General features: G+C 46.6%; 62 protein-coding genes, 1 tRNA gene and 1 riboswitch (2 of these 64 cut by a window edge). Of the genes, 24 read left to right on the forward strand and 39 right to left on the reverse strand.

Features of this window, described 5'->3' with window-relative positions; genetic code table 11:
* A protein-coding gene (locus BUR42_RS21500; RefSeq protein WP_074241664.1) for an MFS transporter crosses the window boundary here: on the reverse strand, positions 1–264 show its start. The gene continues 948 nt to the left of window position 1, outside the view; 264 of the gene's 1,212 nt are visible here — the first part of the coding sequence; its start codon is at positions 262–264; its stop codon lies beyond the left edge, outside the window.
* A 169-nt stretch (positions 265–433) separates the two neighbouring features.
* Between BUR42_RS21500 and BUR42_RS21505 the strand changes: the two genes are divergently transcribed.
* The gene (locus BUR42_RS21505; RefSeq protein WP_074241665.1) at positions 434–1,807 is read left to right on the forward strand and encodes a TlpA family protein disulfide reductase; all 1,374 of its coding nucleotides are present in this window, start codon (positions 434–436) and stop codon (positions 1,805–1,807) included.
* A 19-nt stretch (positions 1,808–1,826) separates the two neighbouring features.
* Here BUR42_RS21505 and thiH read toward each other — a convergent pair whose 3' ends face one another.
* The 7 genes from thiH to thiS form a co-directional block, all read right to left on the reverse strand.
* Positions 1,827–2,945 (reverse strand): 2-iminoacetate synthase ThiH, encoded by a 1,119-nt coding sequence (gene thiH / locus BUR42_RS21510; protein ID WP_074241666.1) that lies wholly within the window; start codon positions 2,943–2,945, stop codon positions 1,827–1,829.
* Positions 2,946–2,983: 38 nt separating this feature from the next.
* The gene (locus BUR42_RS21515) at positions 2,984–3,760 is read right to left on the reverse strand and encodes a thiazole synthase (RefSeq protein WP_074241667.1); all 777 of its coding nucleotides are present in this window, start codon (positions 3,758–3,760) and stop codon (positions 2,984–2,986) included.
* On the reverse strand, positions 3,748–4,347 hold the full coding sequence (gene thiE / locus BUR42_RS21520; RefSeq protein ID WP_074243131.1) for a thiamine phosphate synthase: 600 nt from the start codon (positions 4,345–4,347) through the stop codon (positions 3,748–3,750). Before thiE ends, BUR42_RS21515 begins: the two co-directional genes overlap by 13 nt.
* A 129-nt stretch (positions 4,348–4,476) precedes the next feature.
* On the reverse strand, positions 4,477–5,217 hold the full coding sequence (locus tag BUR42_RS21525) for a hydroxymethylpyrimidine/phosphomethylpyrimidine kinase (RefSeq protein WP_074241668.1): 741 nt from the start codon (positions 5,215–5,217) through the stop codon (positions 4,477–4,479).
* The gene (locus tag BUR42_RS21530; protein WP_074241669.1) at positions 5,202–5,837 is read right to left on the reverse strand and encodes a thiamine phosphate synthase; all 636 of its coding nucleotides are present in this window, start codon (positions 5,835–5,837) and stop codon (positions 5,202–5,204) included. Before BUR42_RS21530 ends, BUR42_RS21525 begins: the two co-directional genes overlap by 16 nt.
* Positions 5,834–7,678 (reverse strand): phosphomethylpyrimidine synthase ThiC, encoded by a 1,845-nt coding sequence (gene thiC / locus BUR42_RS21535; protein WP_074241670.1) that lies wholly within the window; start codon positions 7,676–7,678, stop codon positions 5,834–5,836. Before thiC ends, BUR42_RS21530 begins: the two co-directional genes overlap by 4 nt.
* Before the next feature lie 114 nt (positions 7,679–7,792).
* Entirely contained in the window at positions 7,793–7,996 is a 204-nt protein-coding gene (gene thiS, locus BUR42_RS21540; protein ID WP_074241671.1) for a sulfur carrier protein ThiS, read from the reverse strand.
* Between the two features lie 51 nt (positions 7,997–8,047).
* Positions 8,048–8,148: riboswitch (TPP riboswitch) on the reverse strand.
* Positions 8,149–8,186: 38 nt separating this feature from the next.
* On the opposite strand from thiS, the gene BUR42_RS21545 reads away from it, so the two are divergent.
* Positions 8,187–8,645, forward strand: coding sequence for an SRPBCC domain-containing protein (locus BUR42_RS21545; protein WP_074243132.1), 459 nt, complete (start codon positions 8,187–8,189; stop codon positions 8,643–8,645).
* 34 nt (positions 8,646–8,679) lie between these two features.
* Positions 8,680–9,162: a lipocalin-like domain-containing protein gene (locus BUR42_RS21550; protein ID WP_074241672.1), complete on the forward strand. Its 483-nt coding sequence runs from the start codon at positions 8,680–8,682 to the stop codon at positions 9,160–9,162.
* A gap of 115 nt (positions 9,163–9,277) precedes the next feature.
* On the opposite strand, the gene BUR42_RS21555 is transcribed toward BUR42_RS21550, so the two are convergent.
* From BUR42_RS21555 to dnaN, 3 genes are all read right to left on the reverse strand, one after another.
* A complete protein-coding gene (locus BUR42_RS21555) occupies positions 9,278–9,538 on the reverse strand; it encodes a hypothetical protein (RefSeq protein ID WP_074241673.1) in 261 nt (86 codons plus the stop codon).
* A gap of 36 nt (positions 9,539–9,574) precedes the next feature.
* Complete coding sequence (locus tag BUR42_RS21560) at positions 9,575–10,405, reverse strand: sterol desaturase family protein (protein WP_074241674.1); 831 nt, start codon at positions 10,403–10,405, stop codon at positions 9,575–9,577.
* 293 nt (positions 10,406–10,698) lie between these two features.
* Positions 10,699–11,817, reverse strand: a complete 1,119-nt coding sequence (dnaN, locus tag BUR42_RS21565) for a DNA polymerase III subunit beta (RefSeq protein WP_074241675.1) — start codon at positions 11,815–11,817, stop codon at positions 10,699–10,701.
* Positions 11,818–12,094: 277 nt separating this feature from the next.
* Between dnaN and BUR42_RS21570 the strand changes: the two genes are divergently transcribed.
* The 6 genes from BUR42_RS21570 (at position 12,095) to BUR42_RS21595 (ending at position 20,730) form a co-directional block, all read left to right on the forward strand.
* Complete coding sequence (locus BUR42_RS21570) at positions 12,095–13,354, forward strand: pyridoxal phosphate-dependent aminotransferase (RefSeq protein WP_074241676.1); 1,260 nt, start codon at positions 12,095–12,097, stop codon at positions 13,352–13,354.
* Between the two features lie 484 nt (positions 13,355–13,838).
* Complete coding sequence (locus BUR42_RS21575) at positions 13,839–14,444, forward strand: TetR/AcrR family transcriptional regulator (RefSeq protein ID WP_074241677.1); 606 nt, start codon at positions 13,839–13,841, stop codon at positions 14,442–14,444.
* Position 14,445: 1 nt separating this feature from the next.
* Positions 14,446–15,060 carry a TetR/AcrR family transcriptional regulator gene (locus BUR42_RS21580; RefSeq protein ID WP_074241678.1) on the forward strand — a complete coding sequence of 205 codons (615 nt, stop codon included), beginning with the start codon at positions 14,446–14,448 and terminating at the stop codon, positions 15,058–15,060.
* 10 nt (positions 15,061–15,070) lie between these two features.
* Positions 15,071–16,438, forward strand: coding sequence for a TolC family protein (locus tag BUR42_RS21585; RefSeq protein ID WP_074241679.1), 1,368 nt, complete (start codon positions 15,071–15,073; stop codon positions 16,436–16,438).
* An 8-nt stretch (positions 16,439–16,446) separates the two neighbouring features.
* Positions 16,447–17,511 carry an efflux RND transporter periplasmic adaptor subunit gene (locus BUR42_RS21590; protein ID WP_074243133.1) on the forward strand — a complete coding sequence of 355 codons (1,065 nt, stop codon included), beginning with the start codon at positions 16,447–16,449 and terminating at the stop codon, positions 17,509–17,511.
* A 24-nt stretch (positions 17,512–17,535) separates the two neighbouring features.
* Complete coding sequence (locus BUR42_RS21595; RefSeq protein WP_074241680.1) at positions 17,536–20,730, forward strand: efflux RND transporter permease subunit; 3,195 nt, start codon at positions 17,536–17,538, stop codon at positions 20,728–20,730.
* Positions 20,731–20,817: 87 nt separating this feature from the next.
* Here the strand turns inward: BUR42_RS21595 and proC are convergent, their stop codons facing one another.
* From proC to dusB, 3 genes are all read right to left on the reverse strand, one after another.
* On the reverse strand, positions 20,818–21,618 hold the full coding sequence (proC, locus tag BUR42_RS21600) for a pyrroline-5-carboxylate reductase (protein ID WP_074241681.1): 801 nt from the start codon (positions 21,616–21,618) through the stop codon (positions 20,818–20,820).
* 169 nt (positions 21,619–21,787) lie between these two features.
* A complete protein-coding gene (locus BUR42_RS21605; protein ID WP_074241682.1) occupies positions 21,788–22,357 on the reverse strand; it encodes an HNH endonuclease signature motif containing protein in 570 nt (189 codons plus the stop codon).
* 36 nt (positions 22,358–22,393) lie between these two features.
* On the reverse strand, positions 22,394–23,464 hold the full coding sequence (dusB, locus tag BUR42_RS21610) for a tRNA dihydrouridine synthase DusB (protein WP_084185897.1): 1,071 nt from the start codon (positions 23,462–23,464) through the stop codon (positions 22,394–22,396).
* A 122-nt stretch (positions 23,465–23,586) separates the two neighbouring features.
* Between dusB and BUR42_RS21615 the strand changes: the two genes are divergently transcribed.
* The 5 genes from BUR42_RS21615 to BUR42_RS21635 all read left to right on the forward strand — a co-directional run bounded on the left by BUR42_RS21615 (position 23,587) and on the right by BUR42_RS21635 (position 26,654).
* Complete coding sequence (locus BUR42_RS21615; protein WP_234979775.1) at positions 23,587–24,510, forward strand: CPBP family intramembrane glutamic endopeptidase; 924 nt, start codon at positions 23,587–23,589, stop codon at positions 24,508–24,510.
* Positions 24,511–24,513: 3 nt separating this feature from the next.
* The gene (locus BUR42_RS21620) at positions 24,514–24,747 is read left to right on the forward strand and encodes a putative signal transducing protein (protein WP_074241684.1); all 234 of its coding nucleotides are present in this window, start codon (positions 24,514–24,516) and stop codon (positions 24,745–24,747) included.
* A 30-nt stretch (positions 24,748–24,777) separates the two neighbouring features.
* Positions 24,778–25,662 carry a phosphatidate cytidylyltransferase gene (locus tag BUR42_RS21625; protein WP_074241685.1) on the forward strand — a complete coding sequence of 295 codons (885 nt, stop codon included), beginning with the start codon at positions 24,778–24,780 and terminating at the stop codon, positions 25,660–25,662.
* 67 nt (positions 25,663–25,729) lie between these two features.
* A complete protein-coding gene (locus BUR42_RS21630; protein ID WP_074241686.1) occupies positions 25,730–26,386 on the forward strand; it encodes a phosphatidylserine decarboxylase family protein in 657 nt (218 codons plus the stop codon).
* Between the two features lie 37 nt (positions 26,387–26,423).
* On the forward strand, positions 26,424–26,654 hold the full coding sequence (locus BUR42_RS21635) for a hypothetical protein (protein WP_074241687.1): 231 nt from the start codon (positions 26,424–26,426) through the stop codon (positions 26,652–26,654).
* Positions 26,655–26,769: 115 nt separating this feature from the next.
* On the opposite strand, the gene BUR42_RS21640 is transcribed toward BUR42_RS21635, so the two are convergent.
* Positions 26,770–27,465, reverse strand: a complete 696-nt coding sequence (locus BUR42_RS21640; RefSeq protein ID WP_074241688.1) for a YjjG family noncanonical pyrimidine nucleotidase — start codon at positions 27,463–27,465, stop codon at positions 26,770–26,772.
* A gap of 96 nt (positions 27,466–27,561) precedes the next feature.
* Between BUR42_RS21640 and BUR42_RS21645 the strand changes: the two genes are divergently transcribed.
* The 3 genes from BUR42_RS21645 (at position 27,562) to BUR42_RS21655 (ending at position 31,062) form a co-directional block, all read left to right on the forward strand.
* Positions 27,562–28,269 (forward strand): SDR family oxidoreductase, encoded by a 708-nt coding sequence (locus BUR42_RS21645; RefSeq protein ID WP_074241689.1) that lies wholly within the window; start codon positions 27,562–27,564, stop codon positions 28,267–28,269.
* Positions 28,270–28,365: 96 nt separating this feature from the next.
* Complete coding sequence (locus BUR42_RS21650) at positions 28,366–30,300, forward strand: BatD family protein (protein WP_074241690.1); 1,935 nt, start codon at positions 28,366–28,368, stop codon at positions 30,298–30,300.
* Between the two features lie 6 nt (positions 30,301–30,306).
* A complete protein-coding gene (locus tag BUR42_RS21655; RefSeq protein ID WP_074241691.1) occupies positions 30,307–31,062 on the forward strand; it encodes an SH3 domain-containing protein in 756 nt (251 codons plus the stop codon).
* On the opposite strand, the gene BUR42_RS21660 is transcribed toward BUR42_RS21655, so the two are convergent.
* The 7 genes from BUR42_RS21660 to BUR42_RS21690 form a co-directional block, all read right to left on the reverse strand.
* The gene (locus BUR42_RS21660) at positions 31,057–31,800 is read right to left on the reverse strand and encodes a LytR/AlgR family response regulator transcription factor (protein ID WP_074241692.1); all 744 of its coding nucleotides are present in this window, start codon (positions 31,798–31,800) and stop codon (positions 31,057–31,059) included. The genes BUR42_RS21655 and BUR42_RS21660 overlap by 6 nt on opposite strands.
* 51 nt (positions 31,801–31,851) lie before the next feature.
* The gene (locus tag BUR42_RS21665) at positions 31,852–32,547 is read right to left on the reverse strand and encodes a sensor histidine kinase (RefSeq protein ID WP_159442324.1); all 696 of its coding nucleotides are present in this window, start codon (positions 32,545–32,547) and stop codon (positions 31,852–31,854) included.
* A gap of 269 nt (positions 32,548–32,816) precedes the next feature.
* On the reverse strand, positions 32,817–33,527 hold the full coding sequence (locus BUR42_RS21670; protein ID WP_074241694.1) for a response regulator transcription factor: 711 nt from the start codon (positions 33,525–33,527) through the stop codon (positions 32,817–32,819).
* 62 nt (positions 33,528–33,589) lie between these two features.
* A complete protein-coding gene (locus BUR42_RS21675; RefSeq protein WP_074241695.1) occupies positions 33,590–34,606 on the reverse strand; it encodes a sensor histidine kinase in 1,017 nt (338 codons plus the stop codon).
* A gap of 6 nt (positions 34,607–34,612) precedes the next feature.
* Positions 34,613–35,098 carry a gliding motility lipoprotein GldH gene (locus BUR42_RS21680; protein WP_074241696.1) on the reverse strand — a complete coding sequence of 162 codons (486 nt, stop codon included), beginning with the start codon at positions 35,096–35,098 and terminating at the stop codon, positions 34,613–34,615.
* A gap of 24 nt (positions 35,099–35,122) precedes the next feature.
* Positions 35,123–35,998: a YicC/YloC family endoribonuclease gene (locus BUR42_RS21685; protein WP_084185748.1), complete on the reverse strand. Its 876-nt coding sequence runs from the start codon at positions 35,996–35,998 to the stop codon at positions 35,123–35,125.
* 69 nt (positions 35,999–36,067) lie between these two features.
* Positions 36,068–36,655, reverse strand: a complete 588-nt coding sequence (locus BUR42_RS21690) for a pseudouridine synthase (protein WP_074241697.1) — start codon at positions 36,653–36,655, stop codon at positions 36,068–36,070.
* Positions 36,656–36,804: 149 nt separating this feature from the next.
* On the opposite strand from BUR42_RS21690, the gene BUR42_RS21695 reads away from it, so the two are divergent.
* From BUR42_RS21695 to BUR42_RS21705, 3 genes are all read left to right on the forward strand, one after another.
* Positions 36,805–37,431: a Crp/Fnr family transcriptional regulator gene (locus BUR42_RS21695; protein ID WP_234979776.1), complete on the forward strand. Its 627-nt coding sequence runs from the start codon at positions 36,805–36,807 to the stop codon at positions 37,429–37,431.
* A gap of 433 nt (positions 37,432–37,864) precedes the next feature.
* Positions 37,865–38,806: a UDP-3-O-(3-hydroxymyristoyl)glucosamine N-acyltransferase gene (locus BUR42_RS21700; RefSeq protein ID WP_074241699.1), complete on the forward strand. Its 942-nt coding sequence runs from the start codon at positions 37,865–37,867 to the stop codon at positions 38,804–38,806.
* Between the two features lie 13 nt (positions 38,807–38,819).
* Entirely contained in the window at positions 38,820–39,506 is a 687-nt protein-coding gene (locus BUR42_RS21705) for a hypothetical protein (protein WP_143197545.1), read from the forward strand.
* On the opposite strand, the gene BUR42_RS21710 is transcribed toward BUR42_RS21705, so the two are convergent.
* From BUR42_RS21710 to pheS, 3 genes are read right to left on the reverse strand one after another with little or no spacing between them, the layout of a single operon-like run.
* A complete protein-coding gene (locus tag BUR42_RS21710) occupies positions 39,499–40,482 on the reverse strand; it encodes an NAD-dependent epimerase/dehydratase family protein (protein WP_074241701.1) in 984 nt (327 codons plus the stop codon). The genes BUR42_RS21705 and BUR42_RS21710 overlap by 8 nt on opposite strands.
* Positions 40,483–40,517: 35 nt before the next feature.
* Positions 40,518–41,360, reverse strand: coding sequence for a 3-hydroxyacyl-CoA dehydrogenase NAD-binding domain-containing protein (locus tag BUR42_RS21715; RefSeq protein ID WP_074241702.1), 843 nt, complete (start codon positions 41,358–41,360; stop codon positions 40,518–40,520).
* 57 nt (positions 41,361–41,417) lie between these two features.
* A complete protein-coding gene (pheS, locus tag BUR42_RS21720; RefSeq protein WP_074241703.1) occupies positions 41,418–42,446 on the reverse strand; it encodes a phenylalanine--tRNA ligase subunit alpha in 1,029 nt (342 codons plus the stop codon).
* A gap of 59 nt (positions 42,447–42,505) precedes the next feature.
* On the opposite strand from pheS, the gene BUR42_RS21725 reads away from it, so the two are divergent.
* Together BUR42_RS21725 and BUR42_RS29890 are read left to right on the forward strand one after the other, a co-directional pair.
* Positions 42,506–43,807 (forward strand): histidine kinase, encoded by a 1,302-nt coding sequence (locus BUR42_RS21725; protein WP_084185749.1) that lies wholly within the window; start codon positions 42,506–42,508, stop codon positions 43,805–43,807.
* Between the two features lie 54 nt (positions 43,808–43,861).
* Positions 43,862–44,215, forward strand: a complete 354-nt coding sequence (locus BUR42_RS29890; RefSeq protein WP_200798349.1) for a hypothetical protein — start codon at positions 43,862–43,864, stop codon at positions 44,213–44,215.
* A gap of 29 nt (positions 44,216–44,244) precedes the next feature.
* Here the strand turns inward: BUR42_RS29890 and purU are convergent, their stop codons facing one another.
* The 9 genes from purU to BUR42_RS21775 form a co-directional block, all read right to left on the reverse strand.
* A complete protein-coding gene (gene purU, locus BUR42_RS21735; protein WP_074241706.1) occupies positions 44,245–45,063 on the reverse strand; it encodes a formyltetrahydrofolate deformylase in 819 nt (272 codons plus the stop codon).
* 18 nt (positions 45,064–45,081) lie between these two features.
* Positions 45,082–45,516 (reverse strand): SRPBCC family protein, encoded by a 435-nt coding sequence (locus tag BUR42_RS21740; protein WP_074241707.1) that lies wholly within the window; start codon positions 45,514–45,516, stop codon positions 45,082–45,084.
* A gap of 84 nt (positions 45,517–45,600) precedes the next feature.
* Positions 45,601–46,500 (reverse strand): transporter, encoded by a 900-nt coding sequence (locus BUR42_RS21745; RefSeq protein WP_074241708.1) that lies wholly within the window; start codon positions 46,498–46,500, stop codon positions 45,601–45,603.
* Positions 46,497–47,492, reverse strand: coding sequence for a cytochrome-c peroxidase (locus BUR42_RS21750; protein ID WP_074241709.1), 996 nt, complete (start codon positions 47,490–47,492; stop codon positions 46,497–46,499). Before BUR42_RS21750 ends, BUR42_RS21745 begins: the two co-directional genes overlap by 4 nt.
* A gap of 6 nt (positions 47,493–47,498) precedes the next feature.
* Complete coding sequence (locus BUR42_RS21755; protein ID WP_074241710.1) at positions 47,499–48,290, reverse strand: MbnP family protein; 792 nt, start codon at positions 48,288–48,290, stop codon at positions 47,499–47,501.
* Positions 48,291–48,397: 107 nt separating this feature from the next.
* A complete protein-coding gene (locus tag BUR42_RS21760) occupies positions 48,398–48,772 on the reverse strand; it encodes a hypothetical protein (RefSeq protein ID WP_074241711.1) in 375 nt (124 codons plus the stop codon).
* Positions 48,773–48,896: 124 nt separating this feature from the next.
* On the reverse strand, positions 48,897–49,379 hold the full coding sequence (locus BUR42_RS21765) for a molybdopterin-dependent oxidoreductase (protein WP_074241712.1): 483 nt from the start codon (positions 49,377–49,379) through the stop codon (positions 48,897–48,899).
* 10 nt (positions 49,380–49,389) lie between these two features.
* Positions 49,390–51,339: a TonB-dependent receptor plug domain-containing protein gene (locus BUR42_RS21770; protein WP_074241713.1), complete on the reverse strand. Its 1,950-nt coding sequence runs from the start codon at positions 51,337–51,339 to the stop codon at positions 49,390–49,392.
* A 121-nt stretch (positions 51,340–51,460) separates the two neighbouring features.
* Complete coding sequence (locus BUR42_RS21775; RefSeq protein WP_074241714.1) at positions 51,461–51,808, reverse strand: winged helix-turn-helix domain-containing protein; 348 nt, start codon at positions 51,806–51,808, stop codon at positions 51,461–51,463.
* A gap of 371 nt (positions 51,809–52,179) precedes the next feature.
* Between BUR42_RS21775 and BUR42_RS21780 the strand changes: the two genes are divergently transcribed.
* Complete coding sequence (locus BUR42_RS21780) at positions 52,180–52,740, forward strand: hypothetical protein (RefSeq protein WP_074241715.1); 561 nt, start codon at positions 52,180–52,182, stop codon at positions 52,738–52,740.
* A 63-nt stretch (positions 52,741–52,803) separates the two neighbouring features.
* Here BUR42_RS21780 and BUR42_RS21785 read toward each other — a convergent pair whose 3' ends face one another.
* Positions 52,804–53,283 carry a hypothetical protein gene (locus BUR42_RS21785; protein ID WP_074241716.1) on the reverse strand — a complete coding sequence of 160 codons (480 nt, stop codon included), beginning with the start codon at positions 53,281–53,283 and terminating at the stop codon, positions 52,804–52,806.
* A gap of 61 nt (positions 53,284–53,344) precedes the next feature.
* Positions 53,345–53,418: transfer RNA gene (locus tag BUR42_RS21790), tRNA-Ile, on the reverse strand.
* Between the two features lie 129 nt (positions 53,419–53,547).
* Here BUR42_RS21790 and BUR42_RS21795 point away from each other — a divergent pair.
* Positions 53,548–54,165 (forward strand): HAD family hydrolase, encoded by a 618-nt coding sequence (locus tag BUR42_RS21795; RefSeq protein WP_074241717.1) that lies wholly within the window; start codon positions 53,548–53,550, stop codon positions 54,163–54,165.
* Here BUR42_RS21795 and BUR42_RS21800 read toward each other — a convergent pair whose 3' ends face one another.
* The 3 genes in view from BUR42_RS21800 to BUR42_RS21810 are tightly spaced (at most 53 nt apart) and all read right to left on the reverse strand, a layout consistent with a single transcriptional unit that may run on beyond the window.
* Entirely contained in the window at positions 54,166–54,402 is a 237-nt protein-coding gene (locus BUR42_RS21800; protein WP_074241718.1) for a hypothetical protein, read from the reverse strand. It abuts the gene before it with no gap.
* A 53-nt stretch (positions 54,403–54,455) separates the two neighbouring features.
* Positions 54,456–54,809: a TM2 domain-containing protein gene (locus BUR42_RS21805; RefSeq protein ID WP_074241719.1), complete on the reverse strand. Its 354-nt coding sequence runs from the start codon at positions 54,807–54,809 to the stop codon at positions 54,456–54,458.
* A gap of 7 nt (positions 54,810–54,816) precedes the next feature.
* Positions 54,817–54,910 carry the final stretch of a DUF2752 domain-containing protein gene (locus BUR42_RS21810; protein WP_074241720.1) on the reverse strand. 203 nt of this gene lie beyond the right edge of the window, so 94 of the gene's 297 nt are visible here — the last part of the coding sequence; its start codon lies beyond the right edge, outside the window; it ends in the stop codon at positions 54,817–54,819.

A 54,910-nucleotide genomic window follows, 5' to 3' on the forward strand; every position in this document is an offset into this window, starting at 1 on the left:
ACAGATCACACACACCACGGAACCAAATACCATTACAGGGATACGGCCGATGGTATCCGTGAGCTTTCCGGAAAAGGGACGGCTCAAACCTGCCATGAGGGTAAAAAGACCAATAATATATCCTTTGTAATCTGCGCCACCGAGGCTGGTGAGGTAAGCGGGTAATTCGGGGATCATCATGTTAAAGCTGGCCGAGAATAACAGGTTGCTCATGCAAAGCAACCAGAACTGCACGGTATAAATCTTCCCGGACGACTGATCCATGCAGCAAAGGTAGGATGCTGCCACAAAATAAACCCATGTAAAACGGATTATTTTATGACCGGTTTCCCGGTTATTTTGCCGGCGGCCATAATTCCCCGCATTCTTATCTTACCATGATGTATTTTTAGCATATTATAATATAACCAACCACCATTAAAATTTAGTTTGTATGAAGCGCACCACTCGCTGCCTCCTGTTGGCAGCCGTTATGATCCCCTTATTGTCATGGAAGCCCTTTACCGCACCACTTACCATTGTTCAGGGTAAAGTGGACAATGCAAAAGCTACCACCATTTTGTTGTATGATGTGGCCGAAGGCCGCAAAAAAGAGTATGCCAGTACCCGCCTTAATGGAGAACATGCATTTGCCCTGGCCGTACCGGAATTGAAAGAGGGATTCTATTATGTAACGGATAACTTTAAACGAAGTTATCACCGCATTTACCTGAAACCCGGCGATCAGCTGCAACTCAAAGTCACTGACACCACTTTGCAGCAACAGGGCGGTTCCCCGGAAAGCAGGCTGGTGAGGGAATGGGAAACCCTCTCCCGTGAGATCAAAGCACCCGCCTTTGAATTCATGCGCAGGCCTGATGAAACCTACGAAACGTTTTTCCCAACATTCAATGCGTTCCTGCCCAAAGCAGCTGCTTACAAGAAAAAGCTGGTTACGCCCAACAAGGCGTTCAATTCATTGATGCAGCTGATTGTGGATACGGACGTAGAGTACACTGCCCTCCAGTTTATTTTTACACCCCGCTCCAAACATCCTGACGCCGCTGAGTATCCTGCCTATTACAGCAGCATCATGCAGAACAACAAATACTGCGATGGCCGTTTATTACAATGGGGAGAAACAGAACACCTGCTCAGCATGTATTCCACCTTTTGCCTGACCCGCCGGAAACCCTCCGTAAAAGGCCCGGAGCTCTTACAATGGAGCGTATCCCAATTCTGTAACGATACCCTGAAAGGAGTGTATATCACTAACAACCTGGGCCGCTACAAATCTTTCAGTAATCTCCGTGATGCCATTGCCCCGGTAGAAAAGTACCTCGTTACCGCAGAGCAGCAACGCAGCTACATGGAAACAGAAAAAGCATTACGCACTTTTGCAGAAGGAGAAGCAGGATTCAATTTCAGTTATCCCGATGTTGCCGGTAAACAGGTGGCGTTTAATGACCTGAAAGGAAAAGTAGTAGTGGTGGATGTTTGGGCCACCTGGTGCGGACCCTGTAAAGCAGAGATCCCACACATGAAGAAGCTGGAAGAAGAAATGCATGGAAAGGATGTGCTGTTCCTGGGAGTGTCTGTAGATGAAGCGAAAGACAAAGAGAAGTGGCAGGAGTTTGTGAAGAAGGAATCTCTCGGCGGCACACAGATCTTTGCCAGCGGCTGGAGCGATATCGCAAAGTTCTACAGCATCAACGGAATACCCCGTTTTATGGTGTTCGATAAACAGGGGAAGATCGTAAATGTAGATGCACCAAGGCCATCACAGCCTGAATTGAAAGCTTTGATAGAGAAAACACTGGCGAAATAATTATTTTTCGGGGGCTGGCTTAAACGGTTAGCCCCTGAAAAATATCCCAATCCTTCCAAACCGGTTCATAGCCTTGCCTGCGGATCATTGTAGCAATCTCTTCCGGAGATCTTTCATCGCTGATCTCAAACTGTTCCAAAGACTCCGTATCCACCGCATAACCTCCGGGATTTGTTTTAGACCCTGCACTCATGGTAGTAATACCCAACTGCACAAGATGATCACGGAACTTTTCTGATTCCCGCGTAGAAAGGCTCAGATCAATATCTTCATTAAAAAGCCGGTAAGCGCAGATCAGCTGTACCAGTTCCCTATCCTTCATTTCTACTTTAGGCGTAAGCCCTCCCGAGAATGGCCGTAACCTTGGAAAGGAGATACTGTATTTTGTTTGCCAGTAAGTACGTTGCAGGTAATCCAGGTGTAAGGCCGTGAAAAAACTATCCGTGCGCCAGTCTTCCAATCCAATCAACACGCCCAGCCCGATCTTATGGATTCCCGCAGCGCCCAGCCTGTCCGGCGTTTCCAGCCGGTAAGAGAACTTTGATTTTTTTCCTTTGGGATGATGTTTGCGGTAATCCTCTTCATGATAGGTTTCCTGGTAAACAAGGACCGTATGTAAACCTAAGGGGATTAATGCGGCGTAATCTTTAGTATCCATCGGTTGTACTTCCATGGAGATCTGCGCAAAATGTTGCCGGATCAGCGGGAATACTTTTTTGAAGTAATCCATGCCCACCGTTTGGCTGGCTTCACCCGTTACGAGCAACACATGCTCATAGCCCATTTGCCGGATGGCCACTATTTCTTCCATGATCTCTGTGCCGCTGAGGGTTTTACGGCGGATGGGATTATCATAGCTGAACCCGCAGTAAGTACAGATGTTCTGGCATTCGTTGGAAAGATAGAGCGGAACATACAACTGAATGGTTTTGCCGAAACGTTGCTGTGTAAGTTGCTGACTGATCAGCGCCATTTGTTCCAGGTAAGGAATGGCAGCAGGGGAGATGAGGGCCATAAAATCATCCAGGCTGCGATGTTTGGAAGCTAAAGCCACTTCCACATCCCGCGCAGATTTTGCGTAGATGCTGGCTTTAACATCGTTCCAGTTATATTGACGGAAAATATTTTCGAAAGACATAAACGTAGTTTTTACTCAACAGAAAATTCCCCCCTTGTTTACTCATCCAAAAAAGACAACAAAGGACTACTCGCATTTGCATGTCCGCCGCTCACCATCCCTAATCCAGCCTCATATGCTTCCCTTCCTGCAATCACCCCCATCCTGAATGCATCCGCCATTTTCGCCGGATTCCTTGCCACAGCAATAGCCGTATTCACCAACACGGCAGCGGCTCCTGATTCCATCGCCTGTGCTGCATGAGAAGGTGCCCCAATGCCAGCATCTACGATCACCGGTACATTACTCTGGGCAATAATGATCTCCAGGAAATCCAGGGTCCGCAGCCCCTTGTTACTTCCGATAGGAGAACCCAAAGGCATCACAGCAGCAGCACCGGCTTCCTCCAGCCGCTTGCAGATAACAGGGTCCGCATGGATATAAGGCAATACCACAAACCCCAGCTTCACGAGCGCTATCGTAGCTTCCAGCGTTTCAACAGGATCGGGTAAAAGATATTTCGGATCAGGATGTATTTCCAGTTTGATCCAGTTGGTCTCTAATGCTTCGCGTGCAAGCTGTGCCGCATACACTGCTTCTTTCGCAGTACGCACGCCGGAAGTGTTGGGCAACAGATGCATATGAGGATAGCGCAGATGGCCCAGCATATCATCCTGCAAAGCATTGGCGGTATCAATACGTTTCAGCGCAACAGTCACCAGTTCCGTACCGGAAGCCAGCAAAGCTTTCTCCATTTGCACACCCGAACCGAATTTACCTGTACCGGTAAAAAGGCGGCTCCGAAAAGTTCTGCCAGCTATGATCAGTGGTTCCATATAGCATTGATTTTTTGTACCATCTCTTTTTTATCGACGGCATTGGTAATAAGACCGGAAACGGCGACTCCATATACGCCAGCTTCCATCAGTGCAGGAATATCTTCCAGCAATATGCCCCCGATAGCAAGCACGGGAACTTTATTGCCAATAACAGACATCAACTGCCGGTACCCTTCCAAACCCAGGACAGGACTGAGGTTTTCTTTAGTGGTAGTGAACCGGAAAGGCCCAACACCAACATAATCCACGCCATCGCGGATATGTGCCAGCACATCATCCAATGTATTGGCTGTTCCGCCTAAGCAACTTTCTGCTCCTGCAATACTGCGCGCTTCAGTTACCGGCACATCCAGTTTTCCTACATGTACACCATATGCATTCACTTGAGAGGCAACAGCAGGCCGGTCATTGATAGACAATTTTGCACCGTACGCATCGCAGATCTTTTTGGCATCGATGGCCAGTTGCACGGGGTCTTCTGAAGATTGTTTTACCCGCAACTGGATCCAACGGCAACCCGCTTCACAGGCTGCACGGATGTTTTCCAGGTGAGGGGCTTGAGAGATATATAAAAGACGTTCCATGTTAGAATTATTAAAATGATAAAAACAGATCACCACGATTATTAAAGAATAAAAAAAACAAAGCACAGACCTTTGGTATTTAAAATGCATGGCGCCCCAGTAATCCTTCGCTACTTTGCACTTTGGTATTTAAAATGCATGCCGCCCCAGCAATCCTTCGCTACTCTGCAAATACCGCAATGTATAATCCTTCCCGGCCTTACAAGCCTCCGCCAGGCTCAAACCCTTAGCCAGTGATGCCGTGATCGCAGCAGACAATACACAACCGGAACCATGTTTAGCCGGAACATTTGTAGCCACAGGTGCAAAGTCGACCAGTTCATTTCCACAGAACAAACTATCCCATCCCGGCTTATCCGGCCTGTGCCCACCCTTCAAAAGAATGGCACATTTGGAAGCCATCTTCCGCGCAGCACTTTCCCCGCAAGGCAAACCACTCATGGCAATCGCTTCTTCATAATTGGGCGTAAGCAGTGCGATGTAATCCAATACCATCTCCCATTGTGAAAAAACGGCCGTATGAAATACATAACCCGCAGAAGCCTTCAGCACAGAATCTAAGATGAACTGAATACCCGGCCTTGCATTCCTTAACGCAGGTAATACTTCCAGCAAAACACCGGGATGCGCTACGATACCCACTTTACAGAACTGCACAGGAAATTTATCCAGCAATGGCAACGCTTGCGCAAGGATCTTTTCCGGCGGTATCCATTCCACCCCCAGGAATTCATCATCTGTTTGTGCTGTTAAAGCAGTGCAAACACCCAACCCGTTCAGCCGGTGTGCTTCAAATGTTTTAATGTCTGCCAGCAAACCGGCTCCCCCTGTGGGATCAAGGCCGGCAAGGCTCATCACGTATGGTTCCATGCAGCGTATATTGATTGATAAGCAGGTACTGCATTGAATGGATCATTCCATATAGCCCCTAATAGAACGGCACCGCAAAACCCCATCGGTTTCAAACGGCCGATGTTATATTGCGTAATGCCTCCAATGGCCAAAGTATTGGCCGGTATATTTTTCATCTCCTGCAAACGCCCTGTGTAACCGGGTTTGGAGATACTGTTGAATACAGGCCCAAGGATCAGGTGATGCCACATTTTCAGGCAGGGCATCACATGTTGTACTTCCACAAAAACAGCATGCCGCTCCGCTGGCTGAAAAGACCATGTTCCGATCTGCTCCGTATGAATAGAAGTACTCAGCTGGTAGCCGGTACCCGCAAAATCTACAGCTTCAACAGAAGTTCGGAATGCTTCACTCATATGTAGCCCTCTCAAACCATATTTCTCCACCAGCGCAGGTTGCCCCGCAATCATGATCCGTGAAAAGAATAAAGGATCAATCCCCTGCAACAGTTGTTCATATTGTGCTGCAGAGAAACCCGGTTTGCGAAGCAACAACACATCCAGCCCTGCATACAGCAGGGAGTTAATGTGCGATACCTCTCCCGGTATGGCTTCAGGGGATGTAGCTACCCATATCATGAATAGATCTCTCCACCTTGTTCAACAAATGTCTGCGCCTGCGCTTCCATACCAGCCGTTAAAGCAGCATCTTCTGCCAGGCCCTGTGTGGCTGCAAATTCCCGTACTTCCTGCGTGATCTTCATAGAGCAGAAATGAGGCCCGCACATAGAACAGAAGTGTGCCACTTTTGCGCCATCCGCCGGCAATGTTTCATCATGAAAACTACGGGCCGTATCGGGATCGAGGGAGAGGTTGAACTGATCTTCCCAACGGAACTCAAAGCGGGCTTTACTTAAAGCATTATCCCTGTGCTGCGATCCGGGATGGCCTTTTGCGAGGTCCGCTGCATGCGCTGCGAGCTTATAAGTGATCACCCCTGTTTTCACATCTTCGCGGTTAGGAAGGCCGAGATGTTCTTTAGGCGTTACATAACAAAGCATCGCCGTACCGAACCATCCGATCATGGCTGCGCCAATGGCGGAAGTGATATGATCATAACCGGGAGCGATATCTGTAGTTAAAGGCCCGAGAGTATAGAAAGGCGCTTCGTGGCATTCTTTCAATTGTTTGTCCATGTTCTCCTTGATGAGATGCATGGGCACATGCCCTGGTCCTTCTATCATTACCTGTATGTCGTGGCGCCAGGCTATTTTAGTGAGTTCACCCAATGTTTCCAGTTCTGCGAACTGTGCAGCATCGTTGGCATCTGCAATGGAACCTGGCCGCAGGCCATCGCCGAGAGAGAAAGCTACGTCGTATGCTTTCATGATCTCGCAGATCTCTTCAAAATGTGTGTAAAGGAAATTTTCCTTATGATGCGCCAGGCACCATTTAGCCATAATGGAACCGCCACGGGAAACTATGCCCGTTGTGCGTTTGGCCGTAAGGGGAATATAACGCAGCAGCACACCGGCATGGATGGTAAAATAATCCACCCCTTGTTCTGCCTGTTCAATTAAGGTATCGCGGAAGAGTTCCCAGGTGAGCGCTTCTGCTTTGCCATTCACTTTTTCCAGTGCCTGGTAAATAGGCACAGTACCCACCGGTACCGGGCAATTCCGGATGATCCATTCACGGGTTTCGTGAATGTTCTTGCCAGTGCTGAGGTCCATAATGGTATCCGCTCCCCAGCGGCAGGCCCATACCGCTTTTTCCACTTCTTCCTCAATGCTGGAAGTAACAGCAGAGTTCCCGATGTTGGCATTGATCTTTACCAGGAAGTTACGGCCAATGATCATCGGTTCGCTTTCCGGGTGATTGATATTGGAGGGGATGATAGCACGGCCTTCTGCAATTTCCTTCCGCACAAATTCCGGCGTGATCCAGGATGGTGCCATGGCTGCGCCGAAATTATTTCCTTTGTGCTGATGCCAGAGGGCCTGGTCCTTACGGTACAATTCCTCTGCCCGCTGATTCTCTCGGATGGCAATGTATTCCATTTCCGGCGTGATGATGCCTTTACGCGCATAATGTAGTTGGGAAACATTCTTGCCAGGTTTGGCACGCAGGGGCAATTGCAGATGTTCAAAGCGGAGATGTTCCAATGCCGGAGAACGCAAACGCTCACGCCCATATTCCGAAGAGAAGTCATCCAGCGTAACAACATCCTCACGGTCTAAGATCCACTGCTGGCGCAGCCTTGGAAGCCCGCGACGAACATCTATTTCAATAGCATCGTCTGTATAAGGACCGCTGGTGTCATAAACGGTAACAGGAGCATTAGGTTCAGTAATCTTAGAGCCGTGTAACCGTGTATCCGATAACGTTATCTCCCGCATGCTTACGGAAATATCATGCAAAGTACCCGGTACGTATATTTTCTTTGATCCGGCAAACGAGCCGCGGCTAATTGTTTTCATGGTAAACAGATTAAAAATGTAAGAGAATGAGGCATACGCGCACAGTAGCACCTCCGTTGAAGTGTGCGACGCAACGATGCTGAATAGCGAAAAACTGCTGACTACATAAAAAAATTAACCACCCTGTGTAGCCTGGATGATAGTAATGTTATCCGCCGGATGTAATAGCCTGGATGGCCAGTCCGGCTTCGGGACGACCTCCTGGTTGATGGCAACTGCAATGCCTTTGAGCGATGAGAGTTGAATAAACTGTAAGAGCGCAGTAACGGAAGTTTCCGGCTGCACCGCATAAAGTTTATTGTTTACAAGCACTTCCATGTTGGAAAGAGTTTAGGTGAAACAATAAACTTTAAGGATGTGAGGATGAGGAAGGTTCAGTATACTTTTCCCTACGTCAGTGTGAACTGCATCAGGTACTGAGGGTATCATCTCAGTTCCGGTTTTTAGCCGGAACACCCCTAAAGTGAACACAAATCTAACTAAATTTATAAAACAAGGAGGAACAAATATGAAAAGGACAGACACTGCATCCAGAATTATCATGGCTTCCCCGGAAACGCTGTACCAGGCGCATCTTGATCCAACAGCCATAGCAGCCTGGCGCCCACCGAAAGGTATGAGCTGCAGGATCTATGCATTCAATCCGCAGGAAGGAGGCACTTACCGCATGGCATTTATCTATGATGATAAAGAACAGGCACATGGCAAAACAACGGAACACGAAGATGTTTTTACCGGCCGTTTCCTGGAGCTTATTCCCAACAAAAAGATCGTGGAAGTAGTAAGCTTTGAATCAGCGGACCCCGCTTTTGCAGGGGAGATAAAGTTCAGCACTACATTCACCGCGGTGGCCAGTGGAACGGAAGTAGATGTAATAGCGGAAAACGTACCTCCCGGCATAAAACGCGAAGACCATCAGGCGGGGATGGACTCCTCCCTCCAAAACTTAGCGGAATTTACAGAGTAGCATTATCTTTGATAGATTCAGTTAAATTGCAAGCATGAACTACCGCACCATAGCCTTTTGTTCCTTACTGTTGATGGCAGCCTGCCAGTCTCCCACCTCTAAAACAGGTGTGAAAGATAGTGTAGCCGTGCCCGATACCATCACAGAATTACAGGTGATCGCAAAGGATACACCGGCAGTAGCGGTAATAACAGATAGTGTGCACATAGATTCCACCGCCATCTTTGGAAAGTGGACGCAGCCCGTGCAGGGAATAGACAGTATCTTCCAGGGATTCCAGTTAAAGAAGAACGGCACTGCCAGCTCCATTAATATGGAAACACTGAAATACGATAAATGGAAGCTTTTAAAGGATACTTTGCTGCTGTGGAGCCATTCAGAGGGAGTTGCAAACAGAACGGCAACCATAGATACCCTGCTGATAAAAACGCTGAATGATACCGTGTTGGTGGCCTGGCCGATAACCGCAGCTACTGGTTACCTGGAAACATTCAAACGCCCGAGGAAAGGGAAATAATAAGGACAATCAAGTTCCTCCATCCGGATTCTGGAGTTTTTCTTTCTGTCGGGTACGGTTATAATAGACCGTCACCCAGAAAGAGGAACTTGCTCAGCGCATCAGACGCTATATACTATAAGTTATATGTTTGCCAAACGCCAATAGCAGTTGCGACGATGGATAAGAACAATCCTGCTACAGCCATTTGCAGATCATCAATATTCTTACGGGCAATCACGATGGTCACTAAACTGCAGAATACAGCAGCTGCGCCAAGGTAGATGGATACTTCAGAAGATTTGCTGATGAATGCAAAACCAGCGGCTAATACGCCAATAAAGATAGATGCGAAACCTGCAATCTTAGGCAGACTTGTAGGGTGATGTTGGTGCATTGTAATAGATATTATATATAGTGAACAAATAAAACCTTACTGTTGTAAACTCGTCTGTTGCTTCGCTTCCGGCACTTCTTCCCACGGGGTTTTTAATAATGGCCCGATCTGCTGATAACGGGCATCCTGGTATTCGTCCAGTCCGTAACTTATGCTGGTAGTATCTTTCACTGTTACAAACGTTCCAAACAAGCGATCCCAGATAGAAAATATATTAGCATAGTTAGAATCAGTTTCCGGCTGATAGCGGCTATGATGCACCTTATGCATGTCCGGCGATACGATGATCCAGCTCAAACCCTTATCCAGCCAGTGTGGCAAATAAATGTTGGCATGATTGAACTGGCTCATAAAGGCCGATATGGTTTGATATAACATGACCATCCAGATAGGTACTCCCGCTATCACAATGGCTACAAATAAAGCCACTACCCTGAAAACACTTTCTATGGGATGATGCCGCAACGCGGTGGTGGCATCAATCGCCGTATCTGTATGATGGATCTTATGGAAGTGCCACATCCATGCGATCTTATGTTGTACCAGGTGCACCAGGTAAGCCCCTATAAGGTCCAGCAGCAGTAAAGCCAGTATAGCATGCAGCCAGGCTGGTAAACTAATAAGGTATAATACCCCGAACTTCTCCGCACTTGTCCACTCCGATGCTTTTACGATCAGGAAAGCAAATCCCAGGTTCACCGCTGCCGTTGTGAGCGTAAAAAAGAGATTCGTACCTGCATGTTTATATTTATTATTACTAAAGCGCAATCTTGGGATCACCCCTTCGATCAACCATAATATCACGAGACCGGCAACCAAAATAGCCGTACGATAATACGAGGGTATATGTTCGAAAAAGTCGATCATTAAATAAGGATTACGTGGGTTATTTCAGAGGAGTAGGGTTAGGTATCAGTTACGTTTCTAAAGAAAAATTACGACATTTTGCCCAATTGTAGCGGGTTTCGGCGGATTTTTTCTTATTATAAAAACAAGCTATTCATTCGTAAGATCATTTATATAATAAGAAATTGTTAACTATTGGGCGATTTTTGGGATTTGCAGATGCTTGCCGGAATTAAATAATATATAAGTTTGCTTAATGGGTACAAAAAAGCCCGGCAGGGATCCTACCGGGCTTTTTTGCTATTTTTTGCGAATTAGTTGTTCAGTAATAAAGGCATTACCAGCATCAGCAGATCTTCTTCTGCTCCCTTTTCTACCGGGCGGAGGATACCTGCTTTGGTAGGTGCGCTCAGATCGATCGTGATCTCATCTCCCTCTGCTGCGTTCAGCATTTCAATAAGGAACTTAGCGTTGAAAGCGATCTGCATATCCTCGCCGCTGTATTGGCAGCTCATGCGTTCATTACCTTCAAAGGAGAAGTCAACATCCTGTGCAGAAAGCTGTAACTCGCTGCCGGAGATATTGAGGGCTACCTGGTTGGTGCTCTTGTTGGCGAATACACTCACACGTTTGAGACCGTTCTGGAAATCACTTTTCACCAAAGTAAGGCGGTAAGGGTTTTCCTTGGGGATCACCACTTTATAATCAGGGAAACGGGCATCGATCAGGCGGCAGATCATTTGTGCGTTATCATGAGAAACGAAGAAGTGATTACCGCTGTAGGATACTTTGATCTCTGTATCATTATCAGGAATAGCTGCTTTCAGGAGGTTCAAAGGTTTCTTTGGAACAATGAAAGTATCTGCCTGAGGGCATTTAACGTCTGTACGGATGTATTTAACAAGACGGTGTGCGTCTGTAGCTACGAACGTGATATTATCCGGATGCAGTTCAAAGAACACGCCGGTCATTTGCGGACGCAGGTCATCATTGCTCACTGCAAACAGTGTTTTGTTGATAGCTGTGATCAGTGCAGAGGCCGTCATCGTGAAATTGGTAGCGTCTTCAGCAGCTGGTTCTTTCGGGAAGTTCTCCGGATTTTCACCCATTACTTTATACTTACCATTGTCGGACGTGATCTCTACCGCGAATGAATTCAAATCGATGTTGAAGGTCAAGGGCTGATCAGGCAGGTTCTTCAATGAATCCAGCAGGATCTTTGCAGGAATGCAGATACGGCCGGTTTCTTTAGCTTCTACCTCCAGCTTCACCTTCATAACGGTTTCCAGGTCGGTAGCTACTACGGTGAGCTCGTTCTTTTCTATCAGGAAGAGGAAGTCTTCCAGGATAGGCAAAACCGTGTTGGAGTTGATCACACCGCTGATCTGTTGCAATTGTTTCAATAAGGTAGAAGAAGAAACGATAAACTTCATAAGGTTACTTAATAATTGTTGCAAATGTAAGGCAAACAAAGATAGAAAGTTTTGCCAATCATCCTCGCCCGCTTTTCAACATCAACATGCATGATACGGAAGTGTAATGTTTGTAAAAAACCACGAAAAAGATGTAATTATTAAACGAATCGCAAGAATAGCCATATCATATTGAAAATATAGAAAACACTTCGCCGATCCTTTAAAATTATCTATAAAACGGTTAGTTTTGCGGGCGCAAAAATCATCATTCATATTTAAACTAAAAATTGGGGTTATGAAACTGTCTCATTTAGCCGAAACGCTGATAGGTTCCGAAATTATCAAACTTGCTGGGGAGATCAAGGAAAAGCAGGCTAAGGGCGAAAAGATCTACAATTTCACCATCGGTGACTTTGATCCCAAAGTGTTTCCTATTCCCATTGAATTTGAGAATGAGATAGCACAGGCATACAGAGATAAATACACCAACTATCCACCGGCAGATGGTATCGCGGAATTACGCAAAGCGGTAGGTGATTTCATCGCAGAACGCGAAGGGCTCAGCTACGATCCTAACAGCGAGATCGTGATCTCCTGCGGCGGCCGTCCTATCATCTATGCTACTTACCGCACGATCGTAGACCGCGGCGAGAAAGTGATCTATGCTACTCCATCCTGGAATAATAACCACTACACACACTTCCTGGAAGGTGAACACGTGGTGCTGGAGGCAAAAGCTGAAAACGACTTCATGCCTACCGCCGCAGAACTGAAACCGTTGCTGAAAGGCGCTACCCTCCTGGCTTTATGCTCCCCGCAGAACCCAACGGGTACCACCTTCGGTAAAAAACAACTGGAAGAGATCTGCGACATGGTGCTGGAAGAAAACAAGAGCCGCGCAGCAGGTGAAAAACCCCTCTACGTGCTGTTCGACCAAATGTACTGGGTACTCACTTTCGGAGATACCGAACACTACAACCCCGTTTCCCTCCGTCCGGAAATGAAGGACTATACCGTATTCATCGACGGTATGAGTAAAGCTTTCGCCGGTACCGGTGTTAGGGTGGGTTGGGCACTCGGCCCCAAACATGTAATGACCAAAATGAAAGCCATCCTTTCTCACGTAGGTGCCTGGAGCCCTATGGCTGAACAGAAAGCGGCTGCTAAATACCTCGTTCAGAAAGAAGCAGTAGATAAATACCTCGCACATTTTAAAGGAGAGGTAGAAGAAAGACTGGTGAAAATATACGAAGGCTTCGATGCCCTGAAAAAAGCAGGTCATAAAGTAGATGCCATCGCTCCGCAAGCTGCGATCTATTTAACCATCAAACTGGACCTCGTTGGTAAAACAACCGCAGACGGTAAAGTACTGGCGGACCAGGCTGCCGTAACCACTTACTTCCTCGATGAAGCAAAGCTGGCTGTTGTGCCTTTCTACGCTTTCGGGTCTAAAAAGGACTCTCCCTGGTACCGCCTCAGCGTAGGTACCTGCGTAAAAGAAGAGATCCCCGCCATGCTGTCTGCCCTGAAAGCAGCACTGGAGAAATTGAAATAGGTATTTCCTTATATAATTGCTGAAAGGCGTTCCGGTTTACGGAACGCCTTTTTCATTTAAGTGGCCTGAAAGCTCCATCTTTCTATATCCCTATATCACTGAAAGTGCATTCCTATAGCACTCTTATAGCATTCCTATATCGTTTCGATATAGGAATGTGCCTGCAATGATATAGGAATGCTATAGCTGGGATATAGGAATGATATAGGAGAGTAAATGTATAGAACGTAGAAAAAAGGGTTATCGCACCCCAAATTCATATTAATGACGTTTTTACACATATTATTTTTCCTGCTTTATAGAATATTGGCTTTTATGCATATTTGTACACAAATCCTCATTATCAAACACTTATAGAAAAGGAAACTCCCGGAACCCAAACCGTCCTGAAAAAGTTAAAAATCCGTTAAATGGACAACCCAACTTACCAAATTACTGATTTAATACTAATTTTGACTTTATAACTAAAAAAGTCAGAAAGTTAATGCAAACAGAAACCAGAGACGAAATGCGCGAGCGGATCATAGAGGCGGCTCTGAAAAGGTTCACTCATTACAGTGCGTCCAAGACCACTATGAATGAGATAGCCGATGATCTGCATTGCTCAAAGGCCTCTTTATATTATTACTTCCCGGACAAAAAAGCCCTGCACCTCAGCGTACTGGAAAAAGCAGGAGAAACCTTTTTCGAGGAGCTGGAAACAGCCGCCGCCGCAAAAAGCTCTGCTTACGAAGCCCTGATGGAAATGATCTCCATCCGCCATGCCTTCGCCAGGCGTTTTTGCCGCCTGGAGCTTTTTAAAACACTGCGGGACAAGCAGATCCTCAATTCAGAAGACATCTTCAAATATGCCCGCGAACGGGAAACACAAATTGTAGCAAACATTATAAGGAAAGGGGTGGAAAACGGAGAATTAACAACAGACGAACCAGAGAAAGTAGCCACCCTTTATATACAGTCCATGATCGGCCTCCGCTTCTCTATGTCGCACAACGGCATGAGCGACGATATCTCAGATGAGGAGTTTGAAACAGTGCGCGGATGGCAGATTATGCTCGCCGATATTTTCATCAAAGGATTAAAAAAGTAACATGCGGGAAAGGATCTTAGATACTGCGCTTCGCCTGTTCCGGACATTCGGGATCAAAAGCATCACCATGCAGGACATTGCCCGCGACTGCGGCATCTCCAAAAAAACGGTGTATGAACATTTTGCCGATAAACAGGAACTGGTGGAAGAAGTAACGCGCTTTATGATCTCCGCCCATGGCAACAACCTGGAAGTATGCTGCGCCAATGGAAAGGACGCGATAGACGAATTGGTGTCCTCCCTCCGGTTCACGGAAACATTTGCGAGGGGCATCAACCCTGTACTGCTGCATGAACTGGAAAAGTATCATCCCGCTGCCTGGAAAACCATCGCGGACTTTAAGAGTAACTATGTAATTAAAGCCATCAGTGACAACCTGGACCGTGGTATCAGGGAAGGCCTGTACCGCAGCGATATCAGCATCCACATCATGAGCCACATGCGCCTCATGCAGCTGGATTCTGCTTTCTCTCCGGTAGATTATCCCGCCACCGAATTTGACCTGCATGAAGTGATGTGCCAGGTTACTGAACATTACATACGAGGAATTGCCACCCCGGAAGGGACCCGGCGCCTGGAAGAATACCTGACTATAAAAGAACTTTCGCCACAATAGCAAAACACACATGAAAAAATGGATCGTATCCTTACTGTTCTTATCAACAGCGGGGACTTTTAACGCTAACGCACAAACGGAAACAAAGCAGCTCAGCCTGCAGGAAGCTCTGAAGTACGCATTGGCCAACAACCAGAAACTGGCTGTGAGCCGCCTGGAGGAAACCATCGGTAAATTAAAGACCGAAGAGATCCGCGCACAGGCTTTACCCCAGGTAAATGCCAACGGAAACCTCACCGATAACATCAAGAAACAGGTAATGGTACTGCCAGGAGAACTGGCTGGCGGCGCTCCCGGAACGGTAAAGGTACTGGAAGTGGGTACCACCTGGAACACTTCCATTTCCGGGGAATTGACCCAGCAGATCTACAACCAGAGCGTGTTCACAGGTCTTAAAGCTGCAAGGTCAGGAGAAGAATATTACCGCCTGCAAACAGCACAGACCACGGAGAACGTGATCTTTGATGTAACCCAGCTGTATTATCAATTACTGGTGAAGAAAGAAAAAATGAGCGTGCTGCAAACCAATATCGATAAGCTCACCCGCCTGGTAGAAACTACCAAAAGCCAGTTCGATAACGGCCTCGCTAAAAAAATAGACCTGGACAGGATCAAGGTGAACCTGGTGAATTACCAGACACAAAAGAGCCAGCTGGAAAATCAATTGAAAGTAGATGAGAACAGGCTGAAACAAAAAATGGGCATGCCCATTGAAACCCCTGTATCCCTTCCATCCCTTGCCCTGAGCGATATTGAACGCAAAGCAGCGGCCACGGCAGACTTCGGTACTTTCGACCTGGGCAGCAGAACAGAAACAAAACTCCTGAAGAAAACAGAAGAGCTGCAACAGTACCAGAAAAGGGCTTACCTCGCGGAATACTATCCCAGCCTGGCTTTCAAAGGAAACTATTCTTATAACGGCTTAAGTAACAAATTCGACATCTTCAAAGGTGGCAACTCAACCGCCAACTGGTACGGCATGTCCTCTATCGGGCTTACCTTAAAGATCCCCATCTTTGATGGTTTCGCGCGCCGCTCCAGGGTAAAGCAGGCCAATGTTACCCTGCAAAAGATCGGTCAGCAGTTAGAAGAGAACAAACTGAACCTCAACACTGCATTCGAAAACGCCCGCCTGCAATTGCTCAATAACCTGAGTACCATTAAAACGCAGAAGGAGAATGTTTCCCTTGCAGATGAGGTGTACAGCTCCACCCAAAATAATTACAATCTGGGCCTCGCCAGCTTAACAGACCTGCTTAATGCAGAAACCTCCCTGGCGGAAGCACAGAACAGCTACAACGAAGCACTGCTCCAATATAAACTCGCAGAGCTCGACCTGATCAAATCCAACGGTAACCTGCCATCACTATTAAACTAATGCAAGCCATGAAGAAAGTTTTAATCTACGGCGTTCTAACGATAGCGGCCATCGCGGCCATCATGTGGAAGCTCACTGCTAACAAAAAAGCAAACGCAGCTAAAACAGAATTTGTAAAACAAAGCAATACCGGCGATGTGCCTGTGGTTACAGAAAAAGTAGCCCGTGTGGAGTTTGATCAGAATTTTTTAGCGAACGGCAACTTTGAGCCGGTACGCGAACTCACTTTTATGAGTGATGTGGCTGGCCGCATTACACAATTGATGGTAGACGAAGGAAGTTATGTGAAGCAGGGACAGGTGATTGCCCGCATCGATAATGAATTGCTGGGTACAGACCTGCAAGCGGCCAAAGTGAACCTGGAACAATTGAAGGTAGATAAGGAAAGGTATGAAAGCGCCTACAAAACCGGTGGCGTTACCCAGAAACAAATGGACGATACCAGGCTGCAATACGAAGTAGCACAAAGTAAATACGATGCCGCTTCCCGTAAGATCCGCGACACATATGTGAAAGCGCCGATCAACGGCACCATCAATGCAAAATATGTAGAGCAGGGCGCTTACCTGGCACTGGGTACCAAAATGTTTGACATCGTGGATGTTTCCCGCCTCAAACTGAAAGTAACCGTGCCTGAACAGCAAGTGATCCACCTGCAACTGGGTGATAAAGTAGAAGTGACCAGCAACGTATTCCCTGAAGTGAAATACAGCGGCAAGATCACTTTCATCGCAGCAAAAGGAGATAACACCCTGAGCTATCCGGTAGAAATGGAAGTTACAAATGTAAGCGGCAAAACCCTCAGGGCAGGCATGTACGGCACCGCCAATTTTGCCATGCCTAAACAGGACCCCGCTATCCTCGTATCCCGCACCTCTTTTGTTGGGGGCGTGAACAGTAACCAGGTCTATGTGATGGAGAACAATACCGCTAAGGTCCGCAAAGTAGTAGCAGGCAGGATCTATGGCGATAAAGTGGAAATACGGGAAGGGCTGAACGAAGGAGAAACTGTTATCACCGGCGGTCAGATCAACCTGACAGACGGTTCCAAAGTGACGGTACAGGCTAAGTAGTAGGACTTTACAAACTAATTGAACATGAAGATCACAGAAATTTCCATAAAGAGGCCTACGATAGTAGTGGTGCTGTTCACCATTCTCACCCTGCTGGGGTTTATCAGCTACAAGTCGTTGAACTATGAGCTGCTGCCCAAGTTCTCCTCTCCGATCGTAACCATTGCCACGGTATACCCTGGCGCCTCTCCACAAGAGGTGGAAAGTACGATCACCAAAAAGATTGAAGACGCGGTGGCTTCCATGGAGAAGATCAAGAAACTGACCTCCAAATCCTCCGAAAGTTTATCCGTAGTAACGGTAGAACTGAATAACGATGCGAATGTGGATATCGGCCTGCAGGATGCGCAAAGGAAAGTGAACGCTATCCTCGCAGAGCTTCCCGGCGATGCCAAACCACCTTCCCTCAACAAATTTTCCCTGGACGATCTGCCGATCATGACCTTATCGGCTACCGCTAAAATGGACGACCGCTTGTTCTTTGACCTGATCGATAAAAAGATCCAGCCGCAATTATCCCGCCTGCCGGGTGTTGCGCAGATCACCATCATTGGTGGCCAGGAAAGAGAAATAAAGATCAATATAGATCCTGCAAAACTCGAAGCCTACAAGCTCTCTATTTTGCAGGTACGCCAGGCAGTTACCAATGCCAACCTGGACTTCCCTACCGGTAAGGTGAAAACAGTAGAACAACAGATCCTTGTGCGTTTGGCCGGTAAATATAAGGATGTGGACCAATTGCGGAACCTGGTACTCACCACTACTGCAACAGGCACACAGGTGAGATTGGGAGATGTGGCCGACGTACAGGATACGCAGAAAGATGCAGAACGTTTGGCGAGAGTAGATGGTATGAGTGCGATTGCTTTGCAGGTACAGAAACAAACAGATGCCAACGCCGTAACAGTAAGTGAGGCCGTGCAGAAAGCAATCAAAGGAATAGAAAAAGAATATGCAGCCAGCTCATTGAAAGTAAAGATCGCGAACGATGCTTCCGTGTTCACGCTGGAATCTGCGGATTCTGTGATACATGACCTGATCATCGCTATCCTGCTGGTGGCAGCCGTGATGATGTTGTTCCTGCACAGTTTGCGGAACGCCATCTTCGTAATGATCTCTATCCCGGCTTCGCTGATCGCCACTTTTATTGGTATGAAGCTGATGGGCTTTTCACTCAACCTGATGAGTCTCTTAGGACTTTCCCTGGTGGTAGGTATCCTTGTGGATGATGCAATTGTGGTGCTCGAGAATATATATCGTCACATGGAAATGGGCAAGAACAAAGTACGTGCAGCGTTTGATGGTGTGAAGGAGATCGGTTTCACCGTTACTTCCATTACACTGGTAATTGTGGTAGTGTTCTTACCCATCTCCCTGACGAATGAACTGGTAAGTAAGATCGTGCGTGAATTCTGTGTGGTGGTGATGATCTCTACCATGTTGAGCTTGCTGGCTTCCTTTACCATTGTGCCTTTACTGGCATCCCGTTTTGGTAAGCTGGTTCACCTCACCGGTAAAAATCCTTTTGAGAAATTCATCTTATGGTTTGAAAGGCAGCTGGAGAAATTCACCGCCTGGATGACAGGTCTGCTGAAATGGGCGCTGGCGCATAAAACCATTACCATCGTAGCATCCCTGGCTTTGCTGATCGCTTCTTTCCAACTGGTAGGCAAAGGTTACATCGGAGGTGAGTTTATCCCGAATGGTGACCGCGGACAGTTTATTGTGATGTTGGAAATGCCGAAGGATGCATCGCTGGAACAAACCAACCTGGCTACCCGTAAAGTAGAACAGATCCTGGATAAAAAGAAAGAAGTAACCTCCTTAATCACTACAGTAGGTCAAACTTCTGAAGATGGTTTCGGAGCCTCACAGGCCACTGCCTATAAAGCAGAGGTCACCGTAATGCTGGTGGCGCAGAACCTGCGTGAATCATCAGACATCCTGGGGGCTAAAGTAAAGAAAGAGTTGAAGGAACAATTGCCAGGTGTGAAAGTGAAAACAACGCCGGTGAGTATCTTAGGTACGGCACAACGTGCGCCGATAGATCTGATCGTGATGGGTACCAACCTGGATAGTGTGATGAGCTTTGCGAAAGTGGCCATGGCGGAATTGAAAACAATCGAAGGTTCCAGTGAAGTGAAATTGTCTGTAGAAGAAGGGAACCCTGAGATCAATGTGCAGGTGGACCGTGATAAAATGTCCGCCCTGGGCCTCTCGCTTGAAACAGTAGGTGGAACCATGCAAACCGCGTTTAGTGGTACGGCAGATGATTCCAAAGTGAAATTCCGCCAGGGTGAATATGAGTACGATATCAATATCCGCTTCGACGACTTCAACCGTAAGAACATACAGGACGTTGCTTCGATCGATTTTGTGAACAACAAAGGTGAGCTGGTGAAACTCTCTCAGTTTGCCACTATCACAGAAGGTTCCGGCCCCAGCCGTTTGGAACGCAGGGATAAGAACACCTCCGTATCTGTACAATCACAGGTAATGGGCCGCCCCTCTGGTACCGTAACACAGGAGTTCACAGCCAAGCTGGCTAAACTGCAAAAACCTGCCGGCGTATCTTATATTTTCGGCGGAGATGCAGAGAACCAGGGAGATTCTTTCTCTACCATGGGTGTGGCATTACTGATCTCCATCATCATGGTATACCTCATCATGGTGGCGCTGTATGATAACTATATTTATCCGCTGGTGGTAATGTTCTCCATTCCGTTGTCTATCATCGGAGCGCTGTTAGCGCTGGCATTGACAAATAATACACTCAACATCTTTACCATCCTGGGTATGATCATGCTCATCGGGTTGGTGGCCAAGAATGCCATCATCCTGGTAGACTTCACCAACCAGATGAAAGAAGAAGGGCAGAGTACATATAACGCATTGATCCATGCCAACCATGCACGTTTACGCCCCATCCTCATGACCACCATTGCGATGGTGATAGGGATGCTGCCGATCGCATTGGCAACAGGCGGTGTGGCTTCTACTAAGAATGGCCTGGCCTGGGTAATTGTGGGAGGATTGATCAGTTCGATGTTCCTGACATTGATTGTGGTGCCGGTGATCTATATGGTGGTAGACAAGATAATGGCGAAGTTCGGCATGAACAGGATCTCTAAGAAACGTTATATCCGTCAGAGGATGGTAGCGCCAACAAGAAAGGAATTACAATTGGAAGAAGTGGAGACCGCTTCGATGATGAACTAAGGATAAGATTTTTGTTACAAACAGTGTAACAGTTGTAGGTTTAACTAAATAAGGGCCGGGATGTCTTATCCCGGCCAACTTATTTTATTAACCTTTAATGATCTTATCCATGGAGGCGGTGATCCCTTTGATCAGGGAAGAACTGAAGCCCTGGTGTTCCATTTCATTTAAACCTGCAATGGTGCATCCCTTAGGCGTGGTCACCTTATCTATCTCTTCTTCAGGATGGCGTTTTTCTTTGATCAGTAATTCCGCCGCACCCTTCACCGTTTGCGCAACGATCAGGTTAGCTGTACGGGCATCGAACCCTATTTCAATACCTCCCTGGATACTGGCCCTGATGAAACGTAATGCATAAGCAATACCGCAGGCCCCTAAAACTGTGGCTGCATCCATCAGCTTCTCGTCTATATTTACGGATACCCCTAACTGGTCAAACATCTTCTGCACATACTGGTGCTGTTCTTCTGAGGCATTGCGGCCGCAGATGCAGGTGATGGACTCCTGGATGGCAATGGCAGTATTGGGCATAGCGCGGAAAATAGGCAGGCCGGGAAGCGTGATCTTTTCAAGATCGTCCAGGAACACACCTGTTACCACGCTGATAAGGATCTGTTTTTTTGCATCGAAAGAGGCACGCAGCTCACTCAGCACTTCTTTTACGTTGTACGGTTTAAGGGCAACCACTACCACATCTGCCTGGCTGATGGCTTTGGCATTGTCTGATTCTACCTGTACCCCCTGGTCTTTCAGGTCCTTAAGGGTAGCTGTGTTACGCTTGGTAACAGTGATCTCTGCAGCTTTGGAAAAACCACTCTTCAGGAGGCCCTTTGCTATTGCGGAACCGAGGTTGCCGCCGCCAATTATGGCTATCTTTTTACCGGACATAGTCTATCAATTTGGAAGGGTAAGTTAAAACAAAAGGGCCAACACTGCAAGGAAAGCCGGGAAAGGCAATGGCCGCGCTGGTTGGCGCGGCCATTGGAAATATGTTTTATTCAGATAACGTGGGAATTTGGGGTGTTTTATAAGGCTTTAAAGCAAAGTACGCAGCCTCTCAGGGCAAAGTAACATGGCTCCAGTTTTCGCCACTCTTAATACGATATAACTGCATTTCGCTGATATCAAACTGTTCCGCGATCTGCTTCATGGTTTTCTTGCCGGGCTTCTCCAGCAGGCGTTTAATACTTTTTACTTTAGTTACATTCAGCTTCAGCCCCTTCTGACGGTTACGCTGCATTTCTTTGTAAGCAATTTTGGCGGGACTTTTCTGCTGGTGTTTTTCCATCTCTTCTTTAGTGGCCCAGCGGAGGTTGGAGATCTTGTTGTTCTTCTTGTCGAAATCGAGATGGATAACAAATTTTTGTTTGGGGCTTTCTTTCTTTGCAAACAGCCGGGCAACTTCGCGGTGGAGATAGAGAGATTGATAAGTGTCTGCAGGTTTAATGTTGAGTACGGTGTAACCCTCAACGGTAGAGCCATTCAACAACTTTCCATCGTCCATGCTTTCCCGGTAACTGATCACTCTACCCATGTTGGACACTGCGTATCTTTTGCGCAGGGCAGATTTGTTTTTGATCTGCAAGTCTTTCCAGACTTCGTTTTTCAGATTTTTGATCGTGGCCATGTGATGAGGTTTTTTGTGATTCAACTTGGGATTGATTTAATCTGGGAAACCACACGCTAACTCCATATTAGGATGAATTGGTACGTCCACTGGTTCGTTCATTGGGGGCATTGTCCTCTCAAATATATGATCTTTATACTGTAATGCTACAGCATCCAGTACTTCTTCTATGGTTGACGCTGTATTGCAAGTTACTAATTGTGACCGGAATTCTTTGATATGGGGTAAGCCTTTTAAGTAATTCGTGTAATGCCTGCGCATTTCCAGTATACCCACCACATCTCCCTTCCAGCTGATAGAATGGCGGAGGTGTTGTTTGCAGACCTTAACACGTTCAGCCACAGTCGGTGGCGGCAGATGTGTGCCGGTTTTCAGGAAATGTTTGATCTCATTAAAGATCCAGGGATAACCGATAGCCGCACGGCCTATCATCACGCCATCCACGCCAAACCTTTCCCTGGCGGCCTTTGCCTGTTCCGGCGTACAGATATCGCCATTCCCGAAAATGGGAATATTGATCCGGGGGTTGTTCTTCACTTTACCGATCAGGGTCCAGTCCGCATGACCCTTATACATTTGTGTGCGGGTACGGCCATGGATGGTAAGTGCTTTAATCCCAACATCCTGCAGGCGTTCTGCCACTTCCTCGATGTTTTTGGTATCATCGTCCCAACCCAGGCGGGTCTTAACAGTAACGGGCAGGCGGGTAGCTTTTACCACGGCTGCCGTAAGTTTTACCATCTTGGGAATATCTTTCAGGATGCCGGCGCCGGCGCCTTTACAAGTCACTTTCTTTACGGGGCAGCCGAAGTTGATGTCCAGCAGGTCCGGATTGGCCGCTTCCACGATCTGGGCCGCCATGGCCATGGGTTCTTCATCCCCGCCAAAGATCTGAATGCCCACCGGGCGTTCGTAATCAAAGATGTCTAATTTCTGCCTGCTTTTAATAGCGTCACGGATAAGGCCCTCCGAAGAAATGAACTCCGAATACATCAGATCAGCCCCGTTTATTTTACATACTGCACGAAAAGGGGGGTCGCTTACATCTTCCATGGGCGCCAGTAATAACGGGAATTCACCTAATTCAATATCTCCTATTTTCACCATATAATTCGGATTCATATGTTGCCACTTTTTATTTTATCGCTGAACTGGCAAACACACTGTAAATTTACGCAAAAATACTACAGCGATAATTTATGGGCTACCTAAGGCAATATTCCCCCTTCATGCAATTGGCCACTATTTTCGGCATCTGGATAGGTTTTGTACTGATCACGCAACTGGGTATGGTTACCTTCTTCCCAGCTATCAGTGGCGGCTACACGATTGGGGATTATAAAGATCCCGCAGCCTGGAACAGCGCCAATTTCATCTTTGCCATGAAGGTCTTTCAGATGCTCTATTCTGTTGTGGGCTTCCTGGTGCCGGGTTTGCTCTTTGCCTACCTTACACATCCGGAGCCAGCCACCTACCTGGGTATCAGGCAAAAACCCAAGCTGGTCCAATTGCTGTTAGCCCTACTGATCATCTTTTGCTCCCTTCCCCTGGTAGGTGCATTGAGTGAATGGAATACCTCCTGGCCTATTCCACAAAGCCTGCGGGACCTGGAAGAAAGCCTGGCTGAACAAACAAAACGTTTGCTGGACATGCCGGACATCGGCGCCATGTTCCTGAACCTCTTTATGCTGGCCTTATTACCCGCTATCGCAGAAGAAGTACTGTTCAGGGGAGTGGTACAAAGGATCCTGACCCAAATGGTAAAGAACGGCTGGGTGGCTGCTATCATCACCGGCATCATCTTTAGCGTGATCCATTTCCAGTTCCTCGGATTTATGCCACGATTTTTGCTGGGTTTCCTGATGGGGGCTATATACTTTGTAACCGGCAACCTCTGGTTACCCATCGCAGGTCACTTTTTGAACAATGGGCTGCAGGTAGTGTTAGTGTATCTTTACCAGATCAAGCTGATCAGTTATGACGCCACTAAAGATGAACATGTACCCCTGTACTTTGTTTTTATCAGTATAGCAGTTACCGGCATCCTGTTATGGCAACTGCAGCAACGCGCAAAGGCATCCGGGCAGACATTTGCATTACCGCCTGAGCCGGAAGAAGAAGAAAACGATAATGAGTCAATATTTAAAGATTGAAATATGGAAAAAGACTGGGTTAAAGTATTTGGCAGCAATATTTCCTTTGAGGCTGAGATCATAAAAGGAATGCTGCTCGAAAATGAGATCGACGCTGTGGTAGTGAACCGCCAGGATTCATCCTTTGTGCAAATGTTACCGGGTATGGATGAAGTGTACGTACATAATTCCAACGAGGCAAAAGCAAAAGAACTGATTGCAGCAAGCCAGGAAGGGAAGATGGAAAACAATCTGTAGATTTACGCCCGATCCAACTTCTAGAAAAGAATGAAGACCTTTATCACGCGTACCATTACTGCTTTGTTTTTTGTAGCAATCATGCTGGGAGGCATGTTGTATAACGAGTACACGTTCTTCCTTTTATTTTTCCTGATCAACTTCTTTGCCTTAAAAGAATATTTCAAGCTGGTAAGGCTGATAGATCCGGAATACAACGAAATTTCGCCCTGGCATAAGTATGGTGTGCTGGTGGCAGGTTGCGCCATTATGATGGCTTTCTCAGGACCCAATTTCAGTTTCGGGGAGTTATCCATCGGAGAGATTGGCTGGGTCACGGCCTTTATTTTCATACTGGTGCTTCCGTTGGGAGAGATCCTGATGAGTAAGAACTTCACCCTGAAGTTCATCGGGTATTCCCTTCTTGGCCTGTTATATGTAACCGTTCCGCTGGGATTGCTGGTGGATATCCGTGTAGGGCATCAGGCGGGCTCTCTCATGGAATCAATATCATTTGGCCTATACGGGGTCCTGATCCCCTTACTGCTGATCTTTTTTATCTGGATCAACGATACCATGGCCTACATTGTGGGTTCCCTCATTGGCCGTACCCCTTTTTTCCCTTCCATTTCACCAAAGAAAACAATAGAAGGAACGGTAGGTGGAATGGTACTGGCTATAGCAGCAGCCGGGATCTATGGATATTTCTGGGGGAACGATCTGCTGTACTGGCCTCACTGGATAGCGCTGGCTACTATCGCGGCCATTTTTGGTTCTGCCGGCGACCTGCTGGAATCCCGCCTGAAAAGAATGGCCGGTGTAAAAGATTCCGGTAAAATAATGCCGGGCCACGGAGGTTTCCTGGACCGCTTCGATTCCTTGCTGGTAGCGGCTCCATTTGCATGGATCTACGTACTGCTCTTTGTTTTTAAATAGAAGGTATTTTCTTCATACCTTCGTACCGCTGAAAAACCGGCAAAGAAATTAAACGAAAACAAAAACAATGACTATTCACCGCGAGGGAACTGCTACCATCACCCTAACCTTTGTTGTACTGGCACTGCTGAACGGCGCTTTATTTTACTGGTTCCCTGCTAATCCTGCTCTTTGCTGGACGGTATTTGGCATCTCCCTGATCTTATTCCTTTTCATTATTTCCTTTTTCCGGATACCCGGCAGGGTATTGAACCAGGATGAACAACTGGTGATCGCTCCGGCAGATGGAAGAGTGGTGGTGATAGAAGAAACTGTTGAAACAGAATACTTTAAAGACAAAAGATTACAGGTTTCCATTTTTATGAGCCCTGCCAATGTGCATGTGAACAGGAACCCTATCAGCGGAGAAGTGAAACTGAGCCAATACCATGCAGGTAAATACCTGGTGGCCTGGCATCCGAAATCTTCCACGGAGAACGAACGCCATACCGTTGTTATCGGCAATGGCCGCCAGGAAATATTGGTTCGCCAGATTGCCGGAGCGCTTGCCCGCAGGATTGTAAATTACCTGAAAGCAGGCATGCAGGTGAAACAGAATGAAGAGATGGGGTTCATCAAATTCGGTTCCCGCGTTGATATTTACTTACCTGTAGGTACAAAAGTGGATGTAGCTTTAGAACAGCATGTAAAAGGTGGCCAGACGGTGATTGCACGGTTGGGTTAATTTTACTATCTTCCACATACATTAAAAGACCTGAGCCATGAAGAAATTATTTTTTGCACTCGCAGCCATCACCTTATTAGCCGGACCCGTGCTTGCACAGGAAAAAGTAACAGCTAAGAAGAAGAAAGAAGCTACCTGTGAGAAAAAAGAAGATTGCTGCAAACAGGAACAAACTGCAAAAGGCAAATCCTGCTGTATGCCCAGTAAAGCTGCCGCGATGAAAACCGCCAGCGCTGCAAAGAAAGCAAAGCCTGCTGCTAAAGGATGATCTGAAAGAAAAAGCTACCCTGCGTAAACATGCAGCGGTATCTCCTGAAAATATAAACAGCCCCCCGCACATTGTGCGGGGGGCTGTTTTATTATTTTGATTTAAGGCAGGCTCCTTACAAGATTGCCTTCAACTCACTCAAACACCTGATCGTATAAGTAGGCTTCACCCCCTCCACAATTTCATTCGGCGCAAAATACACCTGGTCCATCCCCACCTGCTGCGCTCCCAGTATATCCACATCCAGCGTATCCCCGATCATAATACTATCGGAAGCAGTGGTAGATGCAAGGTTCACCGCAAAATCATAGATCTCGCGATGTGGCTTCAGGCTACCGCAGGTTTCGGATGTAATGATATGCGTGAAGTAATGTTGTATCCCCGAATGCTGCATCTTCAGGAGTTGTGTTTCCTCAAAACCATTCGTGATCATATGAATGGGATACTTCTTCTGCTGCAGGTAATCCAGTACCTCTACCGCATGCGGAAATAGCGCAGTTTTGGTAGGTAGTATTTCGAGGAACCGCTTACCCATAGAAGCACTCAGCTTATCATCCCCTATCTTGAAATCAAGGAAAGTTAAAGAAAAACGTTTGGTACGCAGGTCCTGGCGGGTGATAAATCCCTTTCGGAAACGGTCCCACAATTTATCATTGATCACGGAGTAAGAAGCGTAAAATGTTTCAAAAGAAGGAATTCCTCTTTTTTCCAGCGCATGTTCCGTATAAAGTTCCTGTAGCGTTTCTATGCAATTGGCTTCGAAATCCCACAAAGTGTGGTCCAGATCGAAGAAAATATGTTTGTATCTCATAAAAAATCGGGTCGTTGGCAATGTTCTCCGTTACAAATTTACTATTTCCCGCGCACACCTGTTTGGGGGAATGCCGCATTAGCTTATTTTAGAGGTATGTATGCAATAATAACCGGGGCCAGTAAAGGAATTGGCAGGGCAGTGGCCATAAAGCTGGCCGCAGAAGGATTTGATATCGCCATTTGTGCACGCAACACTTCCGCATTGGAAGAAGCAAAAGCAGCCGTTACTGCACAACGGCAAAATGTAAAAGTACTGGCAGAAAAGGTGGATATGAGTAATAAAGCGCAGGTACTGGCTTTCGGGCAAAAAGTACGTACGTTCTTTGGAAGCGCACCGGCCATACTCGTGAATAATGCAGGTATTTTTGTTCCCGGCGCCGTACATGAAGAAGAAGACGGGCACCTGGAAAAAATGATGGCCGTAAACCTCTACAGCGCCTACCATCTTACCCGCGATCTCTTGCCAGGGATGAAAGAGGCCGGGAAAGGGCATATCTTCAACCTTTGCTCTACAGCCAGCCATAAAGCATATCCCAATGGCGGATCTTATAGCATTACCAAGTTTGCGCTCCTGGGTTTCTCTCAGAACCTCCGGGAGGAACTGAAGCCCCATAATGTAAAAGTTACCTCTATCAGTCCCGGCCCCACCTTAACAGCTTCCTGGCAAGGATTTGATGGCCCTGCAGGGCGTTTAATGGAACCTGAAGATGTGGCAGCCATGATCTGGGCTGCATATAACCTTAGCCAGCAGGCAGTTGTAGAAGATATACTCATGCGCCCTATGTTGGGAGATATTGAGTGAAATCCTTACTAGTGGCTTGTCTTACAAGATTTTTAACTAACTTTTAACGCACGATCGGAATAGGCCCCGTAAGCATTGGTTAAATTTGTTTCCAGGATGAACTTCAATATTGGTTTGAAAAAATATCTACTAACGCTGCTTGTAATATGCGCAGCCACACTTATAACTGTCGCGCAGACGTTTCGTTTTACCACAGCTGTGAACACGAATACCATCGCAATGGATGAGATGGTGCATATTCAGTTCATGCTGGAAAACCCTGTTAACCTCAGCCAGTTCACGCCGCCACAATTCACCGGCTTCAATGTGGTACAGGGGCCTCAGCAAATGCAGGGGAGCTCCTATGTGAACGGAAAGGGCACAGAATATATCGCTTTCAGTTACATCCTGCAACCTACCAAACCCGGCTCCTTCACTATTCCCGGAGGTACGGCAAGGGTAGACGGCAAACTGGTGAAAAGTAACCCGGTGAATATTGAAGTAGTGAAAGGAGGGCAGGGCGCACAGTTACCTCAGCAGCAACAACAGCCTTATCAACGGAGAGCATTCCCGGATAACGGATATGAAAATCAACCGGGCATTTTAAAGAAAGGAGAAGATGTAAAAGAGAAACTGCGTAAGAACCTTTTTGTGCGGGTTGATGTAGATAAAACTACTGTATACGAAGGAGAACAATTAACGGCTACTTATAAACTCTACACCCGCCTCCCCACGAATTCAAGCGTAACCAAAGTACCGGCATTCAAAGGGTTTTCAGCCAGGGATATTGAACTGCCCAATCCTCCGCAGGCAACAGAAGAGATCGTGAATGGCGAACGGTACAAAGTATTCACCATCCGCAAAACATTATTATTCCCTTTACAATCCGGCCAGCTGGAACTGGATCCCGCAGAAGTGGATAACCAGGTACATCTTGTAACCATGGCGAGCGCGAGAAAGAAAAGGGGCGATGATCCTTTCAGGGATGCATTCGGTGCAAGCCCATTTGATGATCCGTTCTTTGACGATCCCTTCGGCAATCCGCAATACGAAGTAGTGCCGTATAAAATTCAAAGCCCGGTAGTGAAGATCAATGTGAAACCATTACCCACCGCAGGGCGCCCGGCCAGTTTCAACGGAGCCGTAGGGCGTTTCACCATGACGGCCGTAGCCGATAAAAAAGACCTCAGCACAGATGATGCGCTCACACTGAAGGTAACCATTGCAGGGCAGGGAAATGTGAACCTTCTGAATCCGCCGCCTTTAAACATCCCGACTGCATTCGAGAAATATGATCCCACACTGTCTGATAATATTGAAAAGAACAGTAACCCGCTCAGCGGTTCAAGGATCTTCCAGTATGTATTAATGCCGCAGGAAAAAGGAGAGCACACCTTACCGCCGGTAGAGTTCTCGTATTTTGATCCTGCTGCCAATGCCTATAAAGTATTACAGTCTTCCGCCTTCCCTTTACATGTGATAGCAGGTAAACTGGCAAAGAAAGAAAAAGAAGACTTCGGCGGCAAAACGGAACTGGGTAATATCCGCACTTCCGGTCAGCGCTGGAGTAAACACAGCCCCTTCTTCTTTGGTAAACCCCTTTTCTGGATCCTGTTATTATTACCTTTACTGGGAGTTGCAGGAATGGCCTGGTACCGCAAACGCGAAAACTTCAGGCAGAGCAATGTGGCCATGTTAAAACATAAACATGCCAACAAAGTAGCCCTGAAACGCCTGGAGCTGGCTGCACGTTATCTGAAAGAGGGAAAAGACAAAGCGTTCTATGAAGAAACATCCCGCGCTACCTGGGGTTATCTCAGCCATAAATTAAAGATCCCGATGGCGGAATTGAGCAAACAGGTGGTACAGGATAAACTGGGTGACCGGCTGAAAGAAACCACCAAATTACAATTGATAGAACTGATAGATAGATGCGAAACGGCGCTGTATGCACCCGTGAGCAGTAATGAACATCGCCAGGATGCTTACCAGCAGGCTGTGCAGGTGATCAGTTCCGTTGAAGAAGAATTAAAAGGAAGGGCCGGAAAATAATAGACTATGATGCGTGCATTCGTAAATCCCCTGTTATACATCTTACTATTCTTAAGTACTGCGCTATTTGCGCAGGTCCCTGCGCTGTTCACAGAAGCCAACAAGCTCTATGAGCAGAAGAAGTATGCAGAAGCGGCTGATAAATACCAGCAACTGATAGACTCTGGTTACCAGGTGGCAGACCTTTACTATAATGCAGGGAATGCTTATTATAAAAGTAACCAGACCGGCATGGCTGTATATAGTTTTGAAAAAGCCCTCAGTCTTAAACCGGGAGATGAACAAATAGAACAGAACCTGGTGCTGGCCAATCAGCAGGTAGGGAATAACCTGGAATCATTACCCCTTCTCTTCTTTGAAAAATGGTGGCTGCAATTGCAGGTAATGCATACCTCCGCAGGGTGGGCTACCGGCAGCATTGTGTTTTGCTGGATCCTGGCTGCGCTGGCCATCGTTTATTTTTTCCTGCCGAATATGAAACGCCCTGTTTTTCGTTGGGGTATGCTCGTGGCAGGGATCCTGTTCATTGGATATTTCAGCATGGCCATCTGGATGCAGAATAAGGCCTATAACAGCGGAAGTGCTGTTGTGATGAAGAATGGCAAAGTGAAAGCCGCGCCGGATGAAGGAAGTAAAGACCTCTTCGAAATAAAGGAAGGGATCAAAATAAAGGTACTGGATAGCACAAAGGATTTTTCCAAAGTGCAACTGTCTGATGGTAAAACCGGTTGGATAGCTGTGAAGGATATCCGCAACCTATAACCTTTCTATCCGCGTCAAAAAATCCTGTTTGCGGTTCCGTGAAACGGGAATGTTCTTTCCATCCGTCATAATGATCTCGCCGCCATCTCCCTTGATGTACTTGTGCATATAAGAGAGGTTGATGAGATAACTGTTATGCACCCTGAAGAACCCTTTTTCCCTCAAAGCTTCTTCCACTTCCTTCAACGATCTGCAAATGAGCGTAGGTATACCCTGCTGTGCCATGAACACTTTCGTATAACCGCCGGCAGATTCGCAATAGGTGATATCCTTTATGGGGATCATGCGTAAGCCATCTTCCGTAGGCAGGGCCAGCCTTTCGTTGGGCTGCACATGCTGATGCAGGAATTGCAGCAGGGCATCTACTTTGGTAGCGGAATTAGTAGTTTGTGTAAGTGCCTTTTGCACGCTTTGCACCAGCTCATCTTTATCGATAGGCTTTAATAAAAAATCCAGGGCACTATGCCGGATAGCTTTGATGGCATATTGATCGTAAGCAGTGGTGAATATCACAGAAAAGCTGCGGCGGGCGCAGGATTCCAGGAGTTCGAACCCATTCATGCCGGGCATTTCCACATCCAGGAAAACAAGCTGGGGTTGTAATCTTTCAATCACTTTCAAAGCTTCTTCCGGATCCCCGCAAAGGGCGTCTATCGTTACATCCGGACAATGGCGTTCTAATAGCATTTGCAGCACATCGCGGCAATGTTTCTCATCATCTATAATAACGGCGTGCATATAGGTAAAATGCTTTTGGTTGATCCTCTGTTCACTGTTCGTACATCGAATTTACTTAAAAATCCGCTCTTCTTCGGGCAGAGAGGTAGTAGTGACGTTGGGGAAGTGAAAAAGGGTGTAAGTACCCGTCTTATTATGATGGGGGTCAAACAGGTGACCGGTACTGATAGCGGCATGTGTATGATAGCGGGCATTCATCCAGTGGAGCCTTTCAGCTGCCACGCGGGTACCTGCCGTTCTTTGCTGGTGGTGGTGGAACATGTTTTGCCTTGCCACACCATTATCTTCCACACGGATGAACACTTCGTCTTCATTCTGCCCTATTTCTATCCTGATCATGCCTTTCTGTTCCGGTGTTTTTTGTAGAAGCCGGTACCAGATGGCATTCTGAATATAAGGCTGAACAATGAAAGGGGGTACCAGCATCTGCATATCCAATGAAGGAGCGGTGTGTATTTCATACTCAAACTGTCCTTCAAACCGTAGTTGTTCCAGTTGCAGATAGAGTTCAAGCGTTTCCAGTTCTTCTTCCAATGGGATCCATTCCTTGCTGCTGTTCTCGAGCGTAAAACGCATCAGGCGGGAAAAGCGGGTAAGGTAAGTAGAGGCCTGTTCTGTACTGGCAGAGAGAATGTAGCTATGAATAGCATTGAGGCTGTTGAAGATGAAGTGGGGGTCCATCTGGGATTGGAATGCATGCAATTCCAGGGACGCGCGGCTTCTTTGTGCCGCGATCCTTGCCTGCATATTTCTGCGAAGTTTCTTCTCCCGCCACCAGAATAGTGCTCCGAGTATTCCGATGCCCACAAAAAAAATGGTCCAGTAAACCGTTTTTCCCGTTAAGGGTTGAACAATGCATAATGTATACAATATGATGGATCCGTTAAGGGGGTTACACATACTTTAAAATTCCTAAGCCTGCCAAATATAGCCCCGTTTCCCACCCTGGAAAAGGGGGATTGAGTAGCTGGCAGCAGCCGGCTTACGGATGGCAGCGGAGGAGGGATAGTTGGTGATCAGCCATCTGTGAACTTATACCCAACTCCGCGAACGGAATGAAAGTACTGGGAATTGCGGCTGTCCTGCTCAAAATACTTGCGGAAATTGAGGATAAAGTTGTCTATGGTACGTGTTGTAGGGTAAACATTATAACCCCAAACCACCTGGAGGATCTTTTCGCGGGTTACTACCTCGCCTTTGTTTTCTATGAGCAGTTTCAGCAGCATGGTCTCTTTCTTGGAGAGCTCATGGTGTTTGCCGTCTTTACCTACACATTCCTGTGCGGCAAAGTCTATCATATTATTGCCGAAGCGGTAGATATTGGGTACGTTGTCCTTTTCCTGGATCTTTTTGTTCTTTACGATCAGTTTCTCCACACGGAGGAGGAGTTCTTCCAGGTTGAAAGGTTTGGTCATGTAGTCGTCCCCGCCTTTTTTCAGCCCCAGCACTCTGTCTGCACTGCTATTTTTGGCGCTGAGGAACAAGATGGGCACTTCATTGTTCTGAATGCGGATGTTTTCGCACACGGCGATGCCGTCCATCTCGGGCAGCATGATATCGAGAATGATCAGGTCAAAGTATTCGTTCTTAACGGCTTTCAATGCACTGGTCCCATTGTCCACAGCCGTTACCTCATATCCTTCCAGCTCCAGGTTCAGCTTAAGTGCTTCCTGGAGATTTTCTTCATCTTCTACCAGCAATATTGATGCTTTCGTCGCTTCCTTCATATTGATGCATTGGTGAATGGTGAACGGTAATTGCCTATAAAATTACGCACAACTGGTTAATTTTATACAGATTGTAAGGAATAATCATTCCAGGTGATCTCAAAGCAGGTGCCTTTTGGGGTATGATCCCTTACGGTAATAGTGCCTCCGTGCTGTTCCACGATCTTTTTGGTCAGGTATAGTCCAAGGCCTGAACCTTTGGATTTACGGGTGTTTTCGTTACCAATGCGGTAGAATTTCAGGAAGATCTTATTCCTTTCTGCCTGTGGTATACCCTCTCCCTCATCGGACACCGTCAGTTTTAACGTTTCTCCTTCAATAAAGAGCCGGACGTTGATCTCAGAACCCTTGGGAGCATATTTAACGGCATTCTCCACAAGATTGTTCAGCATCAGCTGCATCATGAACTTATCCGCATTCAGCCATATATAAGGTGCAATATCGGCTTTTATGGGATGGCTGGCAATGCGGCTTTGTAATTCTTCCATACTGTTTTGCAGCAGGCCGGAAAAATCCAGCTGTTCCAGGAAAGGCTGGTATTTCTGATGTTCAAACTGCGAAGCCAGCAGGATGTTATTGCATAACTGGTCCAGCCGGTTGGTTTCCCGGATAGTGGTATCCAGCAGCTTTAACCGTTTCTCTTCATCCAGTTTATGCTTCCGTAATGTTTCGAGGTTAAGTTTAGCTACGGCGATAGGGCTTTTTAGTTCATGTGTTACCGCCATCATAAAGTTCTGTTGTTGCTGGGAGAGCTTCATCTGTTTCCATACAGCACGGTAAACAAGCGCAGCGCCGGCAAGGATCAGTACCAGGAAAATGATCCCTTCCCCTACATACTTGAAAGTGCGCATCTGCTGTTCTTTATGCAGCCTTTGCATTTCAGACATGAACTGAGCAGGTTGTGTAAGTTCCTGCACGCGGTGCGTCAACTCCAGCTGCTCATACTTTGCAATCTGTTTGCTTTGCTGATGCAGCAGCACTCCCCACCATAACAGCTGAAGTACTGTATATGCCAGCACAAAAACATAGATGCCGGTGATCACCTTCCTGCTTTGCAGGCCGGAGGAGGATTTCTTCATGCTCAATTATTTCCGCAGAGCAGCTTTTTCTATGCGGAGCCCCACACTCAGCATTTCCGGTAATGGGTTCTGACGCATGTTCTGCTCAAAAGTAAAACGATAAGTTCCGGGTTTTGAAAGGATAGCATTTTGCTGAATGGGGATGCGGTGTTCATAGATATCATCCACACCGCTTCCCAGCCATTTACCATAAGTATCGGCCAATGGAAGTTCTATCCGGCTTACAGTGGAAGTACTGTCTCCCGGTAACTGTGTGCCCACCAGCAGCCAGAGGTTGCTGTAAGGATAAGCATCCGTATGCCTTACATTGATGTACATGTTGTAATAGAATGCGGTATCCTCCGGCGCAAGTTCCAGTTCAAAGGACTGTTTATTATCTATCGTCCATTGAGAACGGGGGATATCCCGGTTCTTTTCAAAGGTTTCCATCCTGGGTGGTTTGCAGGCAACAGCCAGCATACATAACAGGAGGCAATTGAATCGCAGTTTCATCTTCAGGGGATCTTTTTATAGGAATTACAGCACATTCAGCACCTGTTCCTTTGCTTTTTCCAGTTCATCCTTCATCATCACTACCCATTGCTGCATAGCGGAATCGTTGGCTTTGGAACCGGTTGTATTGATCTCACGGCCTATCTCCTGTAATACGAATCCCAGCTTTTTACCTTTAGCGGCATCTGCTTCTGCAAGGATGTCTTTAAAGTAACGGCAGTGATTGGCAAGGCGCGTCAGTTCTTCTGTAATATCGAGTTTTTCTAAGTAAAAGATCAGTTCCTGCTCCAGGCGGTTACCGTCCACATTATCCTTACCCACATATTCCGCCAGCAGGGATTCCAGCCGGGTACGCACGCGGTCTTTCCTTAAAGGGTCCAGTTCACGTACCTTATCCGTATACAGGATGATGTTATCTATGCGGAGCAGGAGGTCCTTTTCCAGCATATTACCTTCATCGATACGGTGTGCATCCATTTCAGCAATAGCGGAACGGATGATGGCTTCTACTTCCAGCCATTCTGATTTGGCCAGTTGTTCAGAGGCAGGGGTTACTACTTCCGGGAGTTTCATCAGCACATTGAGCATGTCTTCCTGGGGAAGGTTCAGTTCAGTGGCCATGGTAGAAAGGGCCTGGTGATAATACCTGGCCAGCTCCGTATTGATCACCACGGGGCGGGTGGCACCATTCTGTTTGATGTTGATGGTAGCGTCAAGCGTACCGCGTTGCAGCTCCTGTTGTAAGAGGTTGCGGATATCGAACTCGTAGGGTTTTAACAACGGAGACATCTTAAGGTTCACCTCAAACTGTTTCCCATTCAGCGATTTGATCTCTGCTACAATGGTGGTTTCTCCCCTTGTTATCTCCGCTCGGCCGAAGCCGGTCATGGATTTGAGCATATTATCTGTTTATTGTGGCAAACCTAGTTAAATTAAGCCATATTTCTGATTGATGCACAATCATTTGGTTTATTTGAAAAGTGCATTGTATAAAGCAGGCCGGGAAAGCTCAACAAGATCGCCGGGCTGCATGCCATCTATGCTCAGTTGTTCTATCCGGTAACGGATAAGCCTCAACGTTGGAAACCCAACAGCAGCGGTCATTTTACGTACCTGCCGGTTCTTTCCTTCCCGTAAGATCAAACGTATCCAGGGGGCCGGGATATGTTTGCGGAAACGAATGGGAGGATGCCTGTCCGGCACAAAAGGGTCTTCTGTAAAGATGGCGGCATCGCATCCCCGGGTACGGTAAGTTTTGCCATCTATATTGATCGGAACGCCTTCCCTGAGCTGTTGAATTGCGGCATTGGTAACTGCACCGTCCACCTGTACCCAATATTCCCTTTCGTGGGCAAATTGGGGATCTAAAATGCGGTGGTTGAGAGATTTATCGTTAGTGAGGATGAGGAGGCCCTCGCTGTCATAATCCAACCGGCCTACCGGGTAAACGTCCCGGGGGACCTTGAAAAAATCAGATAATACAGCTTTATCACCTTCTTTCCCGAAGCGGGTCAATACCTCATAAGGCTTGTACACGATAAAATAGTGAAGGCTCACAATACTTGTATTGGTTAAGGGCCTGTAAATTAGTAATTTTGGCCCATCATTGGCGGTTTTATGAGAATGACATGTTAAGCGATCAAACAAAATGCCGGTTCTGCAACAAATATCTAAGCGATATATTTTCCACCTCCTCACCAGAGCATATGGAAGAGATCGCCAACGCCAAACAATGCGCGATCTATAAGAAAGGTCAGGTGATCTTCCAGGAAGGAGCACATCCCTATGGCATTTATTGTATCAACACCGGAAAGGTTAAGTTATCCCATTCAGGAGACGAAGGGAGAGAGCAGATCATACGCCTGGTAAAACCAGGGGACCTGATCGGATATAAAGCACTCATTAGCAATGAACCATACACAGCTACTGCTACCGTTCTGGAAGATAGCGCCGTATGTTTCATCCCACGCGACCTGTTTCTGCATCTGCTGCAAAAGGATAATGCGCTATCCTTGAAGATGATGCAGATACTTACCAGCGAACTAAGAAGAGCAGAAACAAAGATCACGCACCTCTCACAGAAACCGGTAAGGGAACGTTTGGCTGAAACACTGCTTACACTCAAAGAAACATATGGCCTGGAGGAAGACGATCAAACCATTAATGTAACCCTTTCAAGAGAAGAGATCGCCAACCTTGTAGGTACTGCAACAGAGTCTGCAATCCGCCTCCTCTCTGAGTTTAAGAAAGAGAAGGTGATTGATCTCACAGGTAAGAAGATCCGCATCTTACGCCTTCAGCAACTCATAAAAATGGCCAATCTCCAGGATTGATTCCGGTTATCCGTTTAATTCGTTAAAATTTATGCCCTGAAGCACCCTTCTTTGAAAAAATTTATGTTAAAAAGGGAGCTTAAAGGGTAAAAAGGAGGCGAAACCGGAAAAACCGGCTGACCCGCTGAAAGGCAAAAAACCCTTCAAAATGGATAGGCATAACAACATACATTCGTTGATATGAAAAAGTATGATCGTCTGAAACACTTTGCTGCTGCGGGTTGTAGAGGCAATAAAAAAAGTCTGACCGTTGGAACAATCAGACTTTCTTGTTATGTGAATGGGTTAGTAAGTACAGGGAAATAAAATTCCCTACACAATATTAAAAAGAATTTCATCACAAAAGAAAAAAAATGCAATAAATTTTATTCACACGCAGAAATAAATTGTGGATAACGCCCCCTAACTTTGCCATCACTTTAACGAAGTTCATATGAAGTTTGAGAAACCAATATCGGTAAAAGAAATAGCAACGCTCATAGGAGCAGTGCTTACAGGTAACGATCAGTTGATGGCTACCGGCATTAACGAGATCCATAAAGTGGAGGAAGGAGACATCTCCTTTGTTGACTTTGAGAAGTATTACAATGCCTGCCTTAACTCTGCTGCCACCATCATCATCATCAACAAGGAAGTACCTGCACCGGAAGGTAAGGCGCTGCTGGTGATCAATGATCCCTTCAGTGCATTCGTGAGCCTGGTGAAACGCTACCGGCCGTTTGTTCCCGCAACTACCCCTATCAGTGATACGGCAGTAGTTGGTGAAGGAACCATCCTTCAGCCAAACGTATTCATCGGCCATCATGTGCGCATCGGAAAGAACTGTCTTATCCATCCCAACGTTACCATCTACGATCATACCATCATCGGGGACAATGTGATCATTCACGCAGGTACCGTTATCGGTGCAGATGCCTTTTACTTTAAGAAACGGGCAGAACGTGAAGTGATGTACGACAAACTGGAAAGCTGCGGAAGGGTGATCATTGAAGACCATGTGGAAATAGGAGCAAGCTGCACCATCGATAAAGGGGTAAGCGGCGATACCATCATCGGGCAAGGGACCAAGTTTGATAACATGGTACATATAGGGCATGGTGCCGTGATCGGAAAGAACTGCCTTTTTGCCGCACAGGTTGGTATAGGTGGTAAGACCCATGTGGAAGATAATGTGATCCTTTGGGGCCAGGTAGGTGTGAACAAAGACCTCACTATCGGAAAAGGAGCTGTTGTATTAGGACAAAGTGGTATCTCCAGTACCCTTGAAGGAGGTAAAACCTATTTTGGCTCGCCGGTAGAAGAAGCCCGAGAGAAGAAAAAAGAATTAGCCTGGGTAAAACGTATTCCCGAGATCTGGGCAAAGATCAACAGTTAATACTATGCTTAAGATGTACCGACTGCTCATCATGGGCTGCCTTCCATTCCTTGCCTGCTCAGTAGTGAAACCCACTATTGTTAAAGCGCCTGATCTCTATACCACGGAAAACGAGTTAGCCGTTAAGATCAAAGACGGCTGGTTAAGCGCCAAAACAATTTCGCTGGGGTCATACAACACTACTTCCCGCTCAAACGGCGTGGCGGATCATTCTCCTGCCAAACAGATCAAACAGGCCAGCGATGCCTTTTACTTTACCCTGAAAGGCAAAGATGTGCAGGTTCCTGTTCAGCTGCTCAGTACAAATGCCATCTCATTCTCCAACCGCACATTACCATCTTATCTGAACGGTTTACCGGGCGATGCACCTTTATGGTATATTCATGTAGGGGCAACTGCTTTAACGCCATTAAAGACCTGGGAACTTATTCTAAAACGCAATCTATCCTTCCTTGAGCTGAACGAAAACAAACCCGTAGGTGTACTTCGTTCAGCTACTGAAGAAATAAGGGTAACGGTACATAACCGTTTCGGTATCAGGAACAGTTATGAGAAAACCTGTTACGAATTTCAGTTAAAAGGGATCCCTGTTGCCGCTGTAATAGTGGGGGATGCTCCTAAGGCATGGATCTATACAAAAGCAGATGCCGATCTTCAGCAGACATTATCAGCAGCTATGGCAGCACTGTTGTTCAGGTAGATTGTTTAGACGCCAGGAAGGCTTTGGATATTTCCGTGATCGTTTGTTCCAGGGGTTTATAACGGAAAGCAGGTAAGGCGGCACGTATCTTATCGCTGTTATAATATACTTTCAGCTGTGCCGTTCGGGCTGTTTCTTTTGTTAACAAGGGCCGTTTACCCGTGAAGAGGCCTTTTACCTTTTCCAGCCTCCATACTAATTCAGCCATCCAGGGTTTAGTGGCAATATGTGGTGGCTTTTTGCCCAGGGCATTCGCCATTGTATTAAATAGTTGCCGGTAAGGCCAGTTCTCTGCAGATAAAATAAAACGCTGGCCACTGATATCACTATCCATCAGGCTGATCATTACCTTCACTACATCTTCCACATCCACAAAACCATTGATGCCTTCCGTATAATAAGGGAATTCTTTCCAGGCATTCTTCAGTAACATGCCGGAGCCATCATGCCAGAAGCCGCTGCCTAAAATAATAGAGGGGTTTACGATCACGGCATCCAGCCCTTCTGCAATACCTCTCCATATTTCCATTTCACTGCCATGTTTGCTGATGGCATAATTAGAGTTGTTCTTACTTTCTTCCCAGGGGATATCTTCTGTGAGTTCTGCCTGCGTTAATGATCTGCCGATGGCAGCAACGGAACTTACATGCACCAGTTTCTTCACGCCTGCATCCAGGGCAATGTTCACCACATTCGCAGTGCCTTCTATATTCACCTTTAAGAGATGGTCCCGTTTGTCCGGCTGAAAAGATACAACGGCGGCACAATGATAGATCTGTTCAACACCCTGCATGGCATCTTCCAGCGAACCAATGTCCAGTACATCGCCCTTCACCCATTCTACCTTGTCTTTAATATCATTGATCTGTTCCGGGATCTGCCGGCGGTATAATGCACGTACCGGTTTGCCGGCCAGCACAAGGGCCCGCAATAAGTAACTGCCTAAAAAACCAGTACCGCCGGTTACCAGTATCATGATCTCATGAGTATTAATGAAGGCACAAATGTAATTTAATAGTTGTAAAAACCTTTTCCGGTTTTGCGGCCGAGTTCTCCCCTGGCAACTTTATCTGCCTGAAGCTGGCCAGGTTTAAAACGGGGAGCATGATTGAATGCTTCGTATAAAGAAGTGGTAACGGCAAAGTTGATATCATTTCCGATGAGGTCCATCAAAGCAAACGGCCCCATCCTGAAACCTGCTGCTTCCAGTAGTTTGTCGATGCTTTGCAGCGATGCAGTACCTTCTGATGCCACCTGCATGGCTTCCAGGTAATAATGCCTTGCCACGCGGTTCACAATAAAACCCGGTGCATCTTTAACACGCACAGGTGTTTTGCCCAATTGTTTGGTGAGTGCATACAATACGTCCGCAACAGCCGGGTCCGTTGCCTTTCCACTTACAATTTCCACCAGTTGCATCAAATGCGCAGGATTAAAAAAGTGCATGCCGGCTACACGCTCCGGATGAAGTACATCTTTGGCGATATCGGAAACAGATAAGGAGGAAGTATTGGTGGCAAAGATGGTCTCGGGGGAGTTTACTGTTGCCAGCTGACTGAACAGGGCAACTTTGGCCGGAATATTTTCTACGATAGCTTCTATGATCACATCTGCCACACATTGCTGTGCATCATATACTGTTTGAATGCGGGAAAGAATAAGAGCCGGCTGTGCTGCCTCCAGTTTTCCTTTCTCTACGGCTGTCTGTAAGTTGCGGCTGATCTGCGTGATGGCTTTCTGCAGAGCTTCTTCTCTTGTATCGAACAGGATGGTTTTAAAACCTCCGGCAGCTGCAACCTGTGCAATCCCTGCACCCATGGTCCCTGCTCCGCAAATTGCTATGGTGTTCAGCATTAGTTGGGGGATTAAAAAAAAGTGACAGGCGGTGGTACCTGTCACTTTCGTTATTCGTTATAGAACTCCCTGGAATTGTTTCAGGAAGCGAAGATCGTTTTCTGAGAATAACCGGAGGTCTTTGATCTGGTATTTCAGCATGGTGAGCCTTTCAATACCCATTCCGAATGCAAAGCCGGTATATTTGGTGGAGTCTATGCCGCAGTTTTCCAGTACCTGCGGATGTACCATTCCGCAACCGAGGATCTCTACCCAGCCGGTATGTTTACATACATTACAACCTTCGCCGCCGCAGATCAGGCAGGAAATATCCATTTCTGCACTGGGTTCCGTAAAGGGGAAATAAGAAGGGCGGAAACGTACTTTAAAGTTCTCCCCGAACATCTCCTGTACAAAGTAATACAGGGTTTGTTTGAGGTCTGCAAAGGATACGTTCTCTGCTATATAAAGCCCTTCTATCTGGTGGAAGAAGCAATGTGCACGGGCGCTGATGGTTTCATTGCGGTATACCCTGCCCGGGCAGATGATCCTGATAGGCAGTTTCCCCAGTTCCATGGTCCTTACCTGGGCTGAGGAGGTATGGGTACGCAACAGCCAGTCCGGGTTGTTCTGCACATAGAAAGTATCCTGCATATCCCTGGCCGGGTGATTTTCTGCCAGGTTGAGCGCGGTGAAATTATGCCAGTCGTCTTCAATTTCCGGGCCTTCTGCAATGGTAAAACCCAGTCTTTCGAAGATGCGGATAGCTTTATTCCTTACCAGGCTGATAGGATGGCGGGTACCCAGTCTATGGGGTTCGCCGGGAAGGGTAAGGTCCAGGTTGCCGGCGGCACCATTTCCTGCTTCCTTCAGCTGCTGAAATTCCTCGTATTTAGCTTCAGCCAACTGTTTAAAGGCGTTCAGCACCTGGCCGAATTCCTTCTTTTTATCGTTGGCTACGTTCTTCATTTCCCCGAAAATGCCTTTTACAATGCCTTTTGTTCCGAGAAATTTAATACGGAATTGTTCCAGTTCCTCCGCCGTTTTGGCCTTGAAAGCGGCAATCTCCTGCTTATATGCTTCTATTTGCTGCACTATCTGCTCCATGGCCACAAATATAACGTGCTGTGGATAAAAATGAGTACTTTTTGGGAGTTTTTGTAACCATGTCTGTCGTCGTTTATATTATAACTGTTTCGGTGCTGTTGCTGCTGATTGCCGGGTTATACCGGCAAATGCTGCGCTATAAGCGTCAATATAAAGCAGAAGCCACCCTCAATTACTTCACCGCCTCCCTTTTTGGCAAAAACACGGTAGACGATATCCTCTGGGATATTGCCAAGAACTGCATCTCCCACCTCAACCTGGAAGACTGTGTGATCTACCTGGTGGATGAAGACCGCCACGTTCTCGTTCAAAAGGCCGCTTATGGCCCCAAGAACCCTGACCGTTTTGAGATCCGCGATCCCATAGAAATACCCCTGGGCAGAGGGATCGTAGGGTATGTGGCATTGTCCGGCAGATCTGAAATAGTGCCGGATACCACTTTGGATGCACGTTATATTGTTGATGATGAAAGAAGGCTTTCAGAACTGGCCGTGCCTATTTACTACGAAAAGAAAGTGATCGGTGTGATCGACACCGAAAACGCGCGTAAATATTTCTATACTTCTGAACACCTGGCCATGCTGGAAAAGATTGCGGCCATCTGTTCCTCCAAAATAGGCCGGTCTTTAATAGAAGAAAAAGCCCGCAGGCAGGAGCTGGAGGTACAAATGCTGCATAAACAGCTCGCGGAATTCAGGCTGGTGACCCTCAAAAGCCAGATGAACCCCCACTTCCTCTTCAACTGCCTGAACGGCATCTACAATTGCATCCTTGCAGAAGAAATAGATAAAGCATCCGAGTATCTTTCCAACTTCGCGAAACTGCTGCGGATGGTGTTGATGCATTCGGAAAAGAACTTCATTTCCCTGCGGGAAGAGGTAGATCTGTTGCAACATTATCTCAGGATAGAGGCTTTGCGGACCAGTAAACCTTTCGAGTTCAGCATCCTGATAGATGAAGGGATCAACCCGGATGAATTTTTTGTACCCGGTATGCTGATCCAGCCTTTCCTGGAAAATGCTATCTGGCATGGACTGATGAACAAAGAAGGGCAGCGGAAGTTACAGATCCACTGGCGCAGGCTCAAAGAGGAAGTATTAATGTGTGAGATCCTGGATAATGGGATCGGGCGGGAACAATCATCCCGCAGGCAGGGCAATGGATTACGGGGAGAATCCCATGCCTCTAAAGGCATGAGCCTTTGCATGGAGCGGGTGGAACTGTATAAAGCATTGTTCAACACTACTTTCAACATTCATGTATTTGATCTCTATAGTGAAGATGGCCAGGCAGAAGGCACAAAAGTGAATATTGCTTTTGAAATTGCACCCGGTATAGGACCTGCCTACCTGGTGGATTAAAAATCCTTTTATGGAATTATGGAAAGGCTGCGTCTTAGTAAAAAACCTTTCCTTATGCTCAGAAACATCACCCTGATGGTTGCCGGTTGTTTAATTGCCGGCAGTCCATTATTGGCTCAGGAAGCAGCTGCGCCCAAGAAAACACCTCTCCCTCCGCCCGTTGTTCATCAAAAAGAAGTGAAGTTTACTCCACCTGTTGTAAAGAAGGACCTGGCTTCCAGCAAAGAGGCCTCTAATCCTAAAGGCAAAATGGTGAAGTTTAAAGCACCTGTGGTTATGAAAGAGGGGGCGAAGATGGACGAAGCACCCTTGCCGCCACCTCCGCCACCAGCTCCGCCGGTTATTAAGAAAGACGAAGTGAAGGTGCCTCCGCCACCTCCTCCGGCTCCACCGAAGAAGAAGGGTTAAGATCTTAAAAAGCCCCCCGGGGCTTTTTTTTATTCAAATACCACTGTTTTATTGCGATAGACAAATACCCTGTCGTTCAACACCAGCCTCAATGCTTTCGCCAGTACAGATACTTCAATGTCCTTGCCGGCCTTCACCATATCGGCTGCGGTGAAAGAGTGATTAACGGGGATCACCTGTTGTGCGATGATGGGCCCTTCATCCAGTTGATCTGTTACAAAATGTGAGGTAGCACCAATGAGCTTCACACCTCTTTCAAATGCCTGTTTATAAGGTTGGGCACCGGCAAAAGCAGGCAGGAAAGAATGGTGGATATTGATGATGCGGGCCGGGAACTTTGCTACGAAAGCAGGAGAGAGTATCCGCATGAACTTGGCCAATACAATGTAGTCAGGATCAAGCGCCACAATTTGTTCCATGATCTTTGCTTCAAACTGTTCCTCTTCATGGGAGATGTACACAAAGGGAACACCGAACCTTTTGCAGACATCTTCCAGCGTAGTATGATTCCCGATCACGGTTTGCACTTCTGCTCCAAGCGTAGAGAAGTAATTACGGATCAGGATATCTCCCAGGCAGTGATATTCTTTGGTGACCAGTAATACGATCTTCTTTTGCTGCTTAGGGTTGATGGTGATGAGTGCTTTTTCAGGAAGTACCTGCCGCATGGAAGTTTCCAGCAGTACGGGGTCTGTTTCGTTCTCTGCCTCTATGCGCATGAAGAAACGGTTCTCCACTTTATCCACGTGTTCACGGAGGGAAACAATATTGAGCCCGGCCTTAGCTAATATTCCGGAGATAACAGCCACAAGACCTATCTGGTCTTTGGATTGGATGAGGATGATCATAGCGGCATGAAAATACAATCATTCTGCCAGTTTTTTCAATTCATTTAATGCTTTGGGAAAAGGTTCGTCAAAATGATTTTCAAACTCATCCGGCACATCCAGGTCTACTGTTAAAGTTGTTTTTCCACCTGCTGTTCTAAGCGTATAGTTCTCTTCGGAGCCAGACCATTTTTTCACTTCAGGGCTGTCCAGGTCTTCTACCCCATTGACCATGTTGCCCAGGTGTTTAATGGACATATATTCATTGGGAATATTCTCTGCGATCACAGATACCATTCCATTGTTCCCGCCATCAACGAACACGGCCTTACTTCCTTTTTTCCAATCCGTTTTAACGTCTGACCCACTGGCGAAAGGGGCTGTCCATATACGGTAACTTTCTTTGCCCCAGAGTTGTTCCCACACTTTTTCAGCGGGAGCATCAATTGTAATAGAGAATGTTTTCTTTTTCATAACCTTGAATTTTGTAAAACAAAGGTGACTCCTTTTAACCTGAAAGAACGTGGTTAAAAACGACAAATATGAGGTCATTTCCGCCTAAAACAAGTATGTCAGATGTACCATAGCCCTGTTCCCTGCTTTTACTTTCATGCCAGCCAGTTCCTGTGATAACACGGGTTGAAAATTACCGCCGACCGCATACTGTTTAAAGGAAAGCTCTACACCGGCAGTGCCCATCAGGGTATAACCACCGGAAACATCTACCTTGATCTGCTCTGTATCCTTATCTGCTGTTTCATATAATAAACCTGCATTCGGGGAAATGGAAAGCTCTTTTAACGGGCGTAGCTTGTAATAGGCCAATAGATTAGCGGTAAACTTATTGCCGTATTGATAATCGTATTTATTACGGGTGTTGATCTTGTAGCTGATGTTCGTATTCAGGCCCACATCCATTAACCGGATATCGTACATGGCATTCAATGTAAAATCTACGCTGGCTGTTCCCAGCTGAAAGTTATTGGGGCTGTCTTCATTTTCCTTTCTTTCAGCTGGTTCATATTTGCCGGTAGGTAGTTTCACACCTCCGCCTATCCATAATGAATGTGCCACTGTATTCATTTTGCTGAACACCTGGTAATATCCTGTAACAGCAATATCCCCCAATCCTGTTTTGCTTTTTGATATACCCTGGTTGCTGCGTTCGCTGAAATTAAGCGGAACAAAGCCCAGCAGCCTGAACTTCTTCCCGATATTCCAGCCACCCCATAATTCTGCTGCCTGGTAAGTTTCATCTGTGGTGAGGTAGGAGGTGCTGCCGCCGGGGCCAAGATGTGAGCGCATGGTTTTATACTGGTAACGCAGGCCCGCGAAACGTTGTTTGAAATCAGGCAATAAGCCGATGTAATAACTGCCCACCCCGCAACCGCAGATATCGCAGGCAAATGCAAGCTTGCCGGCTACAAGTAAAAATAATAGTAAGGTCATCTTTTTCATTGTTCGGCAAAACGTTTATCTGTTATGAAATTTTTATCGTTCAGGGTATTCAGGAAAGCTTTCAGCTGTATTTTTTCCGTTGCTGTTAAAGCAATGCCGTTCTTCAGCATTGGGTCCAATGTGGGCATATCCTTTACTTCATCCGAGTAGTGGTTCAGTACGGCATCCAGGGAGTAGAACCTGCCATCGTGCATGTAGGGAGCGGTGTAAGCCAGGTTACGGAGACTGGGCACCTTGAATTTGAACTTATCCGCCGGGTTGAGTGTGATAGGTTCCCTCCCTTCATCATTGGCTGGCCCTGGCCCGATGCCGTTATTCCTGAAGGAAAGGTCCGTGAACAAGGGTTCCTGGTGGCAACTGTTGCATTGCTGTTGGAAGATCTGGTAGCCTTGTTGTTCTGCTTCCGTAAAGGTGGTTTTTCGCAGCTTAACGCTATCGTATTTTGAATCAGCGCTTACCAGCATCACCATGAACTGGGATAAGGCTTTGAGCATTTTGGCAGAAGTGATCTCCGTGCTGCCGTACGCCCTTTTGAACAGCTCAGGGTATTGCGGATGGTTGCGAAGCTTGTTCAGCACATTTTCTATGGTTTCATCCATTTCCACCACGTTTGTGATGGGAACAATGGGTTGAAGGTCCAGGTCAAACACCCCGCCATCCCACATGAAAGTAGTGTGCCAGGCCATGTTCATAATGGGCGTGGCGTTGCGGTTACCCAGCCGGTCGTCAATACCATGACTGATATCATGACCATGATGGGTGAACGCCGCGCTTTGAATATGGCAGCTTCCACAGGAAACGGTATTGTTCCTGGAAAGGCGGGGTTCATAGAATAACTTCCTGCCTAATTCAAAACCAGCCTGCGTTACGTCCTTTTTGTATACCGTGGGAGGAAAGTTCTCCGGCTGTTTAAAGCCGAAGAAACGTTCCATCAGGTCCTGTTTGGTACAGGCCAGTATAAATATTGATAATGCTATTAAGAGTTGTTTCATGGATCATCAGTTTTCAGTGTGATCGTGATGGAACATGCCGGTGAAGTTGTTGGCGATCTTCCCGCTGAATTCGCTGAACATCACGGTAGGGTTTGCAGCGATGCTGGCTCCTTTGAATGCTTTCAGAATATCTACCATCAGGTGGATATTCGGTTGGCGGCCTACCCTCACTTTCGCCACACCACCTGCATTCAGGTCTACGCTGATTGTTCTGATGTTATTGATCGTTGGGGCACTGTAGCCACCGAAGCCACCAATATGATATCTGAATTTGCGTTGCCCGCTGGGGTCGATGGGAGCAGCAGCTGCAATCCCTTCCATCCTGAAAAAAATGTAACCACTGTTCCATCCCCAATACATACCATCATCATGGCCGCCGGAAGGATCCAGCACACCGGTACGTTTATCGATGTCCATCGTGCTTCTGAGGCTATCCACGCCCAGCACAAAGCTGATGCTGGCATAATCTCCCTGGGGCACTTTTACTTTAACGAATTGCGTGGATGGATTGCTTTCTGAGATGAGGAAATAGCTGCTGTCCTGCGGAACAACATATTCCACTCCTGCGGCTGTTTTCACTTTGATATTACTGACGAAATATTGCAGCAGGGAAACATTGAACTGTTCTCCTGCTTCGTTGGAATAATTACCGGTATTCAGTTGCAGGTTCTTATCTCCGGCAACATTATCGAATTGGATGCTGAGCGTGGCTTTGGCAGTAGAGTCTGTGGCGATGGAATCTTTTTTACAGGCGGAGAAAATGAACAGAGATAGGATGAGTAATTTTGCTTGTCGCATAGTTTTTTGAGTTTTAGGCAATAGAATTCCCGGCCGCGGAATGGCGCAGCAATGGGCATGACAATAAGGCTTGCGGATGTAAGCTGGACTAAATGTGATGTATGAAACTATGCGGCGGGTGGGTGAAAGATGGTGGCTGATTGATCTATAGGATATCCAATGGATATGGGGAAGATGAATGTTTTGTCTAATAAGGTATAAACGTTGGAGAGGGAGTTATCTGTTTTGCAGCTTAGGTAAATGATCTCTTTGCTTTCCGTTTTTTTAGCAGGGAGCTCCTGTTGCTTCTTTTGTTCTTCTGCAAGTTTCTTAGAAAGCACGCAATTACCGTTACAGTTTAACTGGGGCCTGGTGCGGTTTTCACAGAGGTTTTGGGCGATGTAGGATTGATTGAGGCAGAACTCCAGCATCACAACATAACGGTCCCCGACCTGGCAGAGCCAGGTGAGAAAGAGGAACGCAGCTATGATACGTTGATGCATGCTGTAAAGCTAAGGAATTGGGATGGTTGGTGGGAATGATTTTGGTCAGGTTGATTCAGGAACGACTTTTGAGTTTCAGGGAAAGCGAGCGCTGCCTGTTTTTTGCAGGCAGCGCTGAAATAATTTAAGGCAGCTTACCTACTTCAATCTCCTGCACCCACTTCACATGCCGTGCGCCTGTGATCTTATCATTACTGCACACCATCACAAATTGCCCATCTTCTTCAATAGGTTTACCATTCACTTCAAAGACCAGGAAAACATGATCGCCTGTTGGATTATTGAAGATATCATTCCAGGAGTATAAAGTAGTATAACCATCACTGGCCTTCACCGCGATGTAATACTTCCCTCTTTCTTTATGATTGGGCATGGTGATCTTTGCGCTGTCCAGTATGCTTTTGAGGCTTACGCCTTTATAGGAATTGAACGTTTTCTTCACATCTCCTGTTGATCCGATGATCTTCAGGTCTTTCTGTGTTTCAGGTTTAAAGGCTTTGATATTGGAGCGTGTTATTTCAAGAGGGTGTTCTACCAGTCCTTTTACGGTCACTTTATTGGTGACGTTAAAAAGCGCCGCAATAATTAAGAGTGATTTGATCAGCATATGGTAACGTTTAAAGATTGAAAAGTAATTTAGCGAAATAGTTCCGTCCCTGTTCAGGATATCCTTCCACCAGCATGTAGCTTTTATCAAAGATATTGTTCACCCCGGCGCTGAGCCTTAGAGATGGAATGAAGGCAAAAGAAGCGCCACCATTCAGCAGGAAGAAACCGGGCGCCTTGGTGCCATAGCTGGTACTATAACGGAATGAGTTATAAGATCCATCTACATTCAGGTCCAGGCGTTTGATAGTATAGGCAATGATACCAACAATCTTATGTTCAGGTACATCGGTAAAGCGGAGCGATTTATTATCCAGGTTTTTGCGGGTAATGTAGGAGTAGTTAATCCCCGCATTTAATCCTGTTGTTACCAGGTAATTAACGGAAGCTTCACCACCATAAAATTCTGCACGTCCCTTGTTCTGCAATTGAGATTGCCAGCGGGCTGCGGCGGTATCGAATTTAACATTGTTCTCTTGTTGGATCACATCGTTGATGCGGCTATAGAACAAAGCGGCCTGTATCCGCAGACGCGAAATGGAAACATCATTATACTTCAGTTCATAATGCGTGGCCCTTTCTGCTTTAAGATCAGGATTAGGGATGGCGGTTCCCATGCGATAGGAGTACCTGTCTTTGATTGTTGCAAAGCGGGTCATTCTCCCGAAAGAGGCCTCCAGGGATTGGGAAGGCGTGAATAGATAAGATAAGCCTGCCTGTATATTCCAGGCGCTGTTCTTATTCGCAGGGAATTGGCTGATCTTTTTGGTGGTGCTATTATATTCCTCTGCGCCGTCACTTTCCCTTGCATTAAAACTAATGCCTGCGGATGCGCTCAGTTTCCCAGAGAAGCGATGTTCATCCGTAAGGCCCAGGGAGTAAGTATTGTCAGCTGTTTTTCTCACCGGCTCTCCTGCATTATTTTCCCGGTGGATATCCTTTTTATAATGCAGTGCTGCTTTTAGCGTATTAGCTGTACTGAGTGCCCTGCCATATTCTGTATTTCCTCCGAAGCTGTAATCGTCATAGAAACTGGTGAAGGCATAGGGCCTGGTTTGTGTTGTATATTTTGCGTCGTCATAACTTTCGAGACGGTTGCGGAACTGGTCATAGAAAGCCCGCACTTTGAGATAGCTGCTGCTGTCCAGTTTGGTGTTTGAGAGGAAATAGAGGCTTTGCTTATCCCAGTAAGGCCATTTCCAAAAGCGGGGGCTTTTGAATTGGGAATTGAGGGTATCTTTTCCTGCATATACCGGTGTTCCTTTTTCGCCATGCTGGTTGATATATCCTATGGCATATTCGCTGTTGGTGTTGGGGGCATAGGCCAGTTTGACATTAACTTTAATGTCGTTATTGTAGGAGTTCTCCCGTTTAACGCCTTCCGGCAGTTCGAAATAATCCCTTTGAAATTTAGATACACCTGCCTGTACATAAAACTTTTTCCAGCGGCTGCCGATATTTAAAGCACAATCATAACCACCGGAAAGCCATCCGAGATTGCCTTGTATTTCTAATTTGCGGACAGGTTGTTTGGATACCAGGTTGATAGCTCCACCCATTGTATTTGGGCCATACAGCACGGAGGCATTGCCTTTGCTGACAGTGATCTTAGAAAGATCATAGGTAGTAAAGCGGGCAAGGTCTACATATCCGTCATAAGGCACATAAACAGGAATACCATCAATGAAAACAGGTACCTGCCGCAGATCAAATCCACGGAGGTACACCACAGATTCATTCCTTGGGCCGATGTTCCCTAAAGTGATCCCCGGTAACAGATTAAGCACAGTGGCAACGTTCAGGCGTTGCAGTTTGATCATGGTTGCCTGGTTGACAGCGGTGGCGGAATCCTGTTTCTGAGAAGTAATTACCACCTCTCCGAGTTGGAAGGTCCGGGATTGGCCATAGGCAAAAGAAGAGATCAGGAAAATGAGAAACGTAGTGGGGAGGCGTGTTTTCATTATGTATTTTTTTGAATAACGCCATAAATATAGACGTTTGTAAAATAGATAATATGGAAAATTCGGCCTTCGTTTTTTGGCTAATGATATTTTAAATCATGCTTTTAGGGGCCAAAATCGATTAAAAAGAGAGTTGCTTACTGTAAGAATCGAGGAATTTCTGAAAAGCAGTATTGAATGATTTAAACGTTTCAATAGCCCGTAATCCGGCTTCCGTGAGTTGTGTTTGCCCACCACCTTTACCACCAACATTCATGAGCACAAGTGGATTTTCCGTTTGTTCGTTCATTTGTTTTACAAACTCCCAGGCCTGCCGGTAGGACATTTTCATAGCCTGTGCCGCCTGACGGATAGAGCCTAGTTCGTGGATCTTTTCCAGCAACTCTACTCTGCCGTAGCCGAGAAAAGCGCCTTCTTTTCCATCTATCCAGATCCTTCCGTTTGCTTTGAAGTCTTTAGCTTTTGCCATAAGCGTAAAATTATTGCTTTTTGGGAGAATCCGCCATGGTAGCTTCATCCTTGCTCTATCCTTGCTTCATGTTGCGGCCTGGAGCGGGTTTGAGCTAGTTTGAAGCAAGGATAAAGCAAGGATTGGTCATTTATTCACGGTAAAAAATCGCTAAAAACGGCATAAAGTGACAAAAACGGCATAATCGGCAAAAAGCGGCAAAAACGGCCATCTGATTTCAGGGGCCACTGAATTGAGTATACTTTTGATTTGTTGATCGCCGCACAAGGAGCAGTGCTTAAGTGAAACGGGAGGAGCACCCCGGGAAACTTTCTCCTGGCACGGGGATTACAGGGTAAACAATTTTATTAACAACTTAAAAAAATTCAAAAATGGCAAACATAAACGAAAACTTGCTCGTCCGCGGCGCAAGGGGTAATGTAGGTAAACAATTCGTTTACCGTAAACGCGGAAATAACACGCATATCGCCAGGATGCCGTCCGTCAACAAAGACGCAGTAGCTACAACGAAGCAGATAGAAACCCGCGATCGGTTCGCATCGGCAGTATTGTACGCAAAAGGCGCTATTGATTCGGCAGACTTAAAGAGGGAGTACGAAAAAAAGGCCCCATCCGGAAGCTCTGCTTACAACATGGCATTCAGGGATTATCTGAAAGCACCTGTTGTAAAAAAGATCGATGTAACAAATTACAATGGCACACCCGGTTCAACGATCGTTGTTCATGCGAAAGATGATTTCAGGGTAGCTGGCGTAAAGGTGAGCATCTTTGATCCCGGCGGCGTGTTGCTGGAAGAAGGCAATGCATTACTGGACCCGGTTAAACGAGGGCAATGGGTGTACACGGTTACACAGGCCAACGCCGGGACAGTGATCAGGGCAAAAGCAACAGACCTTCCGGGAAATGAAGGGATGCTGGAGATTTCGCTTTGATGAACATTGCTTTTTGACATGAAGCTTATCCCCCGGTGTAAAAGCCGGGGGATGAGTTTTTTCTCAACCGGCTATTTCCAAGCTAAGTACCCTGCGTGTATAAAAGCCGGTGTTTATGCGAAGCGTATCCCCAACAGCAGGCTGCAGCACCTCAAATTCTGCCGTTTTTATTTTTATTTCCCCCATTTCGATTAATTCACCGGAGGGAGTTAAGCCGAGAGCCCAGGTCTCATCATCGGCTTTGCTTATAAGGGAGATCTGTTTTTCGTAGGTGTATTTCCGTTTTGAAAGAACATCCCGTAGCAATTTTAAGTAATCCTTTAACATTACCATGAGTAGGATAAGCCCAATGATACCACCAACCACCACTCCTATCCAGTAAGCGTTCATGTCTATTAATCGTCCGTCCCCTCCCTGAATTACCCTGCGCTGGTGGCCTGGAATAAAAAACACCATTAGCGCCATAAGAACAATAGCCCCCAAAAGCTTCCAGCTTTCTTTGCGGAATATACCCTTCAACAGCAGGAATTCCTGTTCATTCATCGGACTAAATTATGTAAAATAAAAAAGCACTTACAACAGCTGTTATAAGTGCTTTAAAGTGTGGTCCCACTCGGGCTTGAACCAAGGACCCTCTGATTATGAGTCAGATGCTCTAACCAACTGAGCTATAGGACCAGTCCTTGCGGACAAAAATATATATAAACTTTAATTGGGCCCTTTTCAGGGACGGCAAAACTAAATATTTTTTAGTCAATCCCCCAAGAATTATTTCTTTTTTCTTCCAGGCCTTAACTTTGCGGCACCATGCAAGGAATCCAACACATCATTTTCGACCTGGGAGGCGTACTCCTCAATATCGATTATCAACTCACCCACAAAGCATTCACCGATCTGGGCATCGCTGATTTTAATACACACTTCTCCCAACTTCATGCCGATTCGCTGTTTGAAGACCTGGAAACCGGCAAGGTGAGTGAAGAAGAATTCCTGGAGAAAATAAAGGAACACCTGCCTGAGAAAACAACAAACGAAGCCATCATTACCGCCTGGAATGCCATGCTGCTGGATTATCCTGTAGCCCGGTTGCAGTTGCTTCAGCAATTGCGGCAGCATTACAATTTATTCCTGCTCAGCAATACCAATGCCATCCACCTGGCTGCATTTAATACCATCCTGGAAAAAAGCCGGGGCATTTCCTCCCTCGCTTCATTTTTCGACAAAACATATTATTCCCACCTGGTGGGGCTTCGCAAGCCCGGAAAGGAAATTTACCAGTTGATCCTGGACGAAAACGATCTCCGGCCGGAGCATACCCTGTTCATTGACGACACGCTTCCTAATGTGGAAGCCGCGAAAGAACTGGGCATACAGGCCATTCACCTGCAGGCGCCGAAAACCATCCTGGATATTTTCAGAAAGTGATTATTTGATCTCTTCAAAATCTATGTAATCCCCTTTATCCCTGGGTTTGGGAGAAGGCGGCGGAGAAGGAGGAGCTTGTTGTTGCTGCTGTTGCTCGAATTGCTCACGCATATGCTGTTGCATATCCCGTACCTGGCGGCGGACAAGCTTGGTAGAATTATAGACCGGAATGATGAACTCAAACACCAGTTTATAAAGGATCCAGCCTACGACTATATAAATGAGTAACTTTAACATAATCACGCAAAGATAGCAGTATCTCCCATTTTCTGCCTCATTTTAGGGATTCTTTAACGAAGTCCGATCATCGCTGCAACATCCATGGAAGCCTGTTTATTGTACTCCCAGGTAAGTTTGCGATAGTTCATGGCATCGATGATTGTACCCACTAAACAGAAGCCGCCGGTGAACAGGTAAAGGATACCCATCAGCACCTGGTCCATCAGGAAACGGTGAATGCCGGCTACGGCTACCAGGCCCAGCAGGCAGGTGATCAGTATTGTTTGCGGATCTTTACGCCTTGCCTGGTAAAGGATCAGGAAGCGCTGGCGCGTATCTTCATCGTATTTTTTGGTTAATTCCTCCAACCAGATGATCTCTTCATGGTCGATGCCCGGTAACATGGCAAAATGGAAGTTGTTCATATAGTGTTTATTTTACAGGCTTAAATGGTATATGGAAAAGTTTTATCAGTTGAATGATCCGCCACAGCAAAGCCAATAATACAATCGCCCCCAGTTTGTGA

Origin of the sequence: Chitinophaga niabensis, assembly GCF_900129465.1 — a bacterium.
In the GTDB taxonomy this organism is placed as follows: domain Bacteria; phylum Bacteroidota; class Bacteroidia; order Chitinophagales; family Chitinophagaceae; genus Chitinophaga; species Chitinophaga niabensis.

What these genes read in the sequence shown, in the direction of transcription:
- BUR42_RS21695 (WP_234979776.1), top strand. Translation starts at nt 36,805, where the DNA reads ATGGAAGAGATCGCCAACGCCAAACAATGCGCGATCTATAAGAAAGGT.
- BUR42_RS21570 (WP_074241676.1), top strand. Translation starts at nt 12,095, where the DNA reads ATGAAACTGTCTCATTTAGCCGAAACGCTGATAGGTTCCGAAATTATC.
- BUR42_RS21765 (WP_074241712.1), bottom strand. Translation starts at nt 49,379, where the DNA reads ATGCTGATCAAATCACTCTTAATTATTGCGGCGCTTTTTAACGTCACC.
- BUR42_RS21550 (WP_074241672.1), top strand. Translation starts at nt 8,680, where the DNA reads ATGAACTACCGCACCATAGCCTTTTGTTCCTTACTGTTGATGGCAGCC.
- BUR42_RS21630 (WP_074241686.1), top strand. Translation starts at nt 25,730, where the DNA reads ATGACTATTCACCGCGAGGGAACTGCTACCATCACCCTAACCTTTGTT.
- BUR42_RS21715 (WP_074241702.1), bottom strand. Translation starts at nt 41,360, where the DNA reads ATGCTGAACACCATAGCAATTTGCGGAGCAGGGACCATGGGTGCAGGG.
- purU (WP_074241706.1), bottom strand. Translation starts at nt 45,063, where the DNA reads ATGATCATCCTCATCCAATCCAAAGACCAGATAGGTCTTGTGGCTGTT.
- BUR42_RS21505 (WP_074241665.1), top strand. Translation starts at nt 434, where the DNA reads ATGAAGCGCACCACTCGCTGCCTCCTGTTGGCAGCCGTTATGATCCCC.
- BUR42_RS21650 (WP_074241690.1), top strand. Translation starts at nt 28,366, where the DNA reads ATGAACTTCAATATTGGTTTGAAAAAATATCTACTAACGCTGCTTGTA.
- BUR42_RS21785 (WP_074241716.1), bottom strand. Translation starts at nt 53,283, where the DNA reads ATGAATGAACAGGAATTCCTGCTGTTGAAGGGTATATTCCGCAAAGAA.
- thiE (WP_074243131.1), bottom strand. Translation starts at nt 4,347, where the DNA reads ATGGAACGTCTTTTATATATCTCTCAAGCCCCTCACCTGGAAAACATC.
- BUR42_RS21530 (WP_074241669.1), bottom strand. Translation starts at nt 5,837, where the DNA reads ATGATATGGGTAGCTACATCCCCTGAAGCCATACCGGGAGAGGTATCG.
- BUR42_RS21760 (WP_074241711.1), bottom strand. Translation starts at nt 48,772, where the DNA reads ATGCATCAACGTATCATAGCTGCGTTCCTCTTTCTCACCTGGCTCTGC.
- BUR42_RS21780 (WP_074241715.1), top strand. Translation starts at nt 52,180, where the DNA reads ATGGCAAACATAAACGAAAACTTGCTCGTCCGCGGCGCAAGGGGTAAT.
- BUR42_RS21545 (WP_074243132.1), top strand. Translation starts at nt 8,187, where the DNA reads ATGAAAAGGACAGACACTGCATCCAGAATTATCATGGCTTCCCCGGAA.
- proC (WP_074241681.1), bottom strand. Translation starts at nt 21,618, where the DNA reads ATGTCCGGTAAAAAGATAGCCATAATTGGCGGCGGCAACCTCGGTTCC.
- BUR42_RS21555 (WP_074241673.1), bottom strand. Translation starts at nt 9,538, where the DNA reads ATGCACCAACATCACCCTACAAGTCTGCCTAAGATTGCAGGTTTCGCA.
- pheS (WP_074241703.1), bottom strand. Translation starts at nt 42,446, where the DNA reads ATGGAGCAGATAGTGCAGCAAATAGAAGCATATAAGCAGGAGATTGCC.
- BUR42_RS21725 (WP_084185749.1), top strand. Translation starts at nt 42,506, where the DNA reads ATGTCTGTCGTCGTTTATATTATAACTGTTTCGGTGCTGTTGCTGCTG.
- BUR42_RS21685 (WP_084185748.1), bottom strand. Translation starts at nt 35,998, where the DNA reads ATGCTCAAATCCATGACCGGCTTCGGCCGAGCGGAGATAACAAGGGGA.
- BUR42_RS21745 (WP_074241708.1), bottom strand. Translation starts at nt 46,500, where the DNA reads ATGAAAAAGATGACCTTACTATTATTTTTACTTGTAGCCGGCAAGCTT.
- BUR42_RS21660 (WP_074241692.1), bottom strand. Translation starts at nt 31,800, where the DNA reads ATGCACGCCGTTATTATAGATGATGAGAAACATTGCCGCGATGTGCTG.
- BUR42_RS21515 (WP_074241667.1), bottom strand. Translation starts at nt 3,760, where the DNA reads ATGGAACCACTGATCATAGCTGGCAGAACTTTTCGGAGCCGCCTTTTT.
- BUR42_RS21625 (WP_074241685.1), top strand. Translation starts at nt 24,778, where the DNA reads ATGAAGACCTTTATCACGCGTACCATTACTGCTTTGTTTTTTGTAGCA.
- BUR42_RS21595 (WP_074241680.1), top strand. Translation starts at nt 17,536, where the DNA reads ATGAAGATCACAGAAATTTCCATAAAGAGGCCTACGATAGTAGTGGTG.
- thiS (WP_074241671.1), bottom strand. Translation starts at nt 7,996, where the DNA reads ATGGAAGTGCTTGTAAACAATAAACTTTATGCGGTGCAGCCGGAAACT.
- thiH (WP_074241666.1), bottom strand. Translation starts at nt 2,945, where the DNA reads ATGTCTTTCGAAAATATTTTCCGTCAATATAACTGGAACGATGTTAAA.
- BUR42_RS21750 (WP_074241709.1), bottom strand. Translation starts at nt 47,492, where the DNA reads ATGAAACAACTCTTAATAGCATTATCAATATTTATACTGGCCTGTACC.
- dnaN (WP_074241675.1), bottom strand. Translation starts at nt 11,817, where the DNA reads ATGAAGTTTATCGTTTCTTCTTCTACCTTATTGAAACAATTGCAACAG.
- BUR42_RS21525 (WP_074241668.1), bottom strand. Translation starts at nt 5,217, where the DNA reads ATGGAACCATACGTGATGAGCCTTGCCGGCCTTGATCCCACAGGGGGA.
- BUR42_RS21670 (WP_074241694.1), bottom strand. Translation starts at nt 33,527, where the DNA reads ATGAAGGAAGCGACGAAAGCATCAATATTGCTGGTAGAAGATGAAGAA.
- BUR42_RS21605 (WP_074241682.1), bottom strand. Translation starts at nt 22,357, where the DNA reads ATGGCCACGATCAAAAATCTGAAAAACGAAGTCTGGAAAGACTTGCAG.
- BUR42_RS21705 (WP_143197545.1), top strand. Translation starts at nt 38,820, where the DNA reads ATGTACCGACTGCTCATCATGGGCTGCCTTCCATTCCTTGCCTGCTCA.
- BUR42_RS21770 (WP_074241713.1), bottom strand. Translation starts at nt 51,339, where the DNA reads ATGAAAACACGCCTCCCCACTACGTTTCTCATTTTCCTGATCTCTTCT.
- BUR42_RS21800 (WP_074241718.1), bottom strand. Translation starts at nt 54,402, where the DNA reads ATGTTAAAGTTACTCATTTATATAGTCGTAGGCTGGATCCTTTATAAA.
- BUR42_RS29890 (WP_200798349.1), top strand. Translation starts at nt 43,862, where the DNA reads ATGCTCAGAAACATCACCCTGATGGTTGCCGGTTGTTTAATTGCCGGC.
- BUR42_RS21775 (WP_074241714.1), bottom strand. Translation starts at nt 51,808, where the DNA reads ATGGCAAAAGCTAAAGACTTCAAAGCAAACGGAAGGATCTGGATAGAT.
- BUR42_RS21740 (WP_074241707.1), bottom strand. Translation starts at nt 45,516, where the DNA reads ATGAAAAAGAAAACATTCTCTATTACAATTGATGCTCCCGCTGAAAAA.
- BUR42_RS21700 (WP_074241699.1), top strand. Translation starts at nt 37,865, where the DNA reads ATGAAGTTTGAGAAACCAATATCGGTAAAAGAAATAGCAACGCTCATA.
- dusB (WP_084185897.1), bottom strand. Translation starts at nt 23,464, where the DNA reads ATGGTGAAAATAGGAGATATTGAATTAGGTGAATTCCCGTTATTACTG.
- BUR42_RS21620 (WP_074241684.1), top strand. Translation starts at nt 24,514, where the DNA reads ATGGAAAAAGACTGGGTTAAAGTATTTGGCAGCAATATTTCCTTTGAG.
- BUR42_RS21755 (WP_074241710.1), bottom strand. Translation starts at nt 48,290, where the DNA reads ATGCGACAAGCAAAATTACTCATCCTATCTCTGTTCATTTTCTCCGCC.
- BUR42_RS21795 (WP_074241717.1), top strand. Translation starts at nt 53,548, where the DNA reads ATGCAAGGAATCCAACACATCATTTTCGACCTGGGAGGCGTACTCCTC.
- BUR42_RS21640 (WP_074241688.1), bottom strand. Translation starts at nt 27,465, where the DNA reads ATGAGATACAAACATATTTTCTTCGATCTGGACCACACTTTGTGGGAT.
- BUR42_RS21675 (WP_074241695.1), bottom strand. Translation starts at nt 34,606, where the DNA reads ATGAAGAAATCCTCCTCCGGCCTGCAAAGCAGGAAGGTGATCACCGGC.
- BUR42_RS21615 (WP_234979775.1), top strand. Translation starts at nt 23,587, where the DNA reads ATGCAATTGGCCACTATTTTCGGCATCTGGATAGGTTTTGTACTGATC.
- BUR42_RS21710 (WP_074241701.1), bottom strand. Translation starts at nt 40,482, where the DNA reads ATGATACTGGTAACCGGCGGTACTGGTTTTTTAGGCAGTTACTTATTG.
- BUR42_RS21590 (WP_074243133.1), top strand. Translation starts at nt 16,447, where the DNA reads ATGAAGAAAGTTTTAATCTACGGCGTTCTAACGATAGCGGCCATCGCG.
- BUR42_RS21580 (WP_074241678.1), top strand. Translation starts at nt 14,446, where the DNA reads ATGCGGGAAAGGATCTTAGATACTGCGCTTCGCCTGTTCCGGACATTC.
- thiC (WP_074241670.1), bottom strand. Translation starts at nt 7,678, where the DNA reads ATGAAAACAATTAGCCGCGGCTCGTTTGCCGGATCAAAGAAAATATAC.
- BUR42_RS21635 (WP_074241687.1), top strand. Translation starts at nt 26,424, where the DNA reads ATGAAGAAATTATTTTTTGCACTCGCAGCCATCACCTTATTAGCCGGA.
- BUR42_RS21805 (WP_074241719.1), bottom strand. Translation starts at nt 54,809, where the DNA reads ATGAACAACTTCCATTTTGCCATGTTACCGGGCATCGACCATGAAGAG.
- BUR42_RS21585 (WP_074241679.1), top strand. Translation starts at nt 15,071, where the DNA reads ATGAAAAAATGGATCGTATCCTTACTGTTCTTATCAACAGCGGGGACT.
- BUR42_RS21655 (WP_074241691.1), top strand. Translation starts at nt 30,307, where the DNA reads ATGATGCGTGCATTCGTAAATCCCCTGTTATACATCTTACTATTCTTA.
- BUR42_RS21680 (WP_074241696.1), bottom strand. Translation starts at nt 35,098, where the DNA reads ATGAAACTGCGATTCAATTGCCTCCTGTTATGTATGCTGGCTGTTGCC.
- BUR42_RS21560 (WP_074241674.1), bottom strand. Translation starts at nt 10,405, where the DNA reads ATGATCGACTTTTTCGAACATATACCCTCGTATTATCGTACGGCTATT.
- BUR42_RS21645 (WP_074241689.1), top strand. Translation starts at nt 27,562, where the DNA reads ATGTATGCAATAATAACCGGGGCCAGTAAAGGAATTGGCAGGGCAGTG.
- BUR42_RS21575 (WP_074241677.1), top strand. Translation starts at nt 13,839, where the DNA reads ATGCAAACAGAAACCAGAGACGAAATGCGCGAGCGGATCATAGAGGCG.
- BUR42_RS21665 (WP_159442324.1), bottom strand. Translation starts at nt 32,547, where the DNA reads ATGCAGGCAAGGATCGCGGCACAAAGAAGCCGCGCGTCCCTGGAATTG.